Source organism: Streptomyces sp. NPDC059828, from assembly GCF_042731955.1.
Taxonomy (GTDB): domain Bacteria; phylum Actinomycetota; class Actinomycetes; order Streptomycetales; family Streptomycetaceae; genus Streptomyces.
The window spans coordinates 56,740-112,731 of sequence record NZ_JBHWIW010000013.1; the positions used below are offsets into that span (position 1 = coordinate 56,740).

Consider the following 55,992-nt stretch of genomic DNA (forward strand, 5'->3'; position numbering starts at 1 on the left):
GGTCCGCGAGGGCGCGACCCGGGTGGTGAGACCCGGGGATCTGACCCTGAGGGACCTGGCGGCCTACGAGACCGAGTGGCGCCGGCCGACCAGGATGACCTACCGGGGTCTGGACGTGTACGGCATGGGACCCGCGTCATCCGGTGGCACGACCGTCGGCGAGGCACTCAACATCCTGGAGAGCACCGATCTGTCCGAGCAGTCGGCGGCCGGCTATCTGCACCGGTTCATCGAGGCGAGCCGGATCGCCTTCGCCGACCGCGGGCGCTGGGTGGGCGACCCGGCGTTCGAGGACGTACCCGTGAAGGAGCTGCTGTCCCAGCGTTACGCGAATTCACGGGAGTGCCTGATCCGCGACGACGCCGTACTCAAGAGCCCGCTGGCTCCTGGTGACCCCAGCAAGCCCGTCGCCTGCGCGGCTGCCGGCACGGCCGTCCCGGCGACCTACGAAGGCGACAACACCACGCATCTCACGGTCGCCGACAAGTGGGGCAACGTCGTCGCCTACACCCTGACCATCGAGTCCACCGGCGGCAGCGCGATCACGGTGCCGGGGCGGGGCTTCCTGCTCAACAACGAACTCACCGACTTCTCCTTCGCCCCGGCGAACCCGTCGGTCCACGACCCCAACCTGCCGGGACCCCGCAAGCGCCCCCGTTCCTCCATCTCTCCCACCATCGTGCTCGACCAGCGGGACCGGCCCGTGCTGGCACTCGGCTCCCCGGGCGGTGCCACGATCATCACCACGGTGCTCCAGACCCTGACGGGCGTGGTCGACCGCGGCCTCCCGCTGGTGGAGGCGATCGCCGCCCCGCGCGCGAGCCAGCGCAACCAGACCACGACCGAACTGGAACCGGCTCTCTGGAACAGCCCCCTGAAGGCGCAGCTCGAGGCGCGCGGCCATGCCTTCCGCCAGAACCCGGAGATCGGCGCCGCGACAGCGGTCCAGCGGCTGCCCGACGGCCGTTGGATCGCCGCTGCCGAGAAGGTACGGCGCGGCGGCGGCTCCGCCATGGCCGTACGGCCCAGCGGCACGCCGTAAGCGCGCACGCGCACATCATCACCTCGTCGCCGGGGTCACCCAACAGGGTGGCCCCGGTGGCGTGCGGGGCCAGGGGACTGCTTGCTGTTAAGTGCGGACACCCGGGCCGGCCGAGCGGCCGGGTCCCGGGGGGCACGGGAGAGAAAGCGAGTGGTCCATGGAGCCGAACAGGGAGCGGTTGCGGACCCCGCGGGCGGCGGGGCTGGCCGGCATCGTGTTCGCCGTGCTGCTGGCGGCGGCGATCGTGCTGATGCGGATCGCGATTCCGGAGGGTGCCGCACAGACCGGTGCGATCAGCCCCGACCGCAAGCGGGCCGTGCGAGTGGCGTTGGAGCTGGTGCCGTTCGCCGGGATCTTCTTCCTGTGGTTCATGGGCGCGCTGCGTGCCCAGGTGGGGGAGGCGGAGGACAGGTTCATCGCGACCGTGTTCCTGGGCAGCGGGCTGGTGTTCGTGGCCACTCTGTTCGGCGCCGCCGCGGCGGCCGGGAGCATCCTGGTCGATCAGCAGCCATCGGAGTTCGGCCGCAATTTCGCGTACACCCTGCTGACGACGTACTCCATGCGGATGGCTGCCGTCTTCATCTTCACCACCTCGCACATCGGCCGCAGGCTCGGGGTGTTCCCGCGCCCCTACGCGCTCGTCGGGTACGCGGCGGGCCTGGTGCTGTTGTTCGCCGGGCCGGGCTTCCCCTGGTCCGAGATGGTGTTCCCGGCCTGGTCCGTGATCGTCAGCATCCATCTGCTCAGGCTCCGCCTGCGGCCACGGACCGAGGGGTCCACGGCCGGGGCGGTGTGACGGCCCCGTCATTCCGGCGGACCGCAGTTCACTCCACCGGTCCATCCCGGCGCGCGGAGCCCCGCCCGAGAACCCATGCTGATACGGAGAGTGACTAGTCACGGGAAGGGCTGATCCGGGTGAGACTTGTCGTCGATCTCAACCGATGCCAGGGCTATGCGCAGTGCGCGTTCCTCGCACCGGACGTCTTCGAAATGCACGGCGAGGAAGCGCTGCTGTACAACCCCGACGCCGACAGGGCGCAGCGCGACGCCGTGCTCCGGGCGGCGGCAGCCTGTCCGGTGCAGGCGATTCTCGTGGACGGGCTGGACGGGGCGGATGCCGAGGCCGCCGCTGGTGCGCAGGGGGTCTCCCATGCCCGGTGAAGTGTTCCTCGACTGGCTGAAGCGTGAGGGACGCATCGTCGTCGTCGGCGCGTCGCTGGCCGGGCTGCGCGCCGCGGAGACACTGCGGGACGAGGGCTTCGCAGGCTCACTGACACTGATCGGCGACGAACCGTACGAGCCCTACGACCGCCCCCCGCTGTCCAAGGGTGTCCTGCTGGGCCGCGCCACACCGGACCACACCGCGCTGCCCCGGCGCCGTGCCCTGGACGCCGAGTGGCGGCTCGGGGTCCCGGCGGCCGGTCTCGACATGGCGGCCCGGCGGGTACGGCTGGCCGACGGCGAAGAGGTGCCGTACGACCGGCTGCTGATCGCCACAGGTGTACGGGCCCGTCCATGGCCGCACGAGACCGAAGCCGAACTCGACGGGGTCTTCGTGCTGCGCACCCGCGACGACGCCACCGCGCTCCAGAAGCGGCTGTCCGCGGGCCCCCGCAGGGTCTTCGTGATCGGCGCGGGCTTCACCGGCTCGGAGATCGCGTCCGCCTGCCGTGAGCGCGAGATCGAGGTCACCGTCGCGGAGCGCGGCTCGGCCCCGCTCGTCGGAGCGCTCGGCGGTGTGGTCGGACAGGTCGCCGCCCAACTCCAGCAGGAGAACGGCGTGGACCTGCGCTGCGGAGTGATGGTCACCGGCCTCGAGGGCGACACCGCTGGCCGGGTGCGCGCCGCCCACCTCTCCGACGGCACCACCGTGGAGACGGACGTCGTGGTCGTCTGCCTCGGCGCCACCCGCAACACCGAATGGCTCGCCGGGTCAGGTCTCGGTGCGGGCCCCCGTGGTATCGCCTGCGACGCGGGCTGCCGGGCGTTCGACATCCGGGGCATCGTCACCGACGACATCTTCGTGGCCGGTGACGTGGCACGGTCTCCGCATCCGCTGTTCGGCTACCAGTTCCTGTCCCTGGAGCACTGGGGCAACGCGGTCACCCAGGCCGAGACCGCCGCACACAACATGCTCTGCGACAGCGTCGACCGCCGCCCCCACATGTGGGTACCCGGCTTCTGGTCCTCCCAGTTCGGGGTGAACATCAAGTCGGTCGGCGTACCGTCCATGGGCACGGAGATCATCGTCTCGCAGGGCTCGCTCGCCGAGCGCCGGTTCGTCGGTGTCTACGGCTACCAGGGTCGCGTCATCGGCGCCGTCACCTTCGACCAGGCCCGCTGGTTGCCCTTCTACCAGCACCTGATCGAGACGACCGCGCCCTTCCCGCCGAAGTTCCCGACCGTGGACCGCCGCCCCGAGGGGCAGCGCCCGGTGTCGGCCGACTTCCCAGACCCCTCGGTGCCCTCCCACGGGCCGACCGTCACCCTCAGCGGGTACTCGCCGTCCGACCGGCGGATGAGCTTCACCCCCGGCCGGTGACGAGGCCGTGAGCGACCCGAAGGACTGGTCATGACCCAAGGCAGCCAAGGGAGCCTGCTGCGGCAGATCCTCGACTACAGCAACCGCCACGACCCGTATCCGCTCTACGCGGAGCTGCGCAAGACTCCGGTCCACAGCGACGGCGACGGCTCCTTCGTCGTGAGCACCTACCACGAGATCCGGAGCCTGCTCCACGATCCACGGGTCAGCTCCGACCCCCACAACCTGAACGTGCCCGGGGACCCCGGGTTCGACGCGCAGGACGAGTCGAGCCTGCCGCCCAGTTTCATCCGCCTCGACCCCCCGGAGCACGACCGGTTGCGCCGGATGACGAACTCGTCGTTCGGGCCGCCCCACAGCCCGCGCCGGATCGACGCGATGCACGGTGAGCTGGAGGAGATCGTCTCGGGCCTCATCGACGGGATCGGCGACACGGAACGCCTCGACCTGGTCGAGCAGTTCTCATATCCGTTCCCGGTGACCGTGATCTGCCGGCTGCTCGGTGTGCCGCGTGAGGACGAGTCGCGCTTCCACACCTGGGCGGACACCCTGGCGGCCAGCCTGGACCCGATGCCGGGTCAGGACCCGACCGAGCGGAACAAGATCACGCAGCAGGCCCGTACGGAACTCGGCATGTACCTGGCCGGGCTCATCGAGGAGCGGCGCAAGAACCCCAAGGACGACATGCTCTCCGAACTGGCCACCCTCCGAGGGCCGGACGGATCCATGTCGACCATGGAGCTGCTGAGCACGGCGGCGCTGCTCCTGATCGCCGGCCATGAGACCACGGTCAACCTGATCACCAACGGGATGCTGACCCTGCTGCGCAATCCCGACCAGCTCCAGCGGCTGCGCGAGAACCCGAAGCGGGCGGTCCCCATCGTGGAGGAACTCCTGCGCTTCGAACCACCGGTGCAGCTGGTGCCGAACCGGACCACCCTGGCGGACATCGACATCTGCGGTGTCACGATTCCCAAGGGCGCCTCGCTGTGGCTGGTCGTGGCCGCGGGCAACCGCGACCCCCAGCGCTTCGACCACCCGGACCGCTTCGACCCGGACCGGGGCGACATCCAGCACCTGGGCTTCGGCAGCGGCATCCACTCCTGCTTCGGCGCCCCGCTCGCCCGCCTGGAGGCCCAGCTCGCACTGAGCGAGCTCGCCCGCAGGCTGGTCAACCCCCGACTGCTCGAGGACCCGCCCGAGTACCGGCAGAACGCGGTCCTGCGCGGGCCCCGCCATCTGCCCATCGCCTGCGACGGCATCCGGGACTGAGGGCTGTCACCACCCGAACGTAAGCTCCTCCCGGGAACCGTCCCTATGAAGCGGCAGGGGCTCCGGGCACACCGACACTCCTCGTGGACGGCCTCCCGTTGCGGGCGTCGTTCGACGAGGCCATGTACGACAAGGGCGAATTCGCCGGAGTCATGCGCAGCTACACCGGCTGAGCCCGGCACTGCAGCGCCCCGGCGGCTGTGCGGCGCACCTGGCGGCACCGTGTCACGGCGACCGGTCCGGCTCCGCGACGCCCGGCGCGGCCATGGCGGAAGGCCGGCCGCTCAGAGGGCGGTGAGGATACGCGGGCCCGCGTCCGTGATGGCCACCGTGTGCTCGGCGTGCGCGGCGCGGGAGCCGTCGGTCGTTCGCAGGGTCCAGCCGTCGCCCGAGGTGCGGTAGGCGTCCCCGCCGCCACCGATCAGCATCGGCTCGATGGCGAGCACCATGCCGTGCCGCAGCCGCATGCCGCGGCCCGGTCGGCCCTCGTTGGGCACGGCGGGGTCCTCGTGCATCGTCCGGCCCACGCCGTGGCCGCCGAAGCCGGCCAGGATGCCGTAGCCGGCCGCCCGGCACACCCGGCCGATGGCGTGCGCGATGTCGCCGACGCGGTTGCCGACGACCGCCGCGGCGATACCCGCGTCGAGGGCCTCGTACGCCGTGTCGACGAGGCGGGTGTCCTCGGGGCGGGGGCGACCGACGGTGAAGCTGATGGCGGAGTCGCCGACCCAGCCGTCCAGGGCGGCACCGCAGTCGATGCTCACCAGGTCGCCGTCGCACAGCCGGTAGCCGTCCGGTACGCCGTGCACGATCGCGTCGTTGACGGACGCGCAGATGACGGCGGGGAAGGGTACGGGTGCCCAGTCGGGGCGGTATCCGAGGAACGGTGAGCGCGCGCCGGCCTCGCGCAGCACGGTGCGGGCGGTCTCGTCCAGGGTTCGCAGTGTCACGCCCACCGCCGCCGTGTCCCGGACGGCGTTGAGTGCCTGGGCGACCACGCGTCCGGCCGCACGCATGGCGTCCAGCGAGGTGTCGGTCTTGATCTCAACCATGCCAATTACTATACCGGTCTAGGCGGTATTAGAATGACGGCATGGTCCGTACACCCCTGACCCCGGAAGAGCGCGAACGTGGCGAGCGGCTCGGCCGGTTGCTCCGCGAGGCGCGTGGCGCGCGCAGCATGGTGGAGGTCGCCGCGGCGGCCGGACTCTCCGCGGAGACCCTGCGCAAGATCGAGACGGGCCGCGCCCCGACACCCGCCTTCTTCACCGTCGCCGCGCTGGCCGGTGTCCTCGATCTCTCCATGGACGAGCTGGTGACCCTGTGCGTACGTGCATCCGCGCCCGCGCGGACGTACGCGGCGTAGTCTCCCGACCGTGGACCTGAAGAAGTTCGACCGCGCCAAGTACCTCAGCCTCACCACCTTCCGCAAGAACGGGACGGGTGTCGCCACACCCGTGTGGTTCGCCGTCGAAGGCGGTGAGATCTATGTCTGGACCCGCTCCGACTCGTGGAAGGTCAAACGGCTCCGCAACAACGGGCGGGTCACCGTGGCCCCCTGCGATGTGCGGGGCAGGGTCGCCGACGGCGCGCCGGTCGAGGAGGGGGCCGCGCGGCTGCTGGATGACGCGGAGCTGAAGAAGGTGCGGCGGCTGCTCGCCCACAAGTACACCTGGCAGTTCTGGCTCATCGACTGGCCCGCCGCCATCGTGCGCCGCGGCAAGCGGCCTCACACGGGCATCGCAGTGACGCTGCGGACACGTTGGGCCATCCGCACCGTCCGCGAAAACTGCGCGTAGCCGTCCCGTAACGCGGCTGGGGTGCAATGCCTGCCAGCCGGTGACGGAGGGCGGGCGGCGATGACGGTGGACCAACTCCCGATGGACATAGCGGATTTCGCACGGTATCTCGGGGAGCTGACGGAGCGGCTCGATCGGGACGCGGGCTGGTACGGGGTGTTCTGGCGGCGTGACCCCGAGGGGCTGACGGCCTGCCTCCGGGGGGCGGAGATCCCGCCCTGGGACGTGGTGGAATCACTGCTCCTCGACCTCGGCGCGGGGCAGGTCGAGAGCGAGAACGCCCGCGCGCTGCACACCGCCGCGGTCACCGCCCACGACCTGCGCGCGGGTGGGCACGACACCCTGCGGGAACGCCTGGAGCTGATGCACCGAGAGCGGGCCACTGCGGCGGCACGCGGCCAGGCGCTGCTGCGCCGGCTTGCCCTGCTTGCCGAGGGCTCCCCAGGCCACCGGGCACTGGCTCATGAGCTGTCCTGGGTGAACGACGACCATGCGCGTGCCGCGGCCCGCTGCGCGGAACTCTCGGCCAGACTGGCCGCGTTGCCGGTGGACGACCCCGGTTCCGGGGGAGCGGAGTCGCAACCGGCGGGCCCGGACCGGGAACCCGTCCCGGATTCGGCCGGCTCCTCCTGGTTCCACCCTGGTGGTGGCCGGAACGAGCAGCCTGACCCCGACCCGACGCAGCCCGCTCCCGCGCCGCCCCCCTCGCCCGCGTCGGGCGGTGAGCGCAGGAGGCGGGGGTGGAGCGGGCCGAAGCGACGCTCACGCGGCGCCCGCTATGCCCCGCCGGACGAAGCCGACCCGGCGCCGAGCGAGCCGTTGGCCGATGCCGTACCCCCGCTGCCCATGGCCGGAACGCGACCGCGTGGAGCGCGGTTCGGGAACGACGGCGGTCACGATGACGAGCCGGAGACGGCCCCGGCAGGGCCGGCCACCGGACAGCCGGACGCCCAGGCCCGTCGCGCCGCTGCCGAGACCGCGGCGGTGCTTGGCCGGCTGCGCGCCGAGGGGCGCGGCGGCGAGGCACACGCCGTGCTGTGTGAGGCGGCCACGCGCCCCGCCACCTGGCTGCCGGTGCTGGGCGACGAGCTGCACCGGGCCGGACTCGGCGTCGACTGGGCCACCCTGCTGTGGGAGGCCGCGTCCCTGCCGCCCGCGCATCTCGCTGCCGCCGCGCAGGCGCTGGGCGCGGCGGGCCGCGCCGACGACTGCCGGTATCTGCTCCGTCAGGGCGTCGCCCGTCCGCCCGCCGAGATCGCCGAAGCCGTGCTCGCGCTCGACGGCGCCGGGGGCGATGAGGAAGCGAACTCCCTGCTCACCGCGTTCGTACGAGCCCGTACGCCCGAGGACGCCGCACGGCTCGCCGCCCCCGATCCGCGCGGCCTCGTGCCGCGCCTGCTGTCCGCGGCCCGTGCCGTGTCACCCGACCGGGAGCGCGATCTGGTGCATGCTCTGCGCGTCGCCGGACTCCTCGGCAGCTGAAAAAGTACGGTATACGCTGATTGTCGACCGCTGAGGTGCGAAACATGATCGACACTGCGGGTTGACGGCGATGGTCTTGCCCCAGTGTGTGACGGGGCTTACGTTCTCCTCCTACGTATTGCATCTACGTGCGTAGAGGCTCTCTGACGTCTTGTCGAAGGAGCAGCTCAATGACCAATGTCGTACGCGCCGCACTCGTCCAGGCGACCTGGACCGGCGACACAGAGTCGATGATCGCCAAGCACGAGGAGCACGCCCGCGAGGCCGCACGCCAGGGCGCGAAGGTCATCGGATTCCAGGAGGTCTTCAACGCCCCGTACTTCTGCCAGGTCCAGGAGCCCGAGCACTACCGCTGGGCCGAACCGGTCCCGGACGGCCCCACCGTGCTGCGGATGCGCGACCTCGCCCGGGAGACCGGCATGGTGATCGTGGTCCCGGTGTTCGAGGTTGAGGGCACGGGCTTCTACTACAACACCGCGGCTGTCATCGACGCCGACGGCACCTACCTCGGGAAGTACCGCAAGCATCACATCCCCCAGGTGAAGGGCTTCTGGGAGAAGTACTACTTCAAGCCCGGAAACTTGGGCTGGCCCGTTTTCGACACCGCCGTGGGCAGGGTCGGGGTCTATATCTGCTACGACCGCCACTTCCCCGAAGGCTGGCGCCAACTCGGACTCAACGGTGCCCAGTTGGTCTACAACCCCTCGGCCACCTCGCGCGGTCTGTCGGCCTATCTCTGGCAGCTCGAACAGCCCGCCGCCGCTGTCGCCAACGAGTACTTCATCGCCGCCATCAACCGCGTCGGCCAGGAGGAGTACGGCGACAACGACTTCTACGGCACCAGCTACTTCGTGGACCCCCGCGGCCAGTTCGTCGGTGAAACCGCCAGCGACAAGGGCGAGGAACTGATCGTGCGGGACCTGGACTTCGGCCTCATCGAAGAAGTCAGGCAGCAGTGGGCGTTCTACCGGGACCGCAGGCCCGACGCCTACGAGGGACTGGTGCAGCCGTGAACGACCTGCACGAGCGGCACCGCGCCGTCATCCCCGACTGGGTCGCCCTCTACTACCAGCAGCCCGTCGAGATCACCCACGGCGAGGGACGGCACGTCTGGGACGCGGACGGCAACCGCTACCTGGACTTCTTCGGCGGCATCCTCACCACCATGACCGCCCACGCACTCCCCGAGGTCACCAAGGCGGTGAGCGAGCAGGCCGGGCGGATCATCCACTCCTCCACGCTCTACCTCAACCGCCCCATGGTCGAGCTCGCCGAGCGCATCGCGGCCCTCTCCGGCATCCCCGACGCCCGGGTCTTCTTCACCACATCCGGCACCGAGGCCAATGACACGGCCCTGCTGCTGGCCACCGCGTACCGCAGGTCCGGGACGATCCTGGCGATGCGCAACAGCTACCACGGCCGCTCCTTCTCCGCCGTGTCCATCACCGGCAACCGCGCCTGGACCCCCACGGGACTCTCCCCGCTCCAGACGCTCTACGTCCACGGCGGCATCCGCACCCGGGGACCGTACGCCCAGCTCTCGGACGCGCGGTTCATCGACGCCTGTGTGGCCGACCTCGAGGACCTGCTCGGCCAGACCCGTGATGTCGCCGCGCTGATCGCCGAACCGATCCAGGGCGTCGGCGGCTTCACCTCACCGCCCGACGGGCTGTACGCGGCGTTCCGCGAGGTGCTCGACCGGCACGGCATCCTCTGGATCTCCGACGAGGTGCAGACCGGCTGGGGCAGGACCGGCGACAACTTCTGGGGCTGGCAGGCGCACGGCCAGAGCGGGCCGCCGGACATCCTCACCTTCGCCAAGGGCATCGGCAATGGCATGTCCATCGGCGGTGTGGTCGCCCGCGCCGAGGTCATGAACTGCATCGACGCCAACTCCATCTCCACCTTCGGCGGTTCACCGGTCACCATGGCGGCGGGCCTCGCGAACCTCTCGTACCTCCTGGAGCACGATCTCCAGGGCAACGCCCGGCGAGTCGGCGGAATGCTGCTGGAACGGCTGCGCGCCATCGGCGCGGCGATCCCGGAGGTACGCGAAGTGCGAGGCCGTGGGCTGATGGCCGGGGTGGAGCTCGTGAAGCCCGGTACGGACCAGGCGAACCCCGAAGCCGCCGCTGCCGTGCACGAAGCGGCCCGTGAGAGCGGCCTGCTCATCGGCAAGGGCGGCGCGCACAACACCAGCGTGCTGCGGATCGCCCCACCGCTGACGCTCACCGTCGCGGAGGCGGAGGAGGGCGCCGCGATCCTCGAACGGGCCCTGCGCAGCCTGTAGACACCGCCCAGTCCATCCCCTTCAGAGACCGGGAAACCCCCATGAGCAACCGCACCCTGATCCGCGGCGGACTCGTCATCACCGCCGCGGAGGAGACCCACGCCGACGTGCTCGTCGAGGACGGCCGTATCGCCGCCCTGGCCGCACACGGCTCAGGAGCCGCCGAGAGCTGGACCGCGGACCGCACCATCGACGCCACCGGGAAGTACGTCATCCCGGGCGGCGTCGACGCCCACACGCACATGGAGCTGCCGTTCGGCGGCACCTTCGCCTCCGACACCTTCGAGACCGGCACCCGCGCCGCCGCCTGGGGCGGCACCACCACCATCGTGGACTTCGCCGTCCAGTCCGTCGGTCAGGGGCTGCGCGAAGGACTCGACGCCTGGTACGCCAAGGCCGACGGCAACTGCGCCATCGACTACGGCTTCCACATGATCCTCGCCGACGTCAACGAGTCCTCGCTCAAGGAGATGGACCTGCTCGTCGAGGAGGGGGTGACCTCCTTCAAGCTCTTCATGGCCTATCCGGGCGTGTTCTACAGCGACGACGGGCAGATCCTGAGGGCCATGCAGCGCGGCACCGCCAACGGCGGGCTGATCATGATGCATGCCGAGAACGGCATCGCGATCGACGTGCTCGTCGAACAGGCCCTCGCCCGCGGTGAGACCGACCCCCGCTACCACGGCGAGGTCCGCAAGGTGCTCCTCGAGGCCGAGGCCACGCACCGGGCCATCCAGCTCGCCCGGGTCGCGGGCGCGCCCCTCTACGTCGTGCACGTCTCGGCGGAGGAGGCCGTCGCCGAGATCACCCAGGCACGGGGCAAGGGTCTGAATGTCTTCGGCGAGACCTGCCCCCAGTACCTGTTCCTGTCCACCGACAACCTCGCGGAGCCCGACTTCGAGGGCGCCAAGTACGTGTGCAGCACACCGCTTCGGCCGAAAGAACACCAGGCGGCGCTCTGGCGGGGCCTGCGCACCAATGACCTCCAGGTCGTGTCCACCGACCACTGCCCCTTCTGCTTCACGGGCCAGAAGGAGCTGGGCCGGGGCGACTTCTCCAAGATCCCCAACGGTCTGCCGGGTGTGGAGAACCGGATGGACCTGCTCCACCAGGCGGTGGTCGACGGTCACATCACCCGCCGCCGCTGGATCGAGATCGCCTGCGCGACCCCTGCCCGGATGTTCGGGCTCTATCCGAAGAAGGGCACCATCGCGCCCGGTGCCGACGCGGACATCGTCGTCTACGACCCGACCGCCACCCAGGTCATCTCCGCCGAGACCCACCATATGAACGTCGACTACTCGGCGTACGAGGGCAAGCGCGTCACCGGACGGGTGGAGACGGTGCTGTCGCGCGGTGAAACCGTCATCGACCAGCGGGAGTTCACCGGCCGCGCCGGGCACGGTGTCTACGTACCGCGGTCCACCTGCCAGTACCTGAACTAGCAACGAGCAACGACCCTGAATCGGGAGGCCCCTCAGTGGACTTCGGACTCGTCCTGCAGACCGACCCGCCCGCATCGGAGGTCGTCGGCCTGATGCGGCGCGCGGAACGCAACGGCTTCCGCTACGGCTGGACATTCGACTCGGCGGTGCTGTGGCAGGAGCCGTTCGTCATCTACAGCCGCATCCTGGAACACACCCAGACACTGCACGTCGGCCCCATGGTCACCAACCCGGGCACCAGGACCTGGGAGGTCACCGCCTCCACCTTCGCCACCCTCAACGAGATGTACGGCAACCGCACCGTCTGCGGTATCGGACGCGGCGACTCGGCCATGCGGGTGGCCGGCCGCAAACCCAACACCCTGGCCCGCCTCGGCGAGGCGATCGACGTCATCCGCGACCTCGCCGAGGGTCGGGAGGCCCTGGTCGACGGTCAGCCCCTGCGACTGCCCTGGGTGCAGGGCGGCAAGCTGCCGGTGTGGATGGCGGCGTACGGCCCGAAGGCCCTCGCCCTCGCCGGGCAGAAGGCCGACGGCTTCATCCTCCAGCTCGCCGACCTGTATCTGACCGAATGGATGGTGAAGGCGGTACGGGACGCCGCGGCCCAGGCCGGCCGCGACCCTGACGCGGTCACCATCTGCGTCGCCGCGCCCGCCTATGTCGGTGACGACCTGGCCCACGCCCGCGACCAGTGCCGCTGGTTCGGCGGGATGGTGGGCAACCACGTCGCCGACCTCGTCGGCCGCTACGGCGAGCACTCGGACATGGTGCCCGAGGAGCTGACTGCCTACATCAAGGAGCGCCACGGCTACGACTACAGCCACCACGGACGGGCAGGGAACCCGTCGACCGACTTCGTGCCCGACGAGATCGTGGACCGCTTCTGCCTGCTCGGGCCGCCGCAGGCACATGTCGAGAAGCTCCAGGCGCTACGCGAACTGGGCGTGGACCAGTTCGCGGTCTACAACATGCACGACGCCAAGGAAGTCACGATCGACGCCTACGGCGCGGAGATCATCCCGGCACTCAACCGCTGACCCGCTCACTCCCTTTCGCCGAACCGCTGAACGCCCACCGCCGACAGGGTCACCCGACCCCCGCTGAAGGGTCCAGCCCATGACCGCGCCCGTTCCCCCGGCCCCTCCGACCCGCGACCCGGAACAGCTGACCGACGCCCAGGGCCGGGTGGAACTCGTGCCCGGGGCGGTCCCCGACGATGGCCGCTTCGTCAACGGGGACCTGCTCCCCGTACCCGTCGCCAAGCGGCACTGGACCACGTACAACTTCGCCGCGCTCTGGGTCGGGATGGCTCACAACATCCCGTCCTGGCTGCTCGCCTCCGGTCTCGTCGCCCTCGGCATGGACTGGAAGCAGGCGGTGTTCACCATCGCGCTCGCCAATGTGATCGTGCTGGCGCCGATGCTGCTCACGGGGCATGCCGGGCCCAAGTACGGCATCCCCTTCCCGGTGCTGGCGCGTGCCTCGTTCGGCGTGCGCGGCGCCAACCTCCCCGCACTCATCAGAGCCGCGGTCGCCTGCGCCTGGTTCGGCATCCAGACCTGGATCGGCGGGCAGGGCATCTTCATCCTGCTCGGCAACATCTTCGGTGGCTGGGCCAAGGCGTCCGAGATCGCCGGGCAGCCCTGGACGCTCTGGCTGTGCTTCGTGGTCTTCTGGGTGCTCGAACTGGGCATCATCTACCGGGGAATGGAGACCCTGCGCCGGTTCGAGAACTGGGCGGCGCCGTTCGTCATCGTCGGCGCGCTGGTGCTGCTTGTGTGGATCGCCAACAAGGCCGGCGGCTTCGGCCCCCTGCTCGACCAGCCGTCCAAGCTCGGCTGGGGACCGGAATTCTGGACGGTGTTCTTCCCCTCCCTCATGGCGATGATCGCCTTCTGGTCCACGCTGTCCCTGAACATCCCGGACTTCACCCGCTTCGGCGCCGGACAGCGGGCCCAGATCTGGGGCCAGACGCTGGGACTGCCGACGACCATGACGCTGTTCGCCCTGCTCTCGGTGTTCGTGACCTCCGGATCCCAGGCGGTGTACGGGGTGCCGATCTGGGACCCGGTGGAGCTCGCCGGAAAGACCGACAACGTCTTCGGACTGCTCTACGCCCTGATCACCGTGCTGGTCGCGACGATCTCCGTGAACATCGCGGCGAACGTGGTCTCGCCCGCGTACGACCTGTCCAATCTCGCCCCGCGCTTCATCAACTTCCGCAGGGGCGCGCTGATCACGGGCGTGGTCGGCGTGCTGATCATGCCGTGGAAACTGACCGAGACCCCCGAGCTCTACATCTTCACCTGGCTGGGGCTCGTCGGCGGACTGCTCGGCACGGTCGCGGGCATCCTCATCGCCGACTACTGGATCATCCGCCGCACCCATCTCCAGCTGGCCGACCTCTACCGGACGGAAGGCGCGTACTGGTATGCGGGCGGCTGGAACTGGCGGGGTGTGGTCGCCTTCGCCGTGGGCGGCATCCTGGCGATCGGCGGCTCCCACTCCGCGCCAGGCAAGGGCCCCTTCCCCGAGGACGGGCTGATCCCCTTGCTCAAGCCGCTCGCCGACTACGGCTGGGCGGTGGGGCTCGCGGCATCGATGGCGCTGTACACGCTGCTGATGCTGCCGTCGCGGCGCCATGTCTCACACGAGGTCCACGGGAAGTCCCACGGGTGAGCACGGCGCCGCCTGGGGCGTCCGGCTTCAGCGGCGGTCGCGCTGGGCCTCCACGACACGCCGCAGCGTGCGGTCGGCGGACCCGCCCGCACGGCGCTGCACCCGCTCCGAGAACCCCGGGAACTGGCCACCGATCGCGGTGAGCAGCTTCATCACCGCGGGCGCCACGTTCACCTCGGCGCGATCCTGCTCGACGGCGCGGACGACCCCCGCGACCACCTGGCGCGGTGAGACCGTGCCCAGACCCGCGGGCGCCTCGGCACCCGTGGCGGCGAACATACCCGCGTCCCGGACGAACCCGGGCTGGATGACGGAGACGCCCACCCCGTGCTCGTACAGGTCCTGGCGCAGCCCGAGCGCGAAACCGCGCAGCCCGAACTTGGTGGCGTTGTAGAGCGCCGAGTGCTTGGTCGCCGTCTTGCCGGACATCGAGCCGACGAAGGCGAGATGGCCACGGCGCGCCTCGACCATCGAGGGCGCGAGGAGCCGGGCCAGCATGGCGGGGGCACGGAGGTTGACGGCGAGGGCCCGGTCGAGCTGTTCGGGTGTGTATTCGAGCAGGTCGCCACTGGACGGCAGGGCGGCGTTGGCGATGAGTATCTCGGTGCCGGCCGCCTCGCGCGCCAGCCGTTCGATGTCGTCCGGGTCCGCGAGATCGGCGACGATGCCCTGTGCCCCGTACCGCTTCACCAGCGGTTCCAGAGCATCGGGCTTGCGCCCGGTCAGGATCAACCGTGCGCCGCGCGTGGCAAGTTCCGCGGCGAGTGCGGCACCGATACCGCCGGTGACACCAGTGAGCAGAACAGTTGATCCGGTGATGCGCATCTGGTTACCCTCCAGTTCTGTTCGTTCGAACGAACGATAAGGAGGGCAGGGTGGCCATGTCCACAGGGGACTACACAGGACTTGCCGAACAGGCGAGAAGGTTGCGGGAGGGCGAGGTCACCTCACGCGAACTCGTCGCGGACGCGCTCGAACGCATCGAGGCGAGCCAGCCCGTGCTCAACGCCTTCCGGCACGTCCGGGCCGAAGCCGCGCTCGCCGAGGCCGAGGACGCGGACCGGCGACTGGCGGCGGGGGAGCGGCTCCCGCTGCTCGGTGTGCCCATGGCCGTCAAGGACGACACCGATGTCGCGGGGCTGCCCACCCTGTTCGGCTGCCGCGGTGAGGTCCCGCCCGCATCCGCCGACGGTGAGGCGGTACGCCGGCTGCGCGGGGCCGGTGCCGTCATCGTCGGCAAGACGAACAGCTGCGAACTGGGTCAGTGGGCGTTCACCGAGGGCCCCGCCTTCGGCGCCACCCGCAATCCCTGGGCGCCCGGACACACCCCCGGTGGCTCGTCCGGTGGCTCGGCGGCAGCCGTCGCCGCCGGACTCGTCCCCGCCGCCCTCGGCTCGGACGGCGCCGGGTCCATCCGGATCCCGGCCGCCTGGACGCATCTCGTGGGCATCAAGCCGCAGCGCGGCAGGGTGTCCCTGTACCCGCACACCGACGCCTTCCACGGACTCACCGTCAACGGCCCCCTCGCCCGTACCGTCGCCGACGCGGCCCTGCTGCTCGACGCCGTCCAGGGGCCGCACCCCGAGGACCTTCACCAGCCCGACGCGGTCGAGGCGTCGGCCGCGGCCCGACGTGAACCCGGCCGGCTGCGCATCGCCGTCGCCTGGCGCCCGCCGCTCACCCTCACCGGCACCAAGCCCCATCCCGACATCCGCCGCGCCGTGGCCCAGGTCGTCGAGGCCCTGGTCCGTCTCGGGCACGATGTGGAGGAGGCGAGGCCCCGATACGGGCTCATCGGCCTCGGGTTCGTCCCGCGCGGGACGGCCGGTGTCTCCGAGATCGCGGCCCTGCACCCCGAGCCCGCGCTGCTCGACCCCCGTACCCGTGCCGCCATGCGCAACGGCAGGCTTCTCGGCGGCCGTATCGTGCGCGCCGCCCGCGCCCGCGAGGCACGCCAGCACCAGCGGATCGGCGCCATCTTCGACACGTACGACGTCGTCCTCACCCCGACCACAGCCGCGCCTCCGCCCGCGATCGGCACCTTCGACGGGCTCGGCGCCTGGCGCACCAACTCCATCATGGCGGCGGCCTGCCCCTACGCCTGGCCCTGGAACGTACTCGGTTGGCCGGGGGTGAACGTACCCGCCGGATTCACCGCCGACGGGCTGCCCGTCGGAGCACAGCTGCTGGGCCCCGCAGGCGGCGAGGAGCGGCTGATCTCGCTCGCCGCCCAGCTGGAGGACGACCTCCGCTGGCATGAGCGGCACCCTGCCCCGCTGACCGGCCGGAGTACACCGGTGGAACAATGACCACCATGTCCAGCGAGCACGTCCCGGCCGTCACGCCGCCCGTCCCTCCCACGAAGCAGCGCATCATCGGCGCCGTCCTGCGCGTCATCGGCCAGGACGGCATCGCCGGGGTCACCAACCGCCGGATCGCCAAGGAGGCGGGCGTCTCGCTCGGGTCCGTCACCTACCACTTCACCAGCCAGCACGAGATGCTGCGTGAGTCCATGCTGCACTTCGTGCACGAGGAGACCCGGCGGCTGACCGCGCTCGCCGACGAGGGCGAGGCCGCGGGGCTCGGTATCGACGCCGCCGCGGCGCTCGCCGGACAGGTCGCGGACGGCACCGCCTTCGACAGCGAGCACATCGCTCCCTTCGAGCTGTACATCCAGGCCGGCCGGGACGAGCGGCTGCGGGAGGCGGCGGCGGAGTGCTTCACCGCCTATGACCGGCTTGCCACGCAGATCCTGACCGCCCTCGGCGTCCCGGACGCCGAGCGGCTCGCCGCGACCACGGTGGCCCTGGTCGCCGGGCTCCAGCTGCGGCGGCTGGCCACCGGCTCACCCGCGGAGGACCTCGCGGACGCGCTGCTGCTGCTGGTGGGCGGCCGGGTCTGAGCAAGCCCCCGGGCCTGCCGAACGGGTCAGTGCCGGGCCGAGTCGCCCCGGTATGCACACATTCGCGCCTTACGTTGGTCTGGCCATGCGCCATCGCACCGCCGCGTGGCCTGGCTGGCCGAAAGGGGCGCCCGGGATGTCGCGCACGCACACAGGGATCCGGTCCACCACGCAGCGCCACGGCAGGACCGCGGCCGTCGCACTCGCCGTCTCGGGGCTGCTCGCCGCCGCGGCCTGCACCGGACCCTCCCCGTCCGGTCCGCAGGCCGCGCCCCCTACCGCCACGCCCACGGACTCCGTTCGCGCCCTCGACCCGGGGATGACGCAACAACTCGACAAGGCCATCGACCAGGTGATGCGCCGGACCGGGGTCCCCGGTGCGATCGTCGGAGTGTGGCTGCCCGGCAAGGGCGACTACGTCAGGGCCTTCGGCGTCGCCGACAAGAGCAGCGGCAAGGCCATGACGGACGACCTGCGGATGCGGATCGGCAGCGAGACCAAGACCTTCACCGTGACGGCGCTGCTCAGACTGGTGGACGAGGGCAAACTGGGTCTCGACGACCCGGTGTCGGACTACATGGACGGGGTGCCGAACGGCGAACACATCACGCTGCGCCAACTGGCGGAGATGCGCAGCGGACTGTTCTCGTACACGGACGACCCCGAATTCGACAAGGCCTTCATGGCAGACCCCGACCGGGTGTTCACTCCGCAGCAGCTGCTCGACTACGCCTTCCGGCATCCTGTGGGCTTCCAGCCGGGCCAGAAGTTCCAGTACTCCAACACCAACACGATCCTGCTCGGCCTGGTCATCGAGAAGGCGAGCGGCCAGAGCCTGCGTGAGTACCTGGACCGCAGCGTGCTGGGCCCGGCCGGGCTGGACCACACGCTGTTCCCCGAAGGTGCCGAGTTCCCCGAGCCGCACGCGCAGGGCTACACCAACCAGACGCCGGACGGCAAGGAAGCGAACGCCACCGACTGGGACCCGTCGTGGGCCTGGGCGGCCGGGGCGATGATCTCGGATCTGCCGGACCTGCGGGACTGGGCCCGCATCGTCGCCACGGGCACGCTGCTCAAGCCCGCCACCCAGGCCCAGCGCCTGCGCACCCTGCCCACCGGCTTCCCCGGGACGGGCTACGGTCTGGGCATCTTCGACAACCACGGCTGGCTCGGCCACAACGGTTCCCTGCCGGGCTACCAGAGCGTGACCGTGTATCTGCCGAAGTCCAAGGCGGTGCTGGTGATCCTCACCAACACCGACAACCCCTACGAGGGCAACGAGAACAGCACCCTCTTCGCCAAGGCCGTCACCGGCATCGTGACGCCGGGGAACGTGTACGACCTGCCGGCCGCGCCCGCGTCATCGGCGTCGCCGGCAACCTCGCCGACGCCGTCCGGGGCATCGGCGTCCTCCGCGGGCTGAGCGCTACGGCCGTGCCCGCCAGACCACTGCCTGGGCGACGATGACCCGCTCACCGTCGAAGGTGATGGCAGGGCCTTCGTGCAGCTCGTAGCCGAGGCTGAGCGCCTCGCTCACACGCCGGCAGAACGAGGAGTCGTCCGGGCCGGTCAGGACCCGGTAGACGGGCAGTCCCTCTGGTGGTGTGCTCATGAAGGAAGCGTTTCAGCTGTGGCAGGTGACGCCAAACCGGTCGCCGCACCGAACGGCCCCGAAGTGTGACCGGTGTCCCGTCCCGGCCGCTTCCGGCGCGCGGGTCGCACGGCAGGCCGTCGGTGCGACACCTCTCGTTCCCCTACGGGATGCCCGAAATGACCCGGGTGTCCATCTGTTCGTCGCCCCGCGTCGGCTGGGATGTCAGTGCGGCGTGCTTTGCTGGGCGCATGACCGAAGACTTTCTGTCCGGGACGACAGGGAACCCCTGGGAGTCCGGCACCCTTGCCCTGGTCGAGGAGGCGGTCCGCAAGGCGGCTGCCGCCGAGATCATGCCGCGCTTCCGTCAGCTCGCCGAGCACGAGATCATCGAGAAGAACGGTCCGCACGACCTGGTGACCGTCGCCGACCGCAGCGCCGAGGAGCACCTCACGGCCTCCCTCACCGCGCTGCTGCCGGGGTCGGTCGTGGTGGGCGAGGAAGCGGTCCACGCCGATCCCGCGGTGTACGACGCGCTGAAGGGCGATGCCCCCGTCTGGATCGTGGATCCGGTCGACGGCACCCGCCAGTTCGTCCACGGCGACCCCGGGTTCTGCACCCTGGTCGCGCTCGCGCGGCACGGCGAGGTGCTGGCCTCCTGGACCTACGCCCCGGTGCTGGACGAGATGGCGACAGCGGTGCGTGGGCACGGCGCGCGGGTGGACGGCATACCGATCCGCTCGGGCTCGCCCGCACTGGGCACGCCCCTCGAAGTGGCCACCTCCCACCCGGACTTCACCACCCACGCGCAGAAGCAGGCCCTGCTCGCCCTGCGCACCGACGGCATCCGCAGCCGCCCCTGCGGCTCCGCGGGCCTTGAATACCTCGCTGTGGCCCGCGGTGACCTGGATGCCGTGGCCTTCTCGTGGGAGAACGCCTGGGACCACGCCGCGGGGCTGCTCCTGGTCGCCGAGGCCGGCGGCATGGACCTGACCCTCACGGGGGAGCGCTTCCGGACCACCGGTGACAACGCGCTGCCCTTCACGGCCGCCCGGGACGAGGCGACGGCCCGCCGGATCCACGCACTGCTGGCAGCGCCCGGCCCCGTATAGCCCTCGCGCCCACAGCCCCCGACAGCGCTGTCGGCGCGTGCGAATATGCTGGGTTCCTTGGTCACCGGTGGACGGAGGAGACCGGAGGTGCCGTCGATGCTCGATGCCGTCGTCGTGGGTGCGGGACCCAACGGACTGACCGCAGCCGCCGAGTTGGCCCGCCGCGGCTTCTCGGTCGCGGTGTTCGAGGCCCGGGACACCGTGGGCGGGGGAGCCAGGACCGAAGAGCTCACCCTCCCCGGTTTCCGCCATGATCCGTGCTCTGCCGTGCACCCGCTGGGCATCGGCTCCCCGGCCTTCAAGGCCATGCCCCTGGCGCGGTACGGGCTGGAGTGGCTGCACCCGCCGCTGCCCATGGCCCACCCCTTCGACGACGGCACGGCCGCGGTGCTCTCCCGCTCGGTCGCCGAGACCGCCGCCTCCTTCGGGCCACGGGACGCCGGGGCATACCGCCGGCTTGTCGCTCCCTACCTGGGGAAGTGGGACAGTCTCGCGCGGGACTTCATGTCCCTGCCGCTGACCGCGCTGCCCCGCGATCCGGTGACACTGGCGCGCTTCGGGATCAACGGACTGCCGCCGTCCACCTGGCTGATGCGGCGGTTCCGTGACGACCGCGCCCGTGCCCTGTTCGCGGGTCTCGTGGGGCATGTGATCGCCCCTCTGGGCGGCTTCGCCACCAGTGCGGTCGGTCTGGTCTTCGCGCTCGCCGCCCACGCCGGGGGCTGGCCGCTGCCGCGCGGTGGCTCGCAGTCCATCGCGGACGCCCTCGCCGGGTACGTGCACGACCTGGGTGGTTCGGTGCACACCGGTGCCGAGATCAAGCGTCTCGACGATCTGCCGCCCGCGCGCGCCTATGTCTTCGACACCTCGCCGACCGCACTCGCCCGGATCGCGGGCCTGGGCCGCTGCTACGACGGCTACCGGTACGGCGCGAGCGTGTTCAAGATCGACTACGCGCTGGACGGCCCGGTGCCCTGGACCGCCGAGGCACCCCGGCGCGCCGGGACCGTCCAGATCGGACCCGGCAGCCGTGACATCGGCGCGGCACTCGACCAGGCTTCGGGCGGCCACGCCCCCCGCACCCCGTTCCTGATCGCCGCGCAGCCCAGCCTCGTGGACCCGTCGCGCGCGCCCGAGGGCAGGCATGTCTTCTGGGTGTACGGCCATGTCCCGAACGGCTGGGAGGGCGACCTCACCGATGCGATCGAGCGTCAGATCGAGCGCTTCGCCCCTGGCTTCCGCGACCGTGTGCTCGCCCGGGCCACCGCAGGACCGCCCGAGATGGCCGCGCGCAATGCCAACTACGTCGGTGGGGACATCGCCTGCGGTGCGGCGCGAGGGCTCCAGCTGATGCTGCGCCCGAGGCTCTCCCTCTTCCCGTACTCGACCCCGCATCCCGCGGTGTTCCTGTGCTCTTCGGCGACCCCTCCGGGACCGGGCGTGCACGGAATGTCGGGGCACAATGCCGCCAAGGCGGTGTGGCGGCATCTGCGCGCGCGATGATGGAGCGATGAGCGCAGCACTCGCCATCACCCTCGTCCAGGGCGACATCACCGAGCAGCAGGCCGACGTCATCGTCAACGCCGCGAACTCCTCCCTCCTCGGCGGCGGCGGGGTAGACGGCGCCATCCACCGGCGCGGCGGCCCCGAGATCCTGGAGGAGTGCCGAATGCTGCGTGCCTCGCACTACGGCAAGGGCCTGCCGACCGGCCGGGCCGTCGCCACCACCGCGGGGCGACTGCCCGCCCAGTGGGTCGTCCACACCGTGGGCCCCGTGCACAGCCGCAGCGAGGACCGCTCCGAACTGCTCGCCTCCTGCTACCGCGAGGCCCTGAAAGTCGCCGATGAACTCGGCGCGCGGACCATCGCCTTCCCCGCCATCTCCACCGGTGTCTTCGGCTGGCCGATGGACGACGGCGCCAGAATCGCCGTGGAGACGGTGCGTGCGACGCCGACATCGGTCGAGGAGGTCCGCTTCGTCCTCTTCGACCAGTCGGCGTACGAGGCCTTCCTGGCGCACATCGACTGACCCGCGGGCGGTTACGGCGGCCTGATCGCCGCGCTCGGGCGCATCCGGTTCGCCCGGCCGGGCCACTCGCCGGGCGTCGCGGGCGCCTGCGGGTGAGGCTGCCTGTGGAGTGCCGGAATGCCCGGAGTGACGGAGGTGGCCGTGCAGCGGGTGAGAGCCGACGTATGCGTCGTGGGTGCGGGTTTCGCGGGACTGGCCGCCGCGCGGCAGCTCGTCCGATCGGGCCGTGAGGTCGTGGTGCTGGAAGCCAGGGACCGCGTGGGCGGGCGGGTGTGGAACCGGGAAGCGTCCGACGGCACCGTCGTATCGGTCGGCGGCACCTGGCTCGGCAAGGGCCAGGAGCGGATGTTCCAGCTCGCCCGGGAGGTGGGTCTCGAGGTCTATCCGCAGTACGACGATGGTGACCAGCTCCTGAGGCTCGACGGCCTCAACCACCGCTACCGCGGCCGCATTCCCCAGGTGGGTACGCCTGCGACCGCGTCCATGGGCCTGGCGATGGCCCGCCTGGAGCTGATGGCGCGGCGTGTTCCGCGTGACGCCCCGTGGCGGGCACGGCAGGCCCGCAGCTGGGACGCCAGGACGCTCGGGCAGTGGCTCGCCAGCCCGCTCAACGTGCCCTCCGGCACGGCGCACACTCTGCTCAGGGCGGCGATGAATCTGCTGTTCTGCGCCGACCCGGGGGAGGTCTCGCTGCTGGGCGCTCTCGTGCTGGCCCGGGGCGGCGACGGATGTGGTTCCGGCTTCGGCTACTACATGGACAGCCGAAGGACCGAGTCGCACCTGGTGGACGGGGGCGCCCCGGAAGTCGCCCGGCGGATGGCCGAGGACCTGGGCCAGGCGCTGCACCTGTCCAGCCCGGTACGGCGTATCACGCAGAACGGCATCCACGTCGAGGTCGCATCGGACGCGCTCACCGTCGTGGCCCGGAGAGTCATCGTGGCCACGCCCCCGGTCCTGGCGGGCCGGATCGCCTTCGAACCGGCGCTCCCGGCCTCCTGCGGCCACCTGCACCAAAGGGTGCCTCCCGGCGCGGTGCTGCGGGTGATCACCGTGTACCCGCACCCGTTCTGGCGTGATGAGGGCCTGTCGGGGCAGACGCTGGCCCCCGAGTCGCCGGTCTCGGTCACGATCGACCAGACGCCCCGTCCGGCACGTCCGGGTGTGCTGAGCAGCTACGCGTTCGGCACCGCCGCGCTGCGCATGGGGCGTCTGGAACCGAAGGAGCGGCGTGAGGTGTGGCTGGACGAGCTCGCCGGGAGGTTCGGTCCGCAGGCGCGCCGCCCCGCCGGCTATCTGGAGACGGACTGGTCCACCGAGCCCTGGTCGCTCGGGGGGATGATCGGCCACTTCACGCCGGGTGCTCTGACCACCTACGGCACGGCACTGCGTGAGCCGGTGGGGCGGATCCACTGGGCGAGCACGGAGTCGGCGACGCGGATGCACGGTCTGATGGAGGGGGCGGTGCGTTCCGGTGAGCGCGCGGCCGGCGAGGTCCTCGCCGCTGGCTGAAGCAGCGCCGGCCGGTCACTCCGTGCACCACTCGACCCCGACCGGCACCCTGGCACGACCGCCGCGCGAGTGGACTTCGAGCCGCCCCGCCTAGCGTCGAAGCTCCGTACGGACGGTGCAAGGGAGAGGTCTGATGGCCGGTTTCGTTGAGGGCGCGCCCTGCTGGGTGGACGCGATGCTTCCGGACCTGGAGGCGGGGCGGCGCTTCTACGGCGAGCTGTTCGGCTGGACGTTCGAAGACGCGGGTGAGGAGCACGGCTCCTACCACGAGGCGCGGCGCGAGGGTAAGAGCGCTGCGGGGCTGTTCCCGGTTCCGGCCGGTCAGGAGTCTGTCGCCGCCTGGAACCTGCATTTCGCGGTGTCCGATGCCGCGGCCTTCGCCGACCGGGTGGCGGCGGCGGGCGGCAAGCTGGTCGACGGCCCCACCAAGGTGGGCGACGCGGGCACCTTGATGATCTTCGGCGACCCGGGTGGTGCCGTGGTCGGTGCCTGGCAGGAGGGCACCCGGGCGGGCTTCGAGGTGCAGGGCCAGCCGGGTTCGTTCTTCTGGCCCGAGATCTACACCCGCGACAAGGAGACGGTCGACCCGTTCTACGAGGCCGTCTTCGGGTACGCGGGTCAGCAGGTCGCCGAGGGCGCCGAGTTCGACTTCAAGCTCTGGTCGCTGCCCGGCCAGGAGTACCCGGTCGCGGGGCGTTTGCAGATGAACGAGTACTACCCGCCGGAGCTTCCGGCCCACGCGCTGGTCTACTTCCGCGTCGCGGACACGGACGCCGCGGTGGCCAGGGTCCGGGAGCTGGGCGGCAGCGTGACCCGTGAGCCCTCGGACAGCCCGTTCGGCCGGTCCGCACACGTGGTGGACGACCAGGGAGCCAGGTTCGCGCTGATGGGCCCGGTCGCCGGGGGCGACGCGCACTGAGGGTGCCGACGAGGTGCATGCTGCGGGGCGGCTGAGGCCCGGCACATGAGCCTTCCACGACCGGCCCCGCCCGACACACGCTGTCGGGCGGGGCCGGTCTCCGCTGCGGGTGAAAATCAGGACGCCCTGGTAGCGGAAGGTCGATGTCGCAATTCCGCCAGCCGGGGAGCGGTCCGTGGCGGATGCTTGAACCATGCATCCCGCCATGCACACCGACACCGAGCGCTGCGTACGGGCCGTCCGGTCCAAGGACGCCCGCTTCGACGGCTGGTTCTTCACCGCGGTCCTGACCACCGGGATCTACTGCCGCCCCAGCTGCCCGGCCGTCCCGCCCAAGGCCGAGAACATGGTGTTCCACCCCAGCGCCGCCGCCTGCCAGCAGGCGGGCTTCCGGGCCTGCAAGCGCTGCCGGCCCGACACCAGCCCCGGATCCCCCGAATGGAACGCCCGGGCCGACACCGTCGCCCGCGCCATGCGGCTCATCCAGGACGGGGTGGTCGACCGTGAAGGCGTCCCCGGCCTCGCTGCCCGGCTCGGATACTCGACCCGGCAGATCGAGCGCCAGCTGCTCGCGGAGGTCGGTGCGGGCCCGCTCGCCCTGGCACGGGCACAGCGCGCCCAGACCGCGCGGCTGCTGATCGAGACCACGGCGCTCCCCATGGCCGAAGTCGCCTTCTCCGCGGGGTTCTCCTCGATCCGCAGCTTCAACGACACCGTCCGCGCGGTCTTCGCGCTCTCCCCGAGCGAGCTGCGCACCCGCGTCAACCGGCAGGGCACGAAGCCTCCGGCGACTCCGGGAGTACTCAGCCTGCGCCTGCCGTTCCGGGCCCCCCTCAACCCGGACAACCTGTTCGGACACCTCGCCGCGACCGCGGTGCCCGGCGTGGAGGAGTGGCGGGACGGCGCCTACCGCCGCACCCTCGTGCTGCCGCACGGGCATGGCATCGTCTCCCTGGCTCCCCGCCCCGATCACATCGCCTGCCGGCTGTCCCTGGCCGACGCCCGGGACCTGACCCTCGCCATCAGCCGCTGCCGCCGGTTGCTCGACCTCGACGCCGACCCCGTAGCCGTCGACGAACAGCTGCGCGCCGATCCGCAGCTCGCGCCGCTGGTCGACAAGGCCCCCGGCAGACGGGTGCCGCGAACCGTCGACGCCGCGGAGTTCGCCGTACGGGCCGTGCTCGGCCAGCAGGTCTCCACCGCTGCCGCACGCACCCACGCCGCGCGGCTGGTCACGGCCCATGGCACCCCCGTGGACGACCCCGAAGGCGGCCTCACCCACCTCTTCCCGGACCCGCGGGCCCTGGTCGGCCTCGACCCCGAGACCCTGGCCTTCCCGCGCGGCCGCCGCACCAGCCTCACCGCACTGGTCGGCGCGCTCGCCGGCGGCAGCCTGAACCTCGGCGCCGACAGCGACTGGAACGAAGCACGCGCCAGGCTCGCCGCGCTGCCCGGCTTCGGCCCCTGGACCACCGAGGTCATCGCGATGCGCGCACTCGGCGACCCCGATGCCTTCCTCCCCACGGACCTGGGCATCCGCCGTGCCGCGGACGCGCTCGGTCTGCCCACGTCCCCGGCCGCCCTCACGGCGCGCGCCGCGTCCTGGCGGCCATGGCGTGCCTACGCCGTCCAGTACCTGTGGGCCACCGGCGACCACCCCGTCAACCGTCTGCCCGTCTCCTGACCTGGAGCCCGCCACCATGACCCGCACCCACACCGTGGTCGACAGCCCGTACGGTCCGCTCACCCTCGTCGCCACGGACTCCGTACTGAGCGGCCTCTACATGACCGGCCAGCGCCACCGCCCCGCCGAGCACACCTTCGGCACCCCCGACCCCCGCCCCTTCGGCGAGACCGTGCGGCAGCTCGACGCGTACTTCGCCGGCGAACTGACCCACTTCGACCTGCCGATGCAGCTGGTCGGCACACCGTTCCAGCGCAGCGTCTGGGCCCAGCTCCGCGCGATCCCGTACGGCGAGACCCGCTCCTACGGCGACCTCGCCGACGCCCTCGGCAACCCCGGCGCCTCACGCGCCGTCGGACTCGCCAACGGCAGAAACCCGATCGGCATCATCGTGCCCTGCCACCGGGTGATCGGGTCATCGGGCAGCCTCACCGGCTACGGTGGCGGGCTCGACCGCAAGCAGCGGCTACTGGCATTCGAGCGGGGAGCGCCCGACGACGCGCTCTTCTGACATCCGCTCGTGGTCGGGACGGTACGCGCTCAGCGCAGGCGCTTCAGCAGAGAAGGCAACGCCGTGCCGATGGGCTCGCGGACGACCTCGGCGGCGAGCTCGTCGTACGGGGTCGGCTCCGCGTTGACGACGATCAGCCGGGCGCCGTGCTCGGCCGCGATTCCCGCGAGCGACGCGGCGGGCTGTACCTGGAGGCTGGTCCCGACCGCGATGAAGACCTCGCAGGCCTTGGCGATCCCCATCGCCTCGCCCAGCACCACCGGATCGAGGGGCTGGCCGAACATCACCGTCGCCGACTTCAGGATCCCGCCGCAGGAGGTGCACGGCGGATCCGCCTCGCCCGCCCGTACCCGCTCCAGTGCGTCCGCCATCGAGGAGCGGAGCCGGCAGCCGGTGCACACCACCGACCGTGCGGTGCCGTGCAGTTCGAGGACCTTGCGCGCCGAAACCCCGGCCAGCTGGTGAAGCCCGTCGACGTTCTGTGTGATCACCCGGACCGGGCTGCCGCCGCGCTCGAACTCCGCGATGGCCCGATGCGCCGCGTTCGGCTCGGCGCGCAGCACCGGACCGTCGAGACGCATGCGCCAGGAGCGGCGCCGGATCTCCGGATCGGCCATGTAGTAGTCGTACGTGACCAGCTTCTCGGCTTCCGGATCGCGCCGCCACAGCCCGTTCGGCCCGCGGTAGTCGGGAATGCCGGAGTCCGTCGAGATACCGGCACCGCTGAGGATCGCCACGAGTGTCATACCCCGAGCGTATGGACCCGGGCGCGGCGGCCGCGAGCGGATTAACCGGTTCCCACGAGATACGGACGGCGCGCTCGTCCACGCCCGCGACAGCCCTTCAGTGCTCTGCGCTCAACCCCTTCTCGTAGCACGCCGAAAGCGGGTCCCTCTCATGCGGCGGGTAGTTCGCGACCCTGCGATACCCGGACCGTTCGTACAGCCTCATCGCGGCGGGCTGCCGGACTCCGGTCTCCAGCCGCATCCGACCGGCGCCCAGCGCCGAGGCGAGCTGCTCGGCATGTGCGAGCAGCGCGCCGGCGGCTCCCGTACCCCGGGCGGCCGGGGACACGAACATCCGTTTCAGCTCGCACACCCCCGGCCCGGCCGGCTGCACGGCACAGCAGCCCATCGCCTCGCCGTCACACCGGACCAGCAGGAACCGGGCTTCCGGGGCCATCGGAGCGGGGCGCGCGTCCGGAGGGAGCCCGTACACGGGCACCAGCTCCGCCGTCATCGCGTCGACCAGGGAACGCAGGGCGGGGTCGTCTGCCGTGCAGGGGGAGACCAGGAACATGGCGCCATCCTCGCAGCGTGGGCCGGCACCCGTCGCTGTCTCCCCTACACGGCCTGGACGCTGTGCCGACCGGCTGGTCGCAGCGACGCCAACCGGGCGGTCCTGTTGGCCAGTTCGCTGATCCTCGCTCCGTCGAAGCCGAACACCGCACTGCTCACCCGGTCCTCCAGCGGGCGGGTCCACCGGGGTGGGATGCCCGACGCCCCGCACAGCACGCCCGCCACGGAGCCCGCCGTCGCTCCGTTGGAGTCCGTGTCGAGACCGCCGCGCACGGTGAGCGCCACCGTGGCGCTGAAGTCCCCGGATCCGTACAGCAGCCCCGCGGTGATGACCGCGGCGTTGGGGACGGTGTGGATCCAGCCGAGTCCGCCCGTCTCCCCGGCCAGCGTGTCCAGTGCGTCCGACCACGACAGGCCGCTGTCGAACAGGGCGATCGTGCGGCGCACCGCACGCGCCAGACGGCAGCTCGCGGGGATGCGATCGAGCCCGGTCTCGACGGCCTCGCGGGCATCGGCTGCCGTGAAGGCAGCGGCGACCATGCCGGCAGCCCACATCGCCCCGTACACACCGTTGCCGGTGTGCGACAGCACGGCGTCGCGGCGGGCGAGGGAGGCGGCGCGCACCGGATCGCCGGGGCTGGTCCAGCCGAAGACATCCGCCCTGATCAGCGCACCGATCCACTCCTGGTGCGGGTTGTGGTGCGTGGCGGTGAGCGGTGGCTTCAGACCGGCGGTCAGATTGCGGTACGCCGCCCGCTCGGCCGTGAACGTCTGGAGGTACGGGAGCCGCAGCAGCCACAGCTCTCCCACCTGTTCGGTGGTGAAGGCGAAGCCATGGGTCTCCAGGAGGTGGAGACCGAGGATGCTGTAGTCCACGTCGTCGTCCCGGCAGCTGCCGTGGATCCGGCCTCGGACGCAACCGCGCCAGTCCGGGCGCAGCTCGAAGCCGTCCGCACCGGGTGGCGGCTCGGGGAGGTAGTCGGTCAGCGGCAGGGCGTGGGTGAGCCGGAGGTAGCGGTCGATGCGGTCCCGGGTCCAGTAGTCACCGCGCTCGATGGGCTTGCCGAGCATGTTTCCGGCGATCCGGCCGAGCCAGCCGCCGAGGATGCGGTCGGCGGTCCTCGTGACTGAAGGTGTCATGCCTCGGGTGTACCCGGTTCCGGCGGCACGGCAGCCACGGTTTTCGAGGGGTGGCACCCGCCAGGGGGTGCGGATAGGGTCGGGGCGGCGCGACTGCCTGTTCGATAGCAAGGGATAGCAAGGTGACGAACGGAGCAGTTACCGCCGCGCATGTTCTTGTCGCGGCGGACAAGTTCAAAGGCTCACTCACGGCCGTGCAGGTGGCGGAGCGAGTGACGGCGGGGCTACGACGGGTGGTCCCCGGGCTCCCTGTGGAGGCCCTTCCCGTCGCGGACGGCGGCGACGGCACGGTCGCGGCAGCGGTCGCGGCCGGCTTCGAGCGCCGCGAGGCGGCGGTGACCGGGCCCCTCGGTGAGCCGCTCACCGCGGCCTACGCCCTGCGCGGCACCACGGCCGTGGTCGAGATGGCGGAGGCCTCCGGGCTCCAGCACCTGCCCGACGGGGTCTTCGCGCCGCTCACCTCGACGACCTACGGATCGGGCGAGCTGCTCCGCGCGGCGCTCGACGCCGGGGCGAGGACGATCGTCTTCGGTGTCGGCGGCAGCGCGACGACGGACGGCGGGGCCGGGATGCTCGCCGCGCTGGGCGCGCGCTTCCTGGACGCCGGCGGCGAGCCGGTCGGACCGGGCGGAGGCGCTCTCGGCCAGCTGGTGACCGCGGATATGTCCGGGCTTGACGACCGTTTCCGGGACGTCGAGCTGATTCTCGCCAGCGATGTGGACAACCCGCTGACCGGGCCGAAAGGCGCGCCCGCGGTGTTCGGCCCGCAGAAGGGTGCCTCGCCCGCGGATGTCGCCGTGCTGGATCGGGCACTGGCCCACTACGCGTCGGTCCTCGGCCCCGAGGCGGCCGATGCCCCCGGAGCGGGGGCGGCCGGGGGCATCGGATACGGGGCCCTGGTGGCGCTCGGGGCGTGCTTCCGGCCGGGTATCGAGGTGATGCTCGACATCCTGGGCTTCGGCCGGGCGCTGGAAAGGGCCACCTTGGTGATCACCGGCGAAGGCTCGCTGGACGAGCAGACCCTGCATGGCAAGGCCCCGGCGGGGGTGGCCGCGGCGGCCCGCGCCGCGGGCAAGGACGTCGTCGCGGTCTGCGGCCGGCTGGCGCTCACCCGGGAGGCACTCGGCGGGGCCGGTATCCGGCGCGCCTACCCGCTGCAGGAACTGGAACCCGACGCGGCGGTGTGCATGGCACAGGCGGGTCCGCTGCTGGAACGGGCGGCGGAGCACATCGCGCGGGACTTCCTGCTGGAGGCGTCGCCCCGGCCCTCGTAGCGTCCGGACCTTTCCGGTACCGGCCCACTCGTGTCACCGGCTGTCTCCCCGTCGTGGCCGTACGTGCCCGCGATGGCCGAAAGACGTCCCTGGTCCTTCCCGGCCTTGTGAACCACCTGTACCGGCTCCCCGCGCCTCCCTAGCATGTGCATCTCTCAGATTCCGATTACCCCTGACGTGAATGAGGACTGGATGCAACGCGAGTCGTGGCGCCCGGACGCCATCGACACCAACGTGCCGAGCGTGGCACGGATGTACGACTACCTCCTGGGAGGTGACGACAACTACCAGTCCGACCGGGACGCTTGTGTCGAGCTCCTCAAACAGGTGCCCAGTACCAAGGTGTTGGCCGTCAACAACCGCCGGTTCCTCCAGCGTGTCGTCCGGACGCTGGCCAACGACTACGGTGTGCGGCAGTTCATCGACCACGGGTCCGGGCTGCCGACCCAGGACAACGTCCACCAGGTCGCCCAGGCCGTGGCCCCGGAGTCGCGGGTCGTCTACGTCGACAACGACCCGATCGTGCTGGCGCACGGCCGTGCGTTGCTCGAGGAGAACGACCGCACCGCGGTCATTCAGGCCGATATGCGGGACACCGAAGCCATCTTCGGACATGCGGAGACCACCCGGCTCATAGACTTCAACCAGCCGGTCGCCGCGCTGTTCGTCTCCGTGATGCACTGCATTCCGGACGAGTCCGATCCGGCCGCCCTGGTACGCGGGGTTGCCGAACGACTCGTGCCGGGAAGCTTCCTGGTGGTGTGTCAGCTCGTCAGCGACCGGCCCGAGATCCGTAAGTTCGTCACCGACTTCATGGCGGAGGCAACGGGCGGGCACTGGGGCAGGGTGCGCGAGGAGCACGAAGTCGCCGCGTACCTCAAGGGCTTGCAGATCCTGGAGCCGGGACTGGTGGAAGTGTCCAACTGGCGGCCGGACAACGACCTTGCCCCGGTGCAGCAGACCGACGAGTGGATCGAGTGGGGCGGCGTCGGCCGGCTCGTGTGAGGCCCGGCATCGCCGGAGAACGTCCCCGCTTCCCCGTTCTCCCGTTTCCCCGGCCCCGAGGCCGGGGAAAGACGGGACGTCACAGAGCGCTGATGCGCTCCATGATCAGGTCACGCGTCTCCCGGGGTGTGAGCGCACACGCTCCGATCCGGTCCATCATGTCGCGGTACTGCTCCACGACCTGCGGCTTCTGGCTGAAGGTGCTGTCCGTCAGATGCTCGATGTAGACGGCGTCCTTCAAGTCGCGCAGCGCGAAACGAAGATAGGTCAGACCGGTGCCCACGCCGACCGATGCCGTGACGGACAGCGGGGCCACCTGCAAGGTGATCCGGGGCTGACTCGTCATCTCGAGGAGATGGCCGAGCTGTCCGCGCATGACCTCGGGGCCACCGACGGTGCGCATCAGTACGGACTCGTCGATCACCGCCCACAGCCGGGGACCGTCGGTCTGTGCGAGCTGCCGCTGGCGTTCCCGGCGCAGATCGACCCTGCGGTGCACTTCATGCGCGTACAGCCGGGCAGGGCCTGACTGGATCACCGCCCGTGCGTACTCCTCGGTCTGGAGCAGTCCCGGCACGTAGAACGGCTCGTAGGTCCGGATGGTCGACGCCGCGCCCTCCAGGGAGACCAGCGGGGTGAAGAAGTCGGACAGGACGTCGCTGAAGGAGTGCCACCAGTCCGTCCGGCGGGACTGCTCCACCAGCCGCAGGAACTCGGAGACGCGGACCTCGTCGCCCACTCCGTAGAGATTCAGCAGGGCCAGGGCGTCCGCGGGCTTGCAGCCGTGGCGCCCGAGTTCTATGCGGCTGGTCTTGGAGCGCGAGAACCCGAGCCGGGTGTCGACCGCGGAGGGGTCGAGCCCCGCGCCTACCCGCAGTTCACGCAGCTTGCCGCCCAGAATCAGCTTCAGAGCGGTCGGATTTCCCTCGACCGCGCCCAGCGGACTCATGAACAACGGCGTGCTCGGTTCTGCTGCGGCCATCGCATGCTCCTGCGGATGAGGGGAGGACGTTGACACTATCCCGCACGGGCGGACGTGAGCCATGGGTGCGTGGGCCGCTTCCCGTTGGGATTCAGACAATCATGGCGTCGAAGTCGCCATCCCGGGCGCCCGCGACGAAGGCCGCGAGCTCGTCACGCGTATAGATCAGCGCCGGTCCGTGCGGATCACGGGAGTTGCGCATGGCGATGCTGCCGTCCGGGAGCGTGGCCAGCTCCACGCAGTTCCCGGTGGCGTTGCTGTGAGTGCTCTTGATCCAGGTCGCCGGCGTCAGTGCGTCAGCCCGCATGCCATTGGAGAACTCCATGTCCTTGAACCCCTTTTCGTCGGTTTGTGCCGGTGGGTAGGGTCACCCTGGAATCAGCCAGTGCAATCCCAGGTGCAATTGCATTTTCGGCGCGCACTCGACAATACTCGTTCCGCATCCGCCGCCGCAGCGTCGAACACCGAAGCTTTCAGGGGGACATGACCAGTGACGATTTACATGTCAACCAGTGCGAGCACCACCTCCGACTGCGCTGACCGGCGTCCATCCGGGGCAATCGGCATGAATCCGACGCGTGAACGCTCACCGTCGGGTCCAGAGCTCCACCTGGAGCACGGCTTCGGGGCGGACAACTTCGCCGCCTGCGGCCTCGACGGCCACCCCCGGAACGCACGCCAGGCGCGCCGGTTCGTCGATGTCACCCTGCGCGGCTGGGGACTGGCGGCACTCGTCCCCGACATGGCGCTGGTCGCCGGTGAACTGGTGACCAACGCCGTCCGGCACGCGCTCGAGCCCGGGCCCGCGGCACAGGACGGCTATCCGCTCTGGCTGGGCCTCTACCTCCAGCCCGGTCACGTGGTCTGCACCCTGACCGACCCGAGCACCGCGCCACCTCGTCCCCAGCCCCGGCTCCAGTCCCCGGCGCCCTGGGCGCCCGGTGGCCGCGGGCTCGCCTTGGTGGACGCCCTCAGTGAGAGCTGGTCCTGGTCCCTCACCCCGCCCCTGGGCAAGGCCGTGTGGGCGAGCCTGGCGCTGCCCGCCCAGGCGGTCTGAACCGGGTCACGGCCGCCCGCCGGGGTGGAAACACGACGAAGGCCCCGGGTGCGATCACTCGCACCCGGGGCCTTCCCGGTCTGTCCCCGACGAGCGCTACGGCAGCTGCGCCGAAGCCCGCGCCTCGCGGCGGTTGTCGCGGAAGGTGTTCACCCGCCGCGCCGTGGCGAACAGCGGGATCGTCGCCGCCAGCACGATCTGGAGCGCGCAGCCGGTCTGGAGCAGCAGCTGACCGCCCGGGGCGTCGAACGCCCAAGCGGCCAGCAGGCCCATGGCTCCCACGATCCAGCTGAGCATCGCCACCGCCAGCTTGCCCCGCGGCTTCGGGTACTCGACCCGGCTCACCATCAGCCACGCCGTGCCGATGATCGCCAGCAGGGTCGGGATGAAGGGCAGCTCCAACAGCACGATCGAGACCACCGTCAGCGCGCCGAAGGGGCTCGGCATGCCCTGGAACATGCCGTCCTTCAGCGTGACGCACGAGAAGCGCGCCAGCCGCAGCACCACCGCCAGCAGCACCACGATCGCGGCCAGTGCCGAGACCTTCTGATGGGCGTCGTCGGCGACCATGCCGTAGACCAGCACGAAGTACGCCGGGGCCAGCCCGAAGCTGATCAGGTCGGACAGGTTGTCCAGCTCGGCACCCATCGGCGAGCTGCGCAGCTTGCGGGCCACGATCCCGTCGAAGAGGTCGAAGACCGCGGCGCACAGCATCAGGATCACGGCCGTCGCGGCGGAGTGCCGCGCCATGCCGCTCTCGCCGCTGCCGACGAGGTGCGGGATGAGGATCCCGGTGGTGGTGAAGTACACCGCCATGAATCCACAGGTCGCGTTACCGAGCGTGAGCGTGTCCGCTATCGACAGCCGCAGCGAGAGCGGCATCTCCTCCGCTTCGTCCGCGGCCCCGGAGCCGGACTCGGTCTCGAAGGCATCCGCCTCCGGGACCCAGCCCGCCTGTGTGTCGGGATCAATCACGGTCAATGCGAGTCACCCCCGCGGTTGTGGTCTGGCCGACCTCGACCGCGACTTCCACACCCTCGGGGAGGTAGATGTCGACGCGCGAGCCGAAGCGGATCAGACCGATGCGGTCACCCTGCTCGACCTTCGTGCCCTGGGGAAGGTACGGGACGATGCGGCGCGCCACGGCGCCGGCGATCTGGACCATCTCGATATCACCCAGCTCGGTGTCGAAATGCCAGATCACACGCTCGTTGTTCTCGCTCTCCTTGTTGAAGGCGGGAACGAATCCACCGGGCACATGCTCGACGGACGTGACCGTCCCGGCGAGTGGGGCGCGGTTCACGTGGACGTTCAGCGGGCTCATGAAGATGGCGACGCGGGTCCGCCCGTCCTTCCACGGCATGATGCTCTGCACCACGCCGTCGGCAGGGGAGATGACCCGGCCCTGGGCGATCTCGCGCTCGGGGTCGCGGAAGAACCACAGCATGCCCGCCGCGAGCGCGGTGGTGGGCACGGCGATGGCCGCGGCACGCTTCGACCGGCGCGCACGCACCAGGCTCAGGGCCGCGGTCGCGACGGTCGGCAGAAGCCACGGCGATGCTCCGCGCGCAATGCGTACGCCGAAGCGGCTGTCGCGAGGTGCAGAGGTTTGGCTGTGGGGCATGGATGACCTTCGTAGCGGATGATGCCGCGCTGGCAGAACACGGGGACGGGCAGCTGTCGGCGGCTTTCCGGAGATGGTATCGGTTGCGCACCGCAACTGGGCAAGCCGGAAGTCGAGTCGGCGGCCGGAAGAAGATGACTCGGTGTGATCTTCTTCGCGGCCGAACCGACTCAGAAACGACATTCAGCCCTGGAGTCGGTACTCCTCGAGAAGCCGACGGCCAATGATCATTTTCTGGATCTCGGCGGTACCTTCGCCGATCAGCAGCATCGGGGCCTCACGGTAGAGGCGCTCGATCTCGTACTCCTTGGAGAAGCCGTAGCCGCCGTGGATCCGGAAGGCGTCCTCGACGACTTCCTTGCAGTATTCGGAGGCGAGGTACTTCGCCATCCCTGCCTCCAGGTCGTTTCGCTCCCCGGAGTCCTTTTTGCGTGCTGCGTTGACCATCATGGCATGGGCGGCCTCGACCTTGGTAGCCATCTCGGCCAGTTTGAACTGAATGGCCTGGTGCTGGGCGATCGGCTTGCCGAAGGTGCTGCGCTGCTGGGCGTATGAGACGCCCAGCTCGAAGGCACGCTGCGCGACACCGCAGCCACGGGCCGCCACGTTCACGCGGCCGACCTCGACGCCGTCCATCATCTGGTAAAAGCCACGGCCGGTGGTGCCGCCGAGCACACGATTGGCCGGAATGCGCAGTCCGTCCATGATGAGCTCGGTGGTGTCGACACCCTTGTAGCCCATCTTGTCGATCTTCCCGGGAATGGTGAGGCCGGGGCGGACCTCCCCGAAGCCGGGCTCCTTCTCGACCAGGAAGGTGGTCATCGACTTGTGCGGGGCCGTGCCCTCGGGGTGTCCTTCGTCACTGCGGACCAGAACGGCCACCAGCGTGGACGAGCCGCCGTTCGTCAGCCACATCTTCTGGCCGTTCAGGACGTACTCGTCGCCGTCCTTCACCGCCTTCGACGAGATCGCCGACACGTCCGAGCCCAGAGCCGGCTCGGACATCGAGAACGCGCCGCGCACCTCTCCTGCCGCCATCCGGGGCAGGAAGTGGTCCTTCTGCTCCTGGGTGCCGTGCTGCTTGAGCATGTACGCCACGATGAAGTGGGTGTTGATGATGCCCGAGACGGACATCCAGCCGCGGGCGATCTCCTCGACGCAGAGCGCGTACGTGAGCAGGGACTCGCCCAGGCCCCCGTACTCCTCCGGGATCATCAGACCGAACAGTCCGAGCTCCTTGAGCCCGTCGACGATCTGCTGCGGGTACTCGTCCCGGTGCTCCAGCCCGGTCGCGACCGGAATGATCTCCTTGTCGACAAAGTCCCTGACGGTGCTCAGGATCTCCTGCTGGACATCGGTCAGACCGGCGGTCTGGGCGAGTCGGGCCATGGCTACTTCTCCTGCTGCTTCAGTTCGGGGCGGCCGGGCTGCTCGCCGCCGCGCTCCTTGATGTACGTCTCGGTGGGGACCATCACCTTGCGGCGGAAGACGCACACGAGCGTGCCGTCCTGCTTGTAGCCCTTGGTCTCGACGTAGACGATGCCGCGGTCGTCCTTGGACTTCGACGGCCACTTGTCCAGCACCGTGGTCTCGCCGTAGATCGTGTCGCCGTGGAAGGTCGGCGCCACGTGCTTCAGCGACTCGATCTCCAGGTTGGCGATCGCCTTGCCGGAGACGTCCGGTACGGACATGCCGAGCAGCAGCGAGTAGATGTAGTTGCCCACCACGACGTTCTTGCCGAAGTCCGTCGTCTTCTCCGCATAGTTGGTGTCCATGTGGAGGGGGTGGTGGTTCATGGTCAGCAGACAGAAGAGGTGGTCGTCGTACTCCGTGACCGTCTTTCCGGGCCAGTGCTTGTAGACGGCACCGACCTCGAACTCCTCGTATGTGCGTCCGAACTGCATGCTGCTCAGGCCTCCGGGATCTCGAACTTCGTGGTGCGCTGCATGCCGGCGGCCCGGCCCTTGCCGGAGATGACCAGGGCCATCTTGCGGCTCGCCTCGTCGATCATCTCGTCGCCGAGCATCGCGGAGCCCTTCTTGCCACCCGCCTCGGACGTGTAGTAGTCGTACGCGTCCAGGATCAGCTCGGCGTGGTCGTAGTCCTCCTGGGAGGGCGAGAAGATCTCGTTGGACGCCTCGACCTGGCCCGGGTGCAGCACCCACTTGCCGTCGAAGCCCAGCGCGGCGGCGCGCTGGGCGACCGCGCGGTAGCCGTCGATGTTGCGGATCTGGAGGTAGGGGCCGTCGATCGCCTGGAGGTTGTTGGCGCGGGCGGCCATCAGGATCTTCATCAGGATGTAGTGGTAGGCGTCCGCCGGGTAACCGGGCGGCTGCTCACCCACGACCAGGGACTTCATGTTGATGGACGCCATGAAGTCGGCCGGGCCGAAGATGATGGTCTCCACGCGCGGCGAGGCCTGGGCGATCGCGTTGACGTTGTTGAGGCCCTGGGCGTTCTCGATCTGCGCCTCGATGCCGATCTTGCCGACCTCGAAGCCCATCGTCTTCTCGATCTGCGTCAGCAGCAGGTCCAGGGCGACGATCTGCTCGGCGTTCTGGACCTTCGGCAGCATGATGCAGTCGAGGTTCTGGCCCGCACCCTCGACGACCGTCACGACATCGCGGTACGTCCACTGCGTCGTCCAGTCGTTCACCCGCACGACACGCGTCTTGCCGGTCCAGTCACCCTCGTTCAGGAACTTCACGATGGTGTGCCGGGCCTCGGGCTTGGCCAGCGGCGCACACGCGTCCTCCAGGTCGAGGAAGACCTGGTCGGCGGGCAGGCCCTGGGCCTTCTCGAGGAAGCGCGGATTCGAACCGGGGACCGCGAGGCAGGAGCGGCGCGGCCGCAGACGGTTCACGGGGCTGGTCATGCGGGGACCTCCACGGGGTCGAGCTTGTTCGCTTTCCGGATCTCGTCGACGATACGTCCGATGATCTCGGTGATACCGAAGTCCTTCGGTGTGAAGACGGCGGCCACACCCGCACGCTTCAGATCCTCGGCGTCGCTGTTCGGGATGATCCCGCCCACGATCACCGGGATGTCGGACGCGCCGGCCTCGCGCAGGCGCCGCAGTACGTCAGGCACCAGCTCGGCGTGCGAGCCCGACAGGATCGACAGGCCCACGCAGTGCACGTCCTCGGCCAGCGCGGCGTTGACGATCTGCTCCGGCGTCAGCCGGATGCCCTGGTAGACCACCTCGAAGCCCGCGTCACGCGCGCGCACGGCGATCTGCTCGGCGCCGTTGGAGTGGCCGTCCAGACCAGGCTTGCCGACGAGGAGCCGCAGCCGTCCCGCGCCGAGCTCGTCGGCGGTACGGGACACCTTCTCGCGGACGTGGGCCATCGGGGTGCCCTCCTCGGCGGTCACCGCGACCGGCGCGGACGAGACGCCCGTCGGAGCGCGGAACTCGCCGAAGACATCCCGCAGGGCCCAGGCCCACTCGCCGGTGGTGACGCCCGCTCGGGCGCACTCGACGGTGGCCGCCATCAGGTTGGTGTCGCCGGCCGCGGCCGCCTTCAGGGCCGCCAGGGCCTCCTGGGCGCGGTTCTCGTCGCGGTCGTCGCGCCACTGGTGGAGCTTGGCGACGACACGCGCCTCGTTGGCCGGGTCGACCGTCATGATCGCGGTGTCGAGGTCCGAGGTGAGCGGGTTGGCCTCGGTGGTCTCGAAGATGTTGACCCCGACGATCTTCTCCTCGCCGCCTTCGATCCTGGCCCGCCGCTCGGCGTGCGAGGAGACCAGCTGCGACTTGAGGTAGCCGGACTCGACGGCGGCCATCGCGCCGCCCATCTCCTGGATCCGGTCGATCTCGGCGAGCGACTCCGCGACCAGGGCGTCCACCTTGGCCTCGATGACATGGGAGCCCGCGAAGATGTCCTCGTACTCCAGGAGATCGCTCTCGTGCGCGAGCACCTGCTGGATACGCAGCGACCACTGCTGGTCCCAGGGCCTGGGCAGACCCAGGGCCTCGTTCCACGCCGGAAGCTGTACGGCGCGGGCGCGGGCGTCCTTGGAGAGGGTCACTGCCAGCATCTCCAGCACGATGCGCTGGACGTTGTTCTCCGGCTGCGCCTCGGTCAGCCCGAGCGAGTTGACCTGGACGCCGTAGCGGAAGCGGCGCTGCTTGGGGTTCTCGATGCCGTAGCGCTCGCTGGTCACCTTCTCCCAGATGCGGCCGAAGGCGCGCATCTTGCACATCTCCTCGATGAAGCGGACGCCCGCGTTCACGAAGAAGGAGATACGGGCGACGACATCACCGAACTTCTCCTGCGGCACCTGTCCGGAGTCGCGTACCGCGTCCAGCACGGCTATCGCGGTGGACATCGCGTACGCGATCTCCTGGACAGGGGTGGCCCCGGCCTCCTGGAGGTGGTAGCTGCAGATGTTGATCGGGTTCCACTTGGGGATGTTCGCCACCGTGTAGGTGATCATGTCGGTGGTGAGACGCAGGGAGGGCCCGGGCGGGAAGACATGCGTCCCGCGCGACAGGTACTCCTTGACGATGTCGTTCTGCGTCGTCCCCTGGAGCTTGGTGATGTCGGCACCCTGCTCCTCCGCGACCACCTGGTAGAGCGCCAGCAGCCACATGGCGGTGGCGTTGATGGTCATCGAGGTGTTCATCTGGTCCAGGGGGATGTCCTGGAACAGCCGCCGCATGTCACCGAGGTGCGAGACCGGGACCCCGACCCGGCCGACCTCGCCGCGGGCGAGGATGTGGTCGGGGTCGTAGCCGGTCTGGGTCGGCAGGTCGAACGCGACCGAGAGACCGGTCTGGCCCTTGGCCAGGTTGCGCCGGTACAGCTCGTTGGACGCCTCGGCCGTGGAGTGGCCGGCGTACGTCCGCATGAGCCACGGCCGGTCCTTCGGCTGTCGCCCGTTGGCGATCTGACGCTCTGTCATCTGATGGACCTCTGGCTCGCTCAGATGTTCCGGAAGCGGTTGATGGCGTCGATGTGCTTGGCGCGCATCTCCTCGTCGCGCACGCCCAGGCCCTCCTCCGGGGCCAGGCACAGCACGCCGACCTTGCCCTGGTGCACGTTGCGGTGCACGTCGTGAGCGGCCTGACTGGTCTCCTCCAGGGAGTAGACCTTGGACAGGGTCGGGTGGATCTTGCCCTTGGCGATCAGGCGGTTGGCCTCCCACGCCTCGCGGTAGTTCGCGAAGTGCGAGCCGATGATCCGCTTCAACGACATCCACAGGTAGCGGTTGTCGTACTCGTGCATGTAGCCCGAGGTCGAGGCGCAGGTGGTGATGGTGCCGCCCTTGCGGGTGACGTACACGGAGGCGCCGAAGGTCTCGCGGCCCGGGTGCTCGAAGACGATGTCGATGTCCTCGCCGCCGGTGAACTCGCGGATGCGCTTGCCGAAGCGCTTCCACTCCTTCGGGTCCTGGGTGCGCTCGTCCTTCCAGAACTTGTAGCCCTCGGCGCTGCGGTCGATGATCGCCTCGGCGCCCATCGAGCGGCAGATGTCCGCCTTCTGCTCGCTGGAGACGACGCAGATCGGGTTGGCGCCGCCGGCCAGCGCGAACTGGGTGGCGTAGGAGCCGAGGCCGCCGCTGGCGCCCCAGATCAGCACGTTGTCGCCCTGCTTCATGCCCGCGCCGTTCCGCGAGACCAGCTGGCGGTACGCGGTGGAGTTCACCAGGCCCGGCGCCGCCGCCTCCTCCCAGCTCAGGTGCTTGGGCTTCGGCATCAGCTGGTTGGACTTCACGAGGGCGATCTCGGCCAGTCCGCCGAAGTTGGTCTCGAAGCCCCAGATGCGCTGCTCGGGGTCGAGCATCGTGTCGTTGTGGCCGTCCGAGGACTCCAGCTCGACGGAGAGGCAGTGCGCGACGACCTCGTCACCGGCGTTCCAGGCGTTCACGCCGGGGCCGGTGCGCAGCACGACGCCCGCCAGGTCGGAGCCGATGATGTGGTACGGCAGGTCGTGGCGCTTGGTGAGCTCGGAGAGACGCCCGTAGCGCTCCAGGAAGCCGAAGGTCGAGACCGGCTCGAAGATCGAGGTCCACACCGAGTTGTAGTTGACGGAGCTCGCCATCACGGCGACGAGCGCCTCACCGGGGCCGAGCTCGGGAAGCGGGACCTCGTCCAGGTGCAGGGACTTCCGCGGGTCCTTCTCGCGGGTGGTGAGGCCCGCGAACATCTCGGCCTCGTCCTTGTGCACGGTCACCGCACGGTACGACTCGGGGAGCGGGAGTGCGGCGAAGTCGGCGGACGTGGTGTCCGGCGACTGGATCGCGTCCAGGATTTCCTTCACGGTGATGCCTCCAGGGGGTCCCCCCGGCCGGAGTCCGGGGGAGAAACGCTCGATGGCGAACGCTGAGGGTTACGTCGGGATGTGCTGCTGTGGAGGTGTGCCGTCGGTTCGGCGGGGTGGTGCTTCGGCGGCGCCGGGTGGGCGCGTGAGGTGCCTGTGACGCAGGCGTCCGGGCGCGCGAGCCGGGTGGCTTGCGGGGACAGCCGGCGTACGACAGTTGTCTGCACGCCGGCCGCCCGGACACCCTCAACGTATGGCACCCCGTGCCAGGCCGCAAGACACTGGGTGCCAAGAATTTCACTCAGATGCAATCCGTTGATTACATATGAGCGATGATCGATCGAATCGGTCTCCTGAACAGCGAAAACGGCCGCCCCGAAGGGCGGCCGTCACCATGTGCGTTCGTAAAAATCCATGCGGTGAATCTTGTGAGACCCCGCTGTTTCCCGGCGGTCACCTCTGTCTGAGTGCCTGCTCGATGGTGCGCATCACCTCGGGCAGCGGGGCGTCCGTGCGGGCCACCGCCACCAGCACCTCGGGTCCCGCAGACTCCACCCGGGCCGCGGCCGCGGGGGCGCGCTCGGTGCCGGTGCGCCCTGCCCCGATGCCCGACCCGAAGGTCTCGCGGACGATGTCGAAGGCGTGGTCGAGCTGGGCCTCCACATCGCCCTGGCCCCCCGCCCGCAGCCAGCGGCGCAGCACGTGGTTGTGCGCCGTGACGACGGCGGAGGCGGCCACCTCGGCCAGCAGAGGGTCGTCATTGCCCGTGTGGTGGTCCCGCTCGTCGAAGTGCCCGAGCAGATAGCGGGTGAACAGCCGCTCGTACCGGGCCACGGAGGCGATCTCACGCTCACGCAGCGTGGGCACCTCGCGCGTGAGGCGGTAGCGCTCGACGGAGACCGCCGGCGACGACGCGTACATCTTCATGACTTCCTTGATGCCGCGGCACACGGTGTCCAGCGGATGCTCGTGCGGCGGTGCGGCGTTGAGCACCGCCTCCGCGCGCACCAGGGTGTCGTCATGATCCGGGAAGATCGCCTCTTCCTTGGAGCGGAAGTGCCGGAAGAAGGTCCGGCGTGCGACCCCGGCCGTCGCGGCGATCTCGTCGACGGTCGTCGCCTCGTACCCCTTGGTCGCGAACAATTCCATGGCCGCCGTGGCCAGTTCCCGCCGCATCTTGAGGCGCTGGGCGGCGGCGCGGCTGCCGGCGGCGCTTTCCGGGGCGTCGGGTGCGGAAGAGGCGGACCTGGAAGGCCGTCGGGGAGCGTCAGCGGGCTGGGACATGATCTGAACGTACTGCATCTGCTCAGGGGGCCGCTCCTGCGGGGACGAGCTGCCCGTGCCGTCGAGCAGCCCGCCCCAGCCCGTCCCCTGTGCGCGGCCGGAATCAGCGCCGGGCATATTCGCGGAAGCCGCGACCCGTCTTGCGGCCCAGGCAGCCCGCGGCCACCAGGTGCTCCAGCAGCGGAGCGGGCGCCAGACCCGGATCACGGAACTCGCGGTGCAGCACCTTCTCGATGGCGAGCGAGACATCGAGGCCGACCACGTCGAGCAGTTCGAAGGGACCCATCGGGTAGCCGCCGCCCAGCTTCATCGCGGTGTCGATGTCGTCCAGGGTCGCGTAGTGCTCCTGGACCATCTTGATCGCGTTGTTGAGGTAGGGGAACAGCAGCGCGTTGACGATGAAGCCCGCACGGTCACCGCAGTCCACCGGGTGCTTCTTGATCTTCGCGGTGACCTCGCGGACGGTGGCGTGCACATCGTCCGCGGTCAGGACGGTGCGGACCACCTCGACCAGCTTCATCGCCGGAGCCGGGTTGAAGAAGTGCATGCCGATCACGTCCTGGGGCCGCGAGGTGGCACGCGCACAGGCCACGACCGGCAGCGAGGAGGTGGTGGTGGCCAGCACCGCGCCCGGCTTGCAGATCTTGTCGAAGGTGCCGAACAGCTGCTGCTTGATCTCCAGGTCCTCGGCCACGGCCTCCAACGCCAGATCGACATCGGAGAAGGCGTCCAGGGAACCGGCCGGGGTGATCCGGTCCAGCGTCTCGTCCCGCACCTCGGCCGTCATGCGGCCCTTGTCGACGGAGCGCGAAAGCGACTTGGCGATACGGTCCTTGGCCGTCTCGGCCTTCTCCAGGCTGCGGGCGGCCAGGACGACCGCGTAGCCCGCCTTGGCGAAGACCTCGGCGATACCGCTGGCCATGGTGCCGGAGCCGGCGACGCCGACCGAGCTCACCTGGCGCCCGCCCGAGGCCTGCGCGGTCTCCGGCGGGGTGAGCGCGTCCCGCACCACCGTGCCGCTGTCCGGCGCCTCGTAGGTGTAGAAGCCACGGCCCGACTTGCGGCCCGTCAGGCCCGCTTCGCTGAGCTGCTTCAGGATCGGCGCGGGGGCGTGCAAGCGGTCGTGGGACTCGGAGTACATGGCGTCGAGCACCGTACGGGCCGTGTCGATGCCGATCAGGTCGAGCAGCGCCAGCGGGCCCATCGGCAGCCCGCAGCCCAGCTTCATCGCGGCGTCGATGTCCTCGCGGGAGGCGTACTTCGCCTCGTACATGGCAGCGGCCTGGTTGAGGTAGCCGAAAAGCAGCCCGTCGGCGACGAAACCGGGCCGGTCGCCGACCGCGACGGGCTCCTTGCCCAGGTCGCGGGCCAGCGCGGTGACCGCTTCGATCGCCTTCGGGGCCGTCAGCACCGAGGAGACCACCTCGACCAGCTTCATCGCGGGGGCCGGGTTGAAGAAGTGCAGACCGAGGACCCGCTCGGGCTGGGCCGAGTCGGCGGCGAGCCGGGTGACGGACAGCGCGTTGGTGCCGGTGGCGAGGATCGTCTCGGGGCGGACGATGCCGTCGAGCGCGCGGAACACCTGCTGCTTGGTCTCGTAGTCCTCGTTGACGACCTCGATCACGAGGTCCGCATCGGCCGCCGCCTGGAGATCGGAGAAGGTGCGGAAACGCGCGAGGATGTTCCGGCGCTCCTCCTCCGTGATCCGCTCACGCTCCACCGCGCGGGCCGTGGCTGCCTCGAGCGTGGCGACCGCGTGGCGGGCGGCGGTGTCGCTGATGTCGATACCGATGACCTCGCGGCCGGAGCGGGCCAGGACCTCGGCGATGCCGGTGCCCATGGTGCCGAGGCCGACGACGGCGATGGTCGAGAGGGATGCGGGGGAAGAGAGAGGGGTGTCCATCACGGGACTCCAGAAATGAGTGACGACTGAGGGAGAGCGCGCGAGCGGCGAACACGAGGGATGCGAGCGCGCGGCGATGTGTGTCGTGGTGTCACCGCGGCGGGCGCGGTGGAGAGGAGACGGACCCTGTCCCGGGGTCGCGCCGTACTGCCGAACCGACAACTCCGCGTGCCGTCCGGCACGGGATACCTCTCGGTGGCTGCGTCACCAGGCCACCGGGAGTCGAACGGGTGGTACCCGCTCACCTGAGCTTAACTGGCGGGTAACGAGCGCGCCAGCCCTTCGTCGGGAGCAGGCGATGTGATCTGCGCCGCTGCGGCCGGATGATCGCCGGCGCCCGGCTGCGGCCGTTCCGGCCCGTCGACCCCTCCGGCGGGCCTACGCTGCCCCTCATGGACGCCGATCTCGAGGACCTGGCGCTGCGCACCCGGGAAGAGCTGTCAGGGCCGGCCGACGAGGAACTGCACCTGCGGCTGACCGCCACCGAGGATTCCGACGCGCTGGCCGCCGTGCTCACCGAGACCCAACGCCCCTTATGGGCCCGCGAGATCGCCGCCTTCAGGCTCGGCTGCGCCGGGGACCGCCGCGCCTTCGAGTCCCTCGTGCTGCTGCTCAACCACCGCGACCCGGGGCGTTGTGTCTCCGCCGCCCACGCACTGACCCGGCTCGGCGACCCCCGCACCGCCCGGGCCGCCGCCGCACTCGCCACCAATGAACTGCGCGTCGCCTACGCCCTCGCACCCGTACGCCTGCTCGCCGCACTGCGGGCGCCCGAATCCGCTCCGGCCCTGATCACCACACTGGGCCGGAGGCTGACCCCCGGCGACCCCCACTGGCGGGTGGCCCTCGCCTGCGTCGAGGGCCTGGGCGCGCTCGCGGACGAGCGCGCCCGCCCGGTCCTGGAGGCCGCCCGCACCCACCCGAGGCTGTCGGCCGCCGCCTCCGCCGCGCTCGGACGGCTGCCCTGAGCCGTGTGGCCTACCGGTCGCCGTCCGGGACGATCGCGAAGGCCTCGACCTCCATCAGCAACCGGGGGTCGACCAGCGAGCCGACCTGCACCGCGGAGCTCGCCGGCAGCCGGTCGCGGTCGAGATACGCGTCCCGGGCGTCGCGTACCGCGGGCAGGTGCGCCATGTCGGTCAGGAAGTACGTCAGCTTCACCACGTCCGGGAACCCGGCGCCCACCGAGGCAAGGCAGCGGCGCAGATTCTCGAAGACCTGCCGGGCCTGGGCGGCGGGGTCGCCCTCGCCGACCAGTTCCCCCTCCTCGTCCAGGGCGATCTGACCGGATACGGCGACGAAGCGGCCCGTTCCCGCGACGACGTGCGTGTAGGCGGACGCGGGGAACACGCCGTCGGGCGCGTGCACATGGGTCAGATGGGTGTCCATCGCGCCATTCTGGCGCAGGCGCCCGGCGGAGCACGCGCGTCAGACTCCGCGACCGGGGATTCCCAGCCCGTGCAGCCCGTGCAGCGCTCCCCCCGTCATCTGCGTCCCTTCCCTGCCGCTGGACTTGTCCTCCCCGGCGGCCTGCGCAGCCGGGGGCTCGGGTTCCGGCCTGGCCGCGCAGAAGGCGTCCGCCGCATCGCCAGGGACAGCCGGAGGCAGCGCGCCGGTGGCTAGGTAGTCCGTCAGATACCGGTCGAGGCAGGCGTTCCCGCTCAGGCTGATCCCGTGATTGCCGCCGCCGCGCTCGACGACCAGGCGCGAGCCGTGCAGCTTGCGATGCATGGTGACGGCACCTTCGAAGGGCGTCGCCGCATCGTCGGTCGCCTGGAAGAGCAGCACCGGGGGCAGCGCGGTGTTCGCCACGTCCACCGGTCCGAGTGACGCGACAGGCCAGAACGCGCAGGGAGCGTTGTACCAGGCGTTGCTCCAGGTGAAGAACGGTGCCTTGGCGTGGATCGCGGTGTTGTCGGCGCGCCAGGCCGGCCAGGACCGGGGCCACGGTGCGTCGTGGCACTCCACCGCCGTATAGACGGAGTAGCCGTTCTCGCCCTTGCTGTCCACCGCGCCGAGTGCCCTGTAGGCGTCGAGCAGCGGCTGGGTCCTGCCATGGAGGGCGTACGCCGCGAAGGCGTCGGCGAGCCGTGGCCAGTAGCGGTTGTCGTATCCGCCCGGCAGGAAGGTGTCCTCCAGCTCGCCGGGACCGACCTTCCCACCCGCCGGCGCCCGGCGCAGCGCCTCCCGCATGGTGTACCACGCCGCCTCGACGCCGGCCGGATCGGTGCCCAGCCGGTAGGTCGCATGATGCCGGGCCACCCAGGCGGCGAAGGCCTTGTGGCGTGAGTCGAAGGCGAGGTCCTGGCCGAGGTTGTCCTCGTACCAGACGCCATCCGGGTCCACCACCGAGTCGAGCACCGCCCGCCGCACCCGGTGCGGGAACTGCCTGGCGTAGACGGCGCCCAGGTAGGTGCCGTACGAGTAGCCGAAGTAGCTGATCCGCTCGGCGCCGAGGGCGGCCCGGATCAGGTCCATGTCCTTCGCCGCGTTCACGGTACTCAGATGGGGAAGCAGGTCCGGGTACTTCCGCCCGCACTCCCGGGCGAAGGCCCGGGCTCGGGCGAGCTGCGCCGACTCGTCGGACACCGTACGCGGCACCGGGTCGGGACGCACCGGGGCGAAGTGGCCCGGCCGGCAGGTGAGCGCGGGTGTGGAGGCGCCCACCCCGCGGGGATCGAAGCCGATCACGTCGTACTGGGCGGAGACCTTCGCCGGCAGCGACGTCGCCACGTACCCCGCCAGGTGCAGCCCGCTCGCCCCCGGGCCTCCCGGGTTGACCAGGAGCGGCCCTTGGAAGGCCGGGTCCGTGTGGCGCACCCGCGACAGCGCGATCGTGATCTTCCTGCCGCCTGGTCGCGCATGGTCGAGCGGCACCGGCACCTGGGAGCACTCGAGCCGTGGATACGCCTTCGTGGCACAGCTTCGCCAGGCGAGGGCATCCGACTGCCGGGGCTGCGGCCGTGTGGCAGCGTTTGTTGGGTTTGCTGCGTTCGTCGCGTTCGTCGCGTTCGTCGCCGCGGACGGCAGGGCGACCGCCAGTGAGCCCACCACCGCCCCTGCGGCGAGCAGCGCTGCGGTGTGTGCGGTGCGTCTGTCCATGCGGTCTCCCCATGTGGCGGCAGGGGTACGGCCGAGCGCCTGCCCCCTGCGCGAGGGCTTCCCGCATTCCGGTGCTCGCGGACGTGTGCGGCGCGGAGTTGACCCGTTTGATTCAGGAGCCGCGAGGGAGGCGATGGATTCAGAGGAGGCTGAGCTGGGTGGCGCCCGGATCCGTCGGCGCCGCTGCGGCCGGGGCGGTCTTGTCGGGCGCCGGGATCCGCCGCGGTGTCCCGCGCTGTGCCGGGCCGATGCCGAACTCGGTGGCCAGCTCGTGGACGTAGCGGGTGATCCTCCGCTGGTACCACGTGGGCGCGTACGCCCCCTCCGCGTACAGCCGCTCGTAGCGCCGCACCAGGTGGGGATGCTCCCTGCCGAGCCAGGCGATGAACCACTCGCGCGCCCCGGGCCGCAGATGCAGTACCAGCGGCGTCACGGACGTCGCACCAGCCGCCGCGATGGCCCGCACGGTCGCCCGCAGCTGGTCCGGATGGTCGCTCAGGAAGGGGATGACCGGAGCCATCAGCACCCCGCAACCGATCCCGTGGTCCGTCAGCGTCCGGACCACGTCCAGGCGCCGGTCCGGAGAGGGCGTGCCGGGCTCCACCGAGCGCCACAGCGCCCGGTCGACGAAGCCGACCGACACGGAGATACCGACGTCGGTGACCGCGGCGGCCTCGAGCAGCAGATCCAGATCCCGCAGGATCAGCGTCCCCTTGGTGAGGATCGAGAACGGGTTCGCGTAGTCGCGCAGGGCGCCGATGATCCCCGGCATCAGCTGGTAGCGCCCCTCGGCCCGCTGGTAGCAGTCGACGTTGGTACCCATCGCGATGTGGGCGCCCTGCCAGCGGGCCGAGGCCAGCTGACGGCGGAGCAGCTCGGGGGCGTTGATCTTGACGATGATCTGGCTGTCGAAGCCGATCCCGGTGTCGAGGTCCAGATAGCCGTGGGTCTTGCGGGCGAAGCAGTAGACACATGCGTGGGTGCAGCCACGGTAGGGATTCACCGTCCACTCGAACGGCATGCGTGAGGCCCCGGGTACCCGGTTGAGGATCGAGCGGGCGCGGATCTCGTGAAAGGTGATGCCGCGGAACTCGGGCGTGTCGAAGGTGCGGGTGGTCACCGCGTCCATGCCGAAGAGCGCGGTCTCCCCGGGTGCGGCGGGCCCGGTGTGCGGCGCGTTCCGGGTGTTCTGGCGGTGGTTCTGCGGATCGTCGGCGAGATTGTCCCAGCGCATGGGGCGCCTCCTCGGTAGCACTGACCACAGAATAGAACACTTGTTCCCTTGATCGCCTCTACCCCTGATTTGGAGGGCCGTGCGGGAGGTGATTGGCTTGGCTCCCCTGACGGAACCGAGTGCTGGAGGACAGGCATGGCGCAGGTCGAGGCCACGACGGAGCGGATCATCGCGGCGGACGCGGAGACCGTGTTCGATGCGCTGGCCGACTACAAGGACACCCGCGCGAAGCTTCTGCCGGGTCACTTCAGCGAGTACCAGGTGCGTGAGGGCGGTGACGGCGCCGGAACTCTCGTCCACTGGAAGCTCCAGGCCACCAGCAAGCGCGTCCGTGACTGTCTGCTCGAGGTGACCGAGCCGGCCGAGGGGCAGCTCGTCGAGAAGGACCGCAACTCCTCCATGGTCACCACCTGGACGGTCACTCCGGCCGGTGAGGGCCGCGCCAAGGCCGTCGTGACCACCGTCTGGAACGGAGCGAGCGGCATCGGCGGATTCTTCGAGCGGACGTTCGCGCCGAAGGGGCTCGCCCGGATCTACGACGAGGTCCTCGCCAAGCTGGCCGCCGAGGTCGAGAAGTAGTCGAGCCGGCCGACTGCCGTCGTGAACCGGCAGTCGTGAACTGGCAGTCACCGCACCGTAGTTGCCGGCCGCTGCGGTGTACGGGGGAGGTCACCGCTTCGAGTGGTCTTCCCTGGGGGCTTCCCTGACACCCGAGGCGCCGGGTGTCAGGGAAAAGCGCCTGATGAGCGCTGGTAGTGCGCCCGCGTGCGCCGGGCTCAGAGACCCTTGCCCTTCCGGCAGCCCCGGATTTCCCGCTTGCCCCGCCTTGGTCCGCGATGCGAAGAATGACGCCGCGCAGCGCGACGAGGGGAGCAGCAGTGGGCGGGATCACGCTGGCGAAGGGCGGTCAAGTCGAAGGAGCGGCGGTCGGATCCCCGGACCACCGAACCTCCGATCCAGGGCAGCCGCAGCCGACCGGTCCGCGGGGCTCGCGGGCCTCGCGGGACCCGCGAGGCCCGCAGCGCGCGAAGGAAGCGCCGGCATCCCCGCCCGGGGGCGGCCTGCCGGACGCCGACGCCGCGGCCACGGGACTGAGCCCCCGCCGGGTCCGGCTTGTCTTCCTCGGTCTGATGCTGGCGCTGCTGCTCGCCGCGCTCGAGCAGATGATCGTCGCCACCGCCCTGCCGAAGATCGTCGGTGAACTCCAGGGCCTCGACCGGATGTCCTGGGCGATCACCGCGTATCTCCTCACGGCCACCATCGGACTGCCCGTCTACGGCAAACTCGGCGACCTCTACGGCCGCAAGGGCGTCTTCCAGTTCGCCATCGTCATCTTCGTCGCCGGCTCGGCACTCGCCGGCTGGTCCCGCACCATGGACCAGCTCATCGCGTTCCGGGCGGTCCAGGGCATCGGAGCAGGCGGGCTGATGATCGGGGTACAGGCGATCATCGCCGATATCGTCCCGGCCAGGGAACGCGGTCGCTTCATGGGGCTGATCGGCGCCGCCTTCGGGCTCGCGTCCGTGGCGGGCCCGCTGCTCGGCGGCTACTTCACCGACCACGTCTCATGGCGTTGGTGCTTCTACATCAACGTGCCCTTCGGCCTGGTCACCCTCGTCGTGGTCACCCTGGTGCTGAAGCTGCCGAAGCCGGCCACCCGGGCCCGCTTCGACGTCCTCGGCGCGCTCATGCTCACCGGCGCCTCCACCTGCCTCGTGCTGCTCACCAGTTGGGGCGGTACCGAGTACGCCTGGGACTCACGCGTCATCACCGGTCTGGCCGCCGGCGCCGTCGCAACCACCGTGCTCTTCGTCGTCGTCGAGCGCTTCGCGCCCGAACCCCTCATCCCGCTGCGGCTGTTCCGTGACCCGGTGTTCGTGGTCACCGGTCTGGTCGGGGCCGTCATCGGTGTGGCGCTCTTCGGTGCCGCCAGTTATCTGCCCACGTTCCTCCAGATGGTCGACGGCGCGAGCGCCACCGAGTCGGGGCTGCTGATGCTCCCGATGATGGGCGGCATCGTTGTGGCGTCCGTCGTCTCCGGGCAGCTCATCAGCCGTACCGGCCGCTACAAGGTCTACCCGGTGCTCGGCAGCGCCGTGTCGGCCGTCGGCATGTGGCTGCTGTCGAGGCTGGACGCGGACACCCCCCGGCTCGAGTACTCCGTGTGGCAGGCCGTGCTCGGCGTCGGTATCGGGCTGGTGATGCCCGTGCTGATCCTGGCCGTGCAGAACGCCGTGCCGCCTGCCGATCTCGGCGCCGCGACCAGCGCCAACAACTACTTCCGGCAGATCGGCGGAAGCGTGGGCGCCGCAGTGTTCGGCACCCTTTTCGCCAACCGGATCAGCGACGCGCTGGCCGCACGGTCCCCGTTCGGACCGGGGACCGGAGCCGGGGGTGCGGCCGGACTGCCCGATCCGGAGTCGATCACCCCGCAGCTCGTCCACGCCCTGCCGGCCGCCGTGCGCGACGGCTATGTCCAGGCCTACGCGGACGCGATGCCGCGGATCTTCCTCTACCTCGTGCCGGTGCTCGTCCTCGGCCTCGTCCTCGCCTTCTTCCTCAAGGAGAAACCGCTGGTGTCCCAGAACGCCCCCACCGCCGAGCCGCTGTCCGTACCGCACGCCCGCCATGCCGCCCCCACGCCTGCGCCCCCGTGTTCCGCGGGAGTCCCCGTGTGCGGCACCGTCCAGCACCACGACGGCACCACCGTTCCGCGCGCCGCCCTCACCCTCATCGATGTGCACGGCCGGCAGATCGGGCGCGGCGGCAGCGGCGAGGACGGACGCTACGCGCTCAGCGTCCCCGGCCCCGGCTCGTACGTCCTCATCGCCGCTGCCGGTGGCCACCAGCCCCAGGCCGTCGCGGTCACGGTCGGCGAACGCCCGGTCGAACTCGATGTCGTACTCGGCGGTGCGGGCCGCCTCGCGGGCACGGTCGTCACCGCCGACGGCACCCCCGTACGCGACGCCGCGGTCACCCTCACCGACGTACGCGGCGAAGTCGTGGCCAGCACTCGCAGCGGACGCGACGGGGGTTACGTCATCGACGAGCTGGTGGCCGGCGAGTACACCCTGGCCGCGAGCGCCCCCGCCTTCCGCCCCGCGGCGCTTCCCGTCAGCGTCCAGGCCTCCCGCGAGACCCGCCAGGACATCGAACTCGCCGGTGGCGCCGTGCTGCGCGGAACCGTCCGGGCGGGGGACGGCAGGCCCGTCGAGGACGCGCGGGTCACCCTGCTGGACGCCGCGGCCAACGTCGTCGACACCCTCACCACAGGACCCGACGGCACCTTCCGCTTCGTCGACCTCTCATCCGGTGAGTACACCGTGATCGCCGCCGGCTATCCGCCCGTGGCGACGGTGCTCCAGGTCGCTGGGGGCGGACGCACCGAGCGTGACCTGCAGCTCGGGCACGAGGACTGACGCTTCCGGGAGCCGGACCTGAGCCGATTACGCGGGACGGGCGGCCGGGGCCGTACGGGTGCCCGGTCGCGGCAGGCCGTAGTGTTCGCGCAGGGTCCTGCCCGTGTACGCGGTACGGAACAGTCCCCGGCGCTGCAGCTCCGGTACCACCTGGTCGACGAAGTCCTCGAGCCCGCCCGGCAGATGGGGCGGCATGATGTTGAAGCCGTCCGCGGCACCCTGGGTGAACCACTCCTCCAGCTGGTCGGCGATCTGCTCGGCGGTGCCGGCGAACACCCTGTGCCCACGACCGCCGCCGAGCCGGGCGATCAGCTCGCGCAGGGTGAGGCCGTCGCGGCGGGCGAGCTCGGCGACCAGCGTGAACCGGCTCTTGTTGCCGTTGATGTCCCGTTCTTCGGGAAGCTCGGGCAGCGGACCGTCCAACGGCAGACCGGTCAGGTCCACACCGAGCATCCCGGACAGCTGGGCCAGCCCGTACTCAGGCACCTGAAGTTCGGTCAACTCGACCTCCAGGGCACGGGCTTCCGCCTCGGTCGATCCGATCACCGGGCAGATCCCCGGCAGGATCCTCAGCTCCTCCCCACTTCGTCCATGGCGGGCGAGCCGGGACTTGAGGTCCTTGTAGAAGGCCTGGCCGTCGGCGAGGGTCTGCTGCGCGGTGAACACCGCCTCGGCGTATCGCGCGGCGAACTCCTTGCCGTCCTCCGACGATCCCGCCTGCACCAGCAGCGGATGACCCTGCGGCGAGCGCGGAACGTTCAGGGGACCGCGCACCCCGAAGTGCTCACCGTGATGGTCGATCGCGCGGACCTTGGCGGTGTCGGCGTACACCCCGCGCTCCCGGTCGAGCAGGATCGCGTCGTCGTCCCATGAGTCCCACAGCTTGGTGGCGACCTCGACGAACTCCCGTGCGCGGCGGTAGCGCAGGCCGTGCTCCAGATGCTCCTCCCGGCCGAAGTTACGGGCCTCGTCGACGGTGCCGGATGTGACGATGTTCCAGCCCGCGCGGCCACCGCTGAGATGGTCGAGGGAGGCGAACTTCCGGGCGATGTGGAACGGTTCGTTGAAGGTGGTCGAGACGGTGGCGATCAGCCCCACGTGCTCGGTGACCGCCGCCAGGGCGGAGAGCAGGGTGAGCGGTTCGAAGCCGCCGAGGGCGTTGTGCCGCACCTTGCCCCACAGGGCGAGGCCGTCGGCGAGGAACACCGAGTCGAGCAGCCCGCGTTCGGCGGTGAGGGCGAGGTGCTGGAAGTAGCGCAGATCGGTGATGCGTTCGGGCTGGGTACGGGGATGGCGCCAGGCGGCGTCATGGTGTCCCGCGTTCATCAGGAAGGCGTTGAGGTGTAGTTGGCGGGGCGGTGAGGCGGTCATGGCGGTCCTCGGCGAGAAATGGGTGCACAGGGCGGGGGTTCTCAGGTGCTGTCGGCGGGATCAGACGGACAGGGGCACCCGCCAGGAGCTGAGCCGCCGCTCCAGCGCCACCAGCAGCTGGTTGAAGACGACGCCGATGGCGGAGATCGTGACGATGCCCGCATACATCTGCGGGATGGCGAAGTTGTACTGGGATGCGTTGATGAGATAGCCCAGCCCGGCCTTGGCACCGATCATCTCGGCGGCCACCAGCACCAGAATGGACACCGCCCCCGCCAGGCGGATCCCGGTGAAGACGGCGGGGACGGACGAGGGCAGGATCACCTTCTGGAAGAGCCGCGGGGCCGACAGGTCCATGGACCTGGCCAGCTTCAGCAGGGTGGGGTCGGTGTCGCGCACCGCGCTGACGGTGTTGAGCAGGATCGGCCAGGTGCACGCGTAGAGCACGATGGAGACCTTGGACGTCTCCCCGATGCCGAGCAGCAACACGAAGACCGGCAGCAGCGCCAGTGCCGCGGTGTTGCGGAACACCTCGAGGAGTGGCCCCAGCAGGTCCGCCACCGGGCGGTACCAGCCGATGAGGAGGCCCAGGGGTACGGCGATGGCTACCGCGAGACCGAAGCCGGCGAGGGAACGCAGCAGGCTGGCGCCCGTGTGCTCGGCGAGCTGTCCGCTGGCCAGCAACTCGTTCCAGGCGATCGCGACCTCGCTGACCGGTGGCAGAAACGTGGGGTCGACCAGGCCGAGTCGCGGAGCGACCTCCCAGACGAGCAGCAGCGCGACGATGGCCACGGACTTGGTGGCCGCGACGAGCAGGAGGCGTCGTCCCCGGCGAAGCGCGGTGGGTACCCGGCCGGTCGGCCGGCCCCGCCCGGGAGCCGCCGGTGTCGTCAGATCGGATGCCGCCGGTGCCGTTTGATCGGATGCCGCCGGTGTCGCGCGGTCGGGTGTCGCGTGGCCGGGTTCCGCCTGTGCCGCGGCCCGCTCGGTCCGTTGCCCGACGGCTGTCGCGCGAGCCGCCGCCGTGTCCGTGCTCGTTGCGGGGGTCATGCGGGAACACCTTCCTTCTCCAACTGCTGTGCCCTGGCGACCTCGTCGTGCAACAGTCGCCAGATCAGATGCCGGTAGTGCGCGAACTCGGGGCTGGAGCGCAGGTCGTCGGCGGTCGTACGGGACTCGAAGGACACCGGCACGACTTCCTTGACCCGGCCCGGGCGCGAGGTCAGCACGGCGACCCGCCCGCCGAGGTAGACGGCTTCCTCGATGCCATGGGTGATGAACACGATCGTCTTGCCGGTTCGCTGCCAGATCCGCAGCAGCTCGTCCTGGAGCGACTCCCTGGTCTGCGCGTCGAGTGCGGCGAACGGTTCGTCCATCAGCAGCACGTCGGGGTCGTACGCGAGGCTGCGGGCTATCGCGACCCGCTGTCGCATTCCGCCGGACAGCTCATGGGGGTGACGGTCCTCGAAGCCTGACAGGCCCACCAGGTCCAGATGCGCCCTGGCCCGCTCGGCCCGCTCCCGGCGCGGTACGCCGATCGCCTCGAGACCGAACTCGACGTTGCCCTGCGCCGTGCGCCAGGGGAGCAGCGCGTACTGCTGGAACACGATGCCCCGGTCGGTGCCGGGGCCGGTCACCTGCTTGCCGTCCACCAGGATCCGCCCGGCACTCGGACGCGTCAGACCGCCGAGCAGATCCAGCAACGTCGACTTGCCGCATCCGCTGGGGCCGACGACGGACACGAACTCGCCTGCCTCGATGCGCAGATCGATGCCGTGGAGCGCGGTGAACTGTTCCGAACGACCCGTGCCGGTACGGTCCTTGACCGGAAACACCTTGCTGACGTCTTCGAACACGATCTTCGGTGTGCCCGATGGGGCCTTGCCACTGATGTCAGTCATGAGCTCAGCCCTTGCTTCCCTTGCCGTAGCCGTTGAACTGGTTGGTGTAGAGGTCGGATGCCTTGATCCGGTCCTTGCCGATCTCACCGCGCTCCGCGAGCCAGTCGATCCAGAGCCGGAACTCCTTGTCGCCGATCCGGCCTCCTGTCTCGGCCACGCCGTGGGACTGCCAGTACCCCAGGGTTGCGGTGTCCTCGTTGCGGTCCCGCTTGCGCACGATCTCGGTCATACGAGCTACGACGTCTTCGCGCGGAGTGGTGCGCGCCCATTCGATCGCCTTCGCCACACCGGTGACGAAGGTGCGTGCCGTGACGGGGTTGCGTTCGA

At 70.4% G+C, this 55,992-nt stretch carries 53 protein-coding genes (2 of these 53 cut by a window edge); 29 read left to right on the forward strand and 24 right to left on the reverse strand.

Going from position 1 to position 55,992, the window contains the following annotated elements:
• The 5 genes from ggt to ACFV6V_RS11025 all read left to right on the forward strand — a co-directional run.
• Positions 1–1,042, forward strand: partial view of a gamma-glutamyltransferase gene (gene ggt / locus ACFV6V_RS11005; RefSeq protein ID WP_385562249.1) — the 3' portion only. The gene continues 797 nt to the left of window position 1, outside the view; the window shows 1,042 of its 1,839 coding nt (coding positions 798–1,839); its start codon lies beyond the left edge, outside the window; the stop codon is at positions 1,040–1,042.
• 157 nt (positions 1,043–1,199) lie between these two features.
• The gene (locus ACFV6V_RS11010; RefSeq protein ID WP_385562252.1) at positions 1,200–1,838 is read left to right on the forward strand and encodes a hypothetical protein; all 639 of its coding nucleotides are present in this window, start codon (positions 1,200–1,202) and stop codon (positions 1,836–1,838) included.
• A 119-nt stretch (positions 1,839–1,957) separates the two neighbouring features.
• Positions 1,958–2,203, forward strand: a complete 246-nt coding sequence (locus tag ACFV6V_RS11015; protein ID WP_385562255.1) for a ferredoxin — start codon at positions 1,958–1,960, stop codon at positions 2,201–2,203.
• Positions 2,193–3,584 (forward strand): NAD(P)/FAD-dependent oxidoreductase, encoded by a 1,392-nt coding sequence (locus tag ACFV6V_RS11020; protein ID WP_385562257.1) that lies wholly within the window; start codon positions 2,193–2,195, stop codon positions 3,582–3,584. Before ACFV6V_RS11015 ends, ACFV6V_RS11020 begins: the two co-directional genes overlap by 11 nt.
• A 30-nt stretch (positions 3,585–3,614) precedes the next feature.
• A complete protein-coding gene (locus ACFV6V_RS11025) occupies positions 3,615–4,856 on the forward strand; it encodes a cytochrome P450 (RefSeq protein ID WP_385562259.1) in 1,242 nt (413 codons plus the stop codon).
• Positions 4,857–5,140: 284 nt separating this feature from the next.
• On the opposite strand, the gene map is transcribed toward ACFV6V_RS11025, so the two are convergent.
• On the reverse strand, positions 5,141–5,908 hold the full coding sequence (gene map / locus ACFV6V_RS11030) for a type I methionyl aminopeptidase (RefSeq protein WP_385562262.1): 768 nt from the start codon (positions 5,906–5,908) through the stop codon (positions 5,141–5,143).
• 41 nt (positions 5,909–5,949) lie between these two features.
• Here map and ACFV6V_RS11035 point away from each other — a divergent pair, with 41 nt between their 5' ends.
• From ACFV6V_RS11035 to ACFV6V_RS11070, 8 genes are all read left to right on the forward strand, one after another.
• Positions 5,950–6,222 (forward strand): helix-turn-helix domain-containing protein, encoded by a 273-nt coding sequence (locus ACFV6V_RS11035; RefSeq protein WP_385562265.1) that lies wholly within the window; start codon positions 5,950–5,952, stop codon positions 6,220–6,222.
• Between the two features lie 10 nt (positions 6,223–6,232).
• Entirely contained in the window at positions 6,233–6,655 is a 423-nt protein-coding gene (locus ACFV6V_RS11040; RefSeq protein ID WP_385562267.1) for a PPOX class F420-dependent oxidoreductase, read from the forward strand.
• 60 nt (positions 6,656–6,715) lie between these two features.
• Positions 6,716–8,137 carry a hypothetical protein gene (locus tag ACFV6V_RS11045; protein WP_385562270.1) on the forward strand — a complete coding sequence of 474 codons (1,422 nt, stop codon included), beginning with the start codon at positions 6,716–6,718 and terminating at the stop codon, positions 8,135–8,137.
• A gap of 170 nt (positions 8,138–8,307) precedes the next feature.
• Positions 8,308–9,150: a nitrilase-related carbon-nitrogen hydrolase gene (locus ACFV6V_RS11050; RefSeq protein ID WP_385562273.1), complete on the forward strand. Its 843-nt coding sequence runs from the start codon at positions 8,308–8,310 to the stop codon at positions 9,148–9,150.
• Positions 9,147–10,427, forward strand: coding sequence for an aspartate aminotransferase family protein (locus tag ACFV6V_RS11055; RefSeq protein WP_385562275.1), 1,281 nt, complete (start codon positions 9,147–9,149; stop codon positions 10,425–10,427). Before ACFV6V_RS11050 ends, ACFV6V_RS11055 begins: the two co-directional genes overlap by 4 nt.
• A gap of 41 nt (positions 10,428–10,468) precedes the next feature.
• Positions 10,469–11,872 carry a dihydropyrimidinase gene (hydA, locus tag ACFV6V_RS11060; RefSeq protein WP_385562277.1) on the forward strand — a complete coding sequence of 468 codons (1,404 nt, stop codon included), beginning with the start codon at positions 10,469–10,471 and terminating at the stop codon, positions 11,870–11,872.
• A 35-nt stretch (positions 11,873–11,907) separates the two neighbouring features.
• Positions 11,908–12,909 (forward strand): TIGR03842 family LLM class F420-dependent oxidoreductase, encoded by a 1,002-nt coding sequence (locus ACFV6V_RS11065; protein WP_361282735.1) that lies wholly within the window; start codon positions 11,908–11,910, stop codon positions 12,907–12,909.
• 79 nt (positions 12,910–12,988) lie between these two features.
• Positions 12,989–14,551, forward strand: a complete 1,563-nt coding sequence (locus ACFV6V_RS11070; protein ID WP_385562280.1) for an NCS1 family nucleobase:cation symporter-1 — start codon at positions 12,989–12,991, stop codon at positions 14,549–14,551.
• Positions 14,552–14,578: 27 nt separating this feature from the next.
• On the opposite strand, the gene ACFV6V_RS11075 is transcribed toward ACFV6V_RS11070, so the two are convergent.
• Positions 14,579–15,376 (reverse strand): SDR family NAD(P)-dependent oxidoreductase, encoded by a 798-nt coding sequence (locus tag ACFV6V_RS11075; protein ID WP_385562282.1) that lies wholly within the window; start codon positions 15,374–15,376, stop codon positions 14,579–14,581.
• Between the two features lie 56 nt (positions 15,377–15,432).
• Here ACFV6V_RS11075 and ACFV6V_RS11080 point away from each other — a divergent pair, with 56 nt between their 5' ends.
• The 3 genes from ACFV6V_RS11080 to ACFV6V_RS11090 all read left to right on the forward strand — a co-directional run bounded on the left by ACFV6V_RS11080 (position 15,433) and on the right by ACFV6V_RS11090 (position 18,876).
• The gene (locus tag ACFV6V_RS11080; protein ID WP_385562415.1) at positions 15,433–16,860 is read left to right on the forward strand and encodes an amidase; all 1,428 of its coding nucleotides are present in this window, start codon (positions 15,433–15,435) and stop codon (positions 16,858–16,860) included.
• 5 nt (positions 16,861–16,865) lie between these two features.
• Positions 16,866–17,453, forward strand: coding sequence for a TetR/AcrR family transcriptional regulator (locus ACFV6V_RS11085; RefSeq protein ID WP_385562285.1), 588 nt, complete (start codon positions 16,866–16,868; stop codon positions 17,451–17,453).
• Positions 17,454–17,589: 136 nt separating this feature from the next.
• A complete protein-coding gene (locus ACFV6V_RS11090) occupies positions 17,590–18,876 on the forward strand; it encodes a serine hydrolase domain-containing protein (protein ID WP_385562288.1) in 1,287 nt (428 codons plus the stop codon).
• A gap of 3 nt (positions 18,877–18,879) precedes the next feature.
• On the opposite strand, the gene ACFV6V_RS11095 is transcribed toward ACFV6V_RS11090, so the two are convergent.
• On the reverse strand, positions 18,880–19,065 hold the full coding sequence (locus tag ACFV6V_RS11095) for a DUF1737 domain-containing protein (RefSeq protein WP_385562290.1): 186 nt from the start codon (positions 19,063–19,065) through the stop codon (positions 18,880–18,882).
• Between the two features lie 230 nt (positions 19,066–19,295).
• Here ACFV6V_RS11095 and ACFV6V_RS11100 point away from each other — a divergent pair, with 230 nt between their 5' ends.
• From ACFV6V_RS11100 to ACFV6V_RS11130, 7 genes are all read left to right on the forward strand, one after another.
• Positions 19,296–20,156, forward strand: coding sequence for an inositol monophosphatase family protein (locus ACFV6V_RS11100; protein WP_385562293.1), 861 nt, complete (start codon positions 19,296–19,298; stop codon positions 20,154–20,156).
• 87 nt (positions 20,157–20,243) lie between these two features.
• Positions 20,244–21,659 carry a phytoene desaturase family protein gene (locus tag ACFV6V_RS11105; RefSeq protein ID WP_385562295.1) on the forward strand — a complete coding sequence of 472 codons (1,416 nt, stop codon included), beginning with the start codon at positions 20,244–20,246 and terminating at the stop codon, positions 21,657–21,659.
• Between the two features lie 7 nt (positions 21,660–21,666).
• Complete coding sequence (locus ACFV6V_RS11110) at positions 21,667–22,185, forward strand: O-acetyl-ADP-ribose deacetylase (protein WP_385562298.1); 519 nt, start codon at positions 21,667–21,669, stop codon at positions 22,183–22,185.
• Between the two features lie 117 nt (positions 22,186–22,302).
• Positions 22,303–23,694, forward strand: a complete 1,392-nt coding sequence (locus ACFV6V_RS11115; RefSeq protein ID WP_385562300.1) for a flavin monoamine oxidase family protein — start codon at positions 22,303–22,305, stop codon at positions 23,692–23,694.
• A 133-nt stretch (positions 23,695–23,827) separates the two neighbouring features.
• Positions 23,828–24,613, forward strand: coding sequence for a VOC family protein (locus ACFV6V_RS11120; RefSeq protein ID WP_385562303.1), 786 nt, complete (start codon positions 23,828–23,830; stop codon positions 24,611–24,613).
• Between the two features lie 205 nt (positions 24,614–24,818).
• A complete protein-coding gene (locus ACFV6V_RS11125) occupies positions 24,819–26,297 on the forward strand; it encodes an AlkA N-terminal domain-containing protein (RefSeq protein ID WP_385562418.1) in 1,479 nt (492 codons plus the stop codon).
• A gap of 16 nt (positions 26,298–26,313) precedes the next feature.
• Positions 26,314–26,808 carry a methylated-DNA--[protein]-cysteine S-methyltransferase gene (locus ACFV6V_RS11130; protein ID WP_385562306.1) on the forward strand — a complete coding sequence of 165 codons (495 nt, stop codon included), beginning with the start codon at positions 26,314–26,316 and terminating at the stop codon, positions 26,806–26,808.
• 29 nt (positions 26,809–26,837) lie between these two features.
• Here the strand turns inward: ACFV6V_RS11130 and ACFV6V_RS11135 are convergent, their stop codons facing one another.
• The 3 genes from ACFV6V_RS11135 to ACFV6V_RS11145 form a co-directional block, all read right to left on the reverse strand.
• Complete coding sequence (locus ACFV6V_RS11135; protein ID WP_385562309.1) at positions 26,838–27,554, reverse strand: NAD-dependent deacetylase; 717 nt, start codon at positions 27,552–27,554, stop codon at positions 26,838–26,840.
• Between the two features lie 97 nt (positions 27,555–27,651).
• Positions 27,652–28,107 carry a GNAT family N-acetyltransferase gene (locus tag ACFV6V_RS11140; protein ID WP_385562312.1) on the reverse strand — a complete coding sequence of 152 codons (456 nt, stop codon included), beginning with the start codon at positions 28,105–28,107 and terminating at the stop codon, positions 27,652–27,654.
• A 44-nt stretch (positions 28,108–28,151) separates the two neighbouring features.
• Positions 28,152–29,246 carry an ADP-ribosylglycohydrolase family protein gene (locus ACFV6V_RS11145; RefSeq protein ID WP_385562315.1) on the reverse strand — a complete coding sequence of 365 codons (1,095 nt, stop codon included), beginning with the start codon at positions 29,244–29,246 and terminating at the stop codon, positions 28,152–28,154.
• Positions 29,247–29,368: 122 nt separating this feature from the next.
• Here ACFV6V_RS11145 and ACFV6V_RS11150 point away from each other — a divergent pair, with 122 nt between their 5' ends.
• Both ACFV6V_RS11150 and ACFV6V_RS11155 read left to right on the forward strand, forming a co-directional pair.
• Positions 29,369–30,520: a glycerate kinase gene (locus ACFV6V_RS11150; protein WP_385562317.1), complete on the forward strand. Its 1,152-nt coding sequence runs from the start codon at positions 29,369–29,371 to the stop codon at positions 30,518–30,520.
• A gap of 192 nt (positions 30,521–30,712) precedes the next feature.
• Complete coding sequence (locus tag ACFV6V_RS11155; protein ID WP_385562320.1) at positions 30,713–31,525, forward strand: SAM-dependent methyltransferase; 813 nt, start codon at positions 30,713–30,715, stop codon at positions 31,523–31,525.
• 79 nt (positions 31,526–31,604) lie between these two features.
• Here the strand turns inward: ACFV6V_RS11155 and ACFV6V_RS11160 are convergent, their stop codons facing one another.
• Both ACFV6V_RS11160 and ACFV6V_RS11165 read right to left on the reverse strand, forming a co-directional pair.
• Positions 31,605–32,507 carry a helix-turn-helix domain-containing protein gene (locus tag ACFV6V_RS11160; protein WP_385562325.1) on the reverse strand — a complete coding sequence of 301 codons (903 nt, stop codon included), beginning with the start codon at positions 32,505–32,507 and terminating at the stop codon, positions 31,605–31,607.
• Positions 32,508–32,598: 91 nt separating this feature from the next.
• Positions 32,599–32,832: a DUF397 domain-containing protein gene (locus ACFV6V_RS11165; RefSeq protein ID WP_361282699.1), complete on the reverse strand. Its 234-nt coding sequence runs from the start codon at positions 32,830–32,832 to the stop codon at positions 32,599–32,601.
• A gap of 240 nt (positions 32,833–33,072) precedes the next feature.
• On the opposite strand from ACFV6V_RS11165, the gene ACFV6V_RS11170 reads away from it, so the two are divergent.
• Positions 33,073–33,564, forward strand: a complete 492-nt coding sequence (locus tag ACFV6V_RS11170) for an ATP-binding protein (RefSeq protein WP_385562329.1) — start codon at positions 33,073–33,075, stop codon at positions 33,562–33,564.
• Between the two features lie 96 nt (positions 33,565–33,660).
• Here ACFV6V_RS11170 and pssA read toward each other — a convergent pair whose 3' ends face one another.
• The 9 genes from pssA to ACFV6V_RS11215 form a co-directional block, all read right to left on the reverse strand.
• Positions 33,661–34,545 carry a CDP-diacylglycerol--serine O-phosphatidyltransferase gene (pssA, locus tag ACFV6V_RS11175; RefSeq protein ID WP_385562331.1) on the reverse strand — a complete coding sequence of 295 codons (885 nt, stop codon included), beginning with the start codon at positions 34,543–34,545 and terminating at the stop codon, positions 33,661–33,663.
• Positions 34,532–35,188: a phosphatidylserine decarboxylase gene (locus tag ACFV6V_RS11180; protein WP_361282693.1), complete on the reverse strand. Its 657-nt coding sequence runs from the start codon at positions 35,186–35,188 to the stop codon at positions 34,532–34,534. Before ACFV6V_RS11180 ends, pssA begins: the two co-directional genes overlap by 14 nt.
• A gap of 183 nt (positions 35,189–35,371) precedes the next feature.
• The gene (locus tag ACFV6V_RS11185; protein WP_385562334.1) at positions 35,372–36,577 is read right to left on the reverse strand and encodes an acyl-CoA dehydrogenase family protein; all 1,206 of its coding nucleotides are present in this window, start codon (positions 36,575–36,577) and stop codon (positions 35,372–35,374) included.
• A gap of 2 nt (positions 36,578–36,579) precedes the next feature.
• Positions 36,580–37,092 carry a MaoC family dehydratase gene (locus ACFV6V_RS11190; protein WP_361282689.1) on the reverse strand — a complete coding sequence of 171 codons (513 nt, stop codon included), beginning with the start codon at positions 37,090–37,092 and terminating at the stop codon, positions 36,580–36,582.
• Between the two features lie 5 nt (positions 37,093–37,097).
• The gene (locus ACFV6V_RS11195; RefSeq protein ID WP_385562337.1) at positions 37,098–38,063 is read right to left on the reverse strand and encodes an HpcH/HpaI aldolase/citrate lyase family protein; all 966 of its coding nucleotides are present in this window, start codon (positions 38,061–38,063) and stop codon (positions 37,098–37,100) included.
• Positions 38,060–40,093: a protein meaA gene (locus tag ACFV6V_RS11200; protein ID WP_385562340.1), complete on the reverse strand. Its 2,034-nt coding sequence runs from the start codon at positions 40,091–40,093 to the stop codon at positions 38,060–38,062. Before ACFV6V_RS11200 ends, ACFV6V_RS11195 begins: the two co-directional genes overlap by 4 nt.
• Before the next feature lie 20 nt (positions 40,094–40,113).
• On the reverse strand, positions 40,114–41,451 hold the full coding sequence (gene ccrA / locus ACFV6V_RS11205; protein WP_361282683.1) for a crotonyl-CoA carboxylase/reductase: 1,338 nt from the start codon (positions 41,449–41,451) through the stop codon (positions 40,114–40,116).
• 453 nt (positions 41,452–41,904) lie between these two features.
• Positions 41,905–42,735 (reverse strand): TetR family transcriptional regulator, encoded by an 831-nt coding sequence (locus ACFV6V_RS11210; protein WP_385562343.1) that lies wholly within the window; start codon positions 42,733–42,735, stop codon positions 41,905–41,907.
• A 103-nt stretch (positions 42,736–42,838) separates the two neighbouring features.
• Positions 42,839–44,638 (reverse strand): 3-hydroxyacyl-CoA dehydrogenase family protein, encoded by a 1,800-nt coding sequence (locus ACFV6V_RS11215; RefSeq protein ID WP_385562346.1) that lies wholly within the window; start codon positions 44,636–44,638, stop codon positions 42,839–42,841.
• 392 nt (positions 44,639–45,030) lie between these two features.
• Between ACFV6V_RS11215 and ACFV6V_RS11220 the strand changes: the two genes are divergently transcribed.
• Positions 45,031–45,606, forward strand: a complete 576-nt coding sequence (locus ACFV6V_RS11220) for a HEAT repeat domain-containing protein (RefSeq protein WP_385562348.1) — start codon at positions 45,031–45,033, stop codon at positions 45,604–45,606.
• Between the two features lie 10 nt (positions 45,607–45,616).
• On the opposite strand, the gene ACFV6V_RS11225 is transcribed toward ACFV6V_RS11220, so the two are convergent.
• The 3 genes from ACFV6V_RS11225 to ACFV6V_RS11235 all read right to left on the reverse strand — a co-directional run bounded on the left by ACFV6V_RS11225 (position 45,617) and on the right by ACFV6V_RS11235 (position 48,974).
• On the reverse strand, positions 45,617–46,027 hold the full coding sequence (locus tag ACFV6V_RS11225) for a RidA family protein (protein WP_385562350.1): 411 nt from the start codon (positions 46,025–46,027) through the stop codon (positions 45,617–45,619).
• A gap of 39 nt (positions 46,028–46,066) precedes the next feature.
• Complete coding sequence (locus ACFV6V_RS11230) at positions 46,067–47,740, reverse strand: alpha/beta hydrolase (RefSeq protein WP_385562353.1); 1,674 nt, start codon at positions 47,738–47,740, stop codon at positions 46,067–46,069.
• A 139-nt stretch (positions 47,741–47,879) separates the two neighbouring features.
• Positions 47,880–48,974: an Rv2578c family radical SAM protein gene (locus tag ACFV6V_RS11235; protein WP_385562355.1), complete on the reverse strand. Its 1,095-nt coding sequence runs from the start codon at positions 48,972–48,974 to the stop codon at positions 47,880–47,882.
• Between the two features lie 135 nt (positions 48,975–49,109).
• Between ACFV6V_RS11235 and ACFV6V_RS11240 the strand changes: the two genes are divergently transcribed.
• Together ACFV6V_RS11240 and ACFV6V_RS11245 are read left to right on the forward strand one after the other, a co-directional pair.
• Positions 49,110–49,553 (forward strand): SRPBCC family protein, encoded by a 444-nt coding sequence (locus tag ACFV6V_RS11240; RefSeq protein WP_385562358.1) that lies wholly within the window; start codon positions 49,110–49,112, stop codon positions 49,551–49,553.
• A gap of 299 nt (positions 49,554–49,852) precedes the next feature.
• Complete coding sequence (locus ACFV6V_RS11245; protein WP_385562420.1) at positions 49,853–52,393, forward strand: MFS transporter; 2,541 nt, start codon at positions 49,853–49,855, stop codon at positions 52,391–52,393.
• A 27-nt stretch (positions 52,394–52,420) separates the two neighbouring features.
• On the opposite strand, the gene ACFV6V_RS11250 is transcribed toward ACFV6V_RS11245, so the two are convergent.
• The 4 genes in view from ACFV6V_RS11250 to ACFV6V_RS11265 are tightly spaced (at most 60 nt apart) and all read right to left on the reverse strand, a layout consistent with a single transcriptional unit that may run on beyond the window.
• On the reverse strand, positions 52,421–53,764 hold the full coding sequence (locus tag ACFV6V_RS11250) for an LLM class flavin-dependent oxidoreductase (RefSeq protein ID WP_385562361.1): 1,344 nt from the start codon (positions 53,762–53,764) through the stop codon (positions 52,421–52,423).
• Between the two features lie 60 nt (positions 53,765–53,824).
• Positions 53,825–54,814 carry an ABC transporter permease gene (locus tag ACFV6V_RS11255; protein ID WP_385562364.1) on the reverse strand — a complete coding sequence of 330 codons (990 nt, stop codon included), beginning with the start codon at positions 54,812–54,814 and terminating at the stop codon, positions 53,825–53,827.
• On the reverse strand, positions 54,811–55,665 hold the full coding sequence (locus tag ACFV6V_RS11260) for an ABC transporter ATP-binding protein (protein ID WP_385562366.1): 855 nt from the start codon (positions 55,663–55,665) through the stop codon (positions 54,811–54,813). Before ACFV6V_RS11260 ends, ACFV6V_RS11255 begins: the two co-directional genes overlap by 4 nt.
• A 4-nt stretch (positions 55,666–55,669) precedes the next feature.
• Positions 55,670–55,992: the final stretch of an ABC transporter substrate-binding protein gene (locus tag ACFV6V_RS11265; protein ID WP_385562369.1), read on the reverse strand. Its footprint extends 706 nt past the window's final position; only the last 323 of its 1,029 coding nucleotides appear in the window; the start codon falls outside the window, past its right edge — the gene reads right to left on this strand; it ends in the stop codon at positions 55,670–55,672.

Bases quoted from the DNA above. Each gene is read 5' to 3' on its own strand.
- ACFV6V_RS11010 (WP_385562252.1), top strand. From the start codon at position 1,200: ATGGAGCCGAACAGGGAGCGGTTGCGGACCCCGCGGGCGGCGGGGCTG.
- ACFV6V_RS11020 (WP_385562257.1), top strand. From the start codon at position 2,193: ATGCCCGGTGAAGTGTTCCTCGACTGGCTGAAGCGTGAGGGACGCATC.
- ACFV6V_RS11025 (WP_385562259.1), top strand. From the start codon at position 3,615: ATGACCCAAGGCAGCCAAGGGAGCCTGCTGCGGCAGATCCTCGACTAC.
- map (WP_385562262.1), bottom strand. From the start codon at position 5,908: ATGGTTGAGATCAAGACCGACACCTCGCTGGACGCCATGCGTGCGGCC.
- ACFV6V_RS11035 (WP_385562265.1), top strand. From the start codon at position 5,950: ATGGTCCGTACACCCCTGACCCCGGAAGAGCGCGAACGTGGCGAGCGG.
- ACFV6V_RS11045 (WP_385562270.1), top strand. From the start codon at position 6,716: ATGACGGTGGACCAACTCCCGATGGACATAGCGGATTTCGCACGGTAT.
- ACFV6V_RS11050 (WP_385562273.1), top strand. From the start codon at position 8,308: ATGACCAATGTCGTACGCGCCGCACTCGTCCAGGCGACCTGGACCGGC.
- hydA (WP_385562277.1), top strand. From the start codon at position 10,469: ATGAGCAACCGCACCCTGATCCGCGGCGGACTCGTCATCACCGCCGCG.
- ACFV6V_RS11070 (WP_385562280.1), top strand. From the start codon at position 12,989: ATGACCGCGCCCGTTCCCCCGGCCCCTCCGACCCGCGACCCGGAACAG.
- ACFV6V_RS11075 (WP_385562282.1), bottom strand. From the start codon at position 15,376: ATGCGCATCACCGGATCAACTGTTCTGCTCACTGGTGTCACCGGCGGT.
- ACFV6V_RS11080 (WP_385562415.1), top strand. From the start codon at position 15,433: ATGTCCACAGGGGACTACACAGGACTTGCCGAACAGGCGAGAAGGTTG.
- ACFV6V_RS11085 (WP_385562285.1), top strand. From the start codon at position 16,866: ATGTCCAGCGAGCACGTCCCGGCCGTCACGCCGCCCGTCCCTCCCACG.
- ACFV6V_RS11090 (WP_385562288.1), top strand. From the start codon at position 17,590: ATGTCGCGCACGCACACAGGGATCCGGTCCACCACGCAGCGCCACGGC.
- ACFV6V_RS11095 (WP_385562290.1), bottom strand. From the start codon at position 19,065: ATGAGCACACCACCAGAGGGACTGCCCGTCTACCGGGTCCTGACCGGC.
- ACFV6V_RS11100 (WP_385562293.1), top strand. From the start codon at position 19,296: ATGACCGAAGACTTTCTGTCCGGGACGACAGGGAACCCCTGGGAGTCC.
- ACFV6V_RS11110 (WP_385562298.1), top strand. From the start codon at position 21,667: ATGAGCGCAGCACTCGCCATCACCCTCGTCCAGGGCGACATCACCGAG.
- ACFV6V_RS11115 (WP_385562300.1), top strand. From the start codon at position 22,303: ATGCCCGGAGTGACGGAGGTGGCCGTGCAGCGGGTGAGAGCCGACGTA.
- ACFV6V_RS11120 (WP_385562303.1), top strand. From the start codon at position 23,828: ATGGCCGGTTTCGTTGAGGGCGCGCCCTGCTGGGTGGACGCGATGCTT.
- ACFV6V_RS11125 (WP_385562418.1), top strand. From the start codon at position 24,819: ATGCACACCGACACCGAGCGCTGCGTACGGGCCGTCCGGTCCAAGGAC.
- ACFV6V_RS11130 (WP_385562306.1), top strand. From the start codon at position 26,314: ATGACCCGCACCCACACCGTGGTCGACAGCCCGTACGGTCCGCTCACC.
- ACFV6V_RS11135 (WP_385562309.1), bottom strand. From the start codon at position 27,554: ATGACACTCGTGGCGATCCTCAGCGGTGCCGGTATCTCGACGGACTCC.
- ACFV6V_RS11140 (WP_385562312.1), bottom strand. From the start codon at position 28,107: ATGTTCCTGGTCTCCCCCTGCACGGCAGACGACCCCGCCCTGCGTTCC.
- ACFV6V_RS11145 (WP_385562315.1), bottom strand. From the start codon at position 29,246: ATGACACCTTCAGTCACGAGGACCGCCGACCGCATCCTCGGCGGCTGG.
- ACFV6V_RS11155 (WP_385562320.1), top strand. From the start codon at position 30,713: ATGCAACGCGAGTCGTGGCGCCCGGACGCCATCGACACCAACGTGCCG.
- ACFV6V_RS11160 (WP_385562325.1), bottom strand. From the start codon at position 32,507: ATGGCCGCAGCAGAACCGAGCACGCCGTTGTTCATGAGTCCGCTGGGC.
- ACFV6V_RS11165 (WP_361282699.1), bottom strand. From the start codon at position 32,832: ATGGAGTTCTCCAATGGCATGCGGGCTGACGCACTGACGCCGGCGACC.
- ACFV6V_RS11170 (WP_385562329.1), top strand. From the start codon at position 33,073: ATGAATCCGACGCGTGAACGCTCACCGTCGGGTCCAGAGCTCCACCTG.
- ACFV6V_RS11180 (WP_361282693.1), bottom strand. From the start codon at position 35,188: ATGCCCCACAGCCAAACCTCTGCACCTCGCGACAGCCGCTTCGGCGTA.
- ACFV6V_RS11185 (WP_385562334.1), bottom strand. From the start codon at position 36,577: ATGGCCCGACTCGCCCAGACCGCCGGTCTGACCGATGTCCAGCAGGAG.
- ACFV6V_RS11190 (WP_361282689.1), bottom strand. From the start codon at position 37,092: ATGCAGTTCGGACGCACATACGAGGAGTTCGAGGTCGGTGCCGTCTAC.
- ACFV6V_RS11195 (WP_385562337.1), bottom strand. From the start codon at position 38,063: ATGACCAGCCCCGTGAACCGTCTGCGGCCGCGCCGCTCCTGCCTCGCG.
- ACFV6V_RS11200 (WP_385562340.1), bottom strand. From the start codon at position 40,093: ATGACAGAGCGTCAGATCGCCAACGGGCGACAGCCGAAGGACCGGCCG.
- ACFV6V_RS11210 (WP_385562343.1), bottom strand. From the start codon at position 42,735: ATGTCCCAGCCCGCTGACGCTCCCCGACGGCCTTCCAGGTCCGCCTCT.
- ACFV6V_RS11215 (WP_385562346.1), bottom strand. From the start codon at position 44,638: ATGGACACCCCTCTCTCTTCCCCCGCATCCCTCTCGACCATCGCCGTC.
- ACFV6V_RS11220 (WP_385562348.1), top strand. From the start codon at position 45,031: ATGGACGCCGATCTCGAGGACCTGGCGCTGCGCACCCGGGAAGAGCTG.
- ACFV6V_RS11225 (WP_385562350.1), bottom strand. From the start codon at position 46,027: ATGGACACCCATCTGACCCATGTGCACGCGCCCGACGGCGTGTTCCCC.
- ACFV6V_RS11230 (WP_385562353.1), bottom strand. From the start codon at position 47,740: ATGGACAGACGCACCGCACACACCGCAGCGCTGCTCGCCGCAGGGGCG.
- ACFV6V_RS11235 (WP_385562355.1), bottom strand. From the start codon at position 48,974: ATGCGCTGGGACAATCTCGCCGACGATCCGCAGAACCACCGCCAGAAC.
- ACFV6V_RS11240 (WP_385562358.1), top strand. From the start codon at position 49,110: ATGGCGCAGGTCGAGGCCACGACGGAGCGGATCATCGCGGCGGACGCG.
- ACFV6V_RS11250 (WP_385562361.1), bottom strand. From the start codon at position 53,764: ATGACCGCCTCACCGCCCCGCCAACTACACCTCAACGCCTTCCTGATG.
- ACFV6V_RS11255 (WP_385562364.1), bottom strand. From the start codon at position 54,814: ATGACCCCCGCAACGAGCACGGACACGGCGGCGGCTCGCGCGACAGCC.
- ACFV6V_RS11260 (WP_385562366.1), bottom strand. From the start codon at position 55,665: ATGACTGACATCAGTGGCAAGGCCCCATCGGGCACACCGAAGATCGTG.